49 protein-coding genes, 1 tRNA gene and 4 pseudogenes (1 of these 54 only partly in view) are annotated in these 57671 nt (G+C 64.7%); 34 read left to right on the forward strand and 20 right to left on the reverse strand.

Annotated features, from left to right (window positions below; translation table 11 throughout):
• Positions 1-61 precede the first annotated feature (61 nt).
• Positions 62-298 (forward strand): BBE domain-containing protein, encoded by a 237-nt coding sequence (locus LT988_RS00300; RefSeq protein ID WP_232408289.1) that lies wholly within the window; start codon positions 62-64, stop codon positions 296-298.
• 182 nt (positions 299-480) lie between these two features.
• Here LT988_RS00300 and katG read toward each other — a convergent pair whose 3' ends face one another.
• The gene (katG, locus tag LT988_RS00305) at positions 481-2709 is read right to left on the reverse strand and encodes a catalase/peroxidase HPI (RefSeq protein WP_232408290.1); all 2229 of its coding nucleotides are present in this window, start codon (positions 2707-2709) and stop codon (positions 481-483) included.
• Between the two features lie 421 nt (positions 2710-3130).
• On the opposite strand from katG, the gene LT988_RS00310 reads away from it, so the two are divergent.
• Complete coding sequence (locus LT988_RS00310; RefSeq protein ID WP_232408291.1) at positions 3131-3517, forward strand: hypothetical protein; 387 nt, start codon at positions 3131-3133, stop codon at positions 3515-3517.
• A 210-nt stretch (positions 3518-3727) separates the two neighbouring features.
• Here LT988_RS00310 and LT988_RS00315 read toward each other — a convergent pair whose 3' ends face one another.
• On the reverse strand, positions 3728-4216 hold the full coding sequence (locus LT988_RS00315; protein ID WP_232408292.1) for a hypothetical protein: 489 nt from the start codon (positions 4214-4216) through the stop codon (positions 3728-3730).
• A gap of 703 nt (positions 4217-4919) precedes the next feature.
• On the opposite strand from LT988_RS00315, the gene LT988_RS00320 reads away from it, so the two are divergent.
• Positions 4920-7130 carry a hypothetical protein gene (locus LT988_RS00320; protein WP_232408293.1) on the forward strand — a complete coding sequence of 737 codons (2211 nt, stop codon included), beginning with the start codon at positions 4920-4922 and terminating at the stop codon, positions 7128-7130.
• A gap of 415 nt (positions 7131-7545) precedes the next feature.
• Here the strand turns inward: LT988_RS00320 and LT988_RS00325 are convergent, their stop codons facing one another.
• Positions 7546-8433, reverse strand: a complete 888-nt coding sequence (locus tag LT988_RS00325) for a phosphoribulokinase (RefSeq protein ID WP_232408294.1) — start codon at positions 8431-8433, stop codon at positions 7546-7548.
• 588 nt (positions 8434-9021) lie between these two features.
• On the opposite strand from LT988_RS00325, the gene LT988_RS00330 reads away from it, so the two are divergent.
• From LT988_RS00330 to LT988_RS00360, 7 genes are all read left to right on the forward strand, one after another.
• Positions 9022-9789, forward strand: a complete 768-nt coding sequence (locus LT988_RS00330) for an amidohydrolase family protein (protein ID WP_232408295.1) — start codon at positions 9022-9024, stop codon at positions 9787-9789.
• A 418-nt stretch (positions 9790-10207) separates the two neighbouring features.
• Positions 10208-10924, forward strand: coding sequence for a DUF4198 domain-containing protein (locus tag LT988_RS00335; protein WP_232408296.1), 717 nt, complete (start codon positions 10208-10210; stop codon positions 10922-10924).
• The gene (locus LT988_RS00340; RefSeq protein WP_232408297.1) at positions 10921-11340 is read left to right on the forward strand and encodes a hypothetical protein; all 420 of its coding nucleotides are present in this window, start codon (positions 10921-10923) and stop codon (positions 11338-11340) included. The genes LT988_RS00335 and LT988_RS00340 overlap by 4 nt, the downstream gene beginning before the upstream one ends.
• Positions 11337-12344: a transporter gene (locus LT988_RS00345; RefSeq protein ID WP_232408298.1), complete on the forward strand. Its 1008-nt coding sequence runs from the start codon at positions 11337-11339 to the stop codon at positions 12342-12344. Before LT988_RS00340 ends, LT988_RS00345 begins: the two co-directional genes overlap by 4 nt.
• Positions 12345-12347: 3 nt before the next feature.
• On the forward strand, positions 12348-12977 hold the full coding sequence (locus LT988_RS00350; protein WP_232408299.1) for an energy-coupling factor ABC transporter permease: 630 nt from the start codon (positions 12348-12350) through the stop codon (positions 12975-12977).
• Positions 12978-13028: 51 nt separating this feature from the next.
• Positions 13029-13568 (forward strand): energy-coupling factor transporter transmembrane protein EcfT, encoded by a 540-nt coding sequence (locus LT988_RS00355; protein ID WP_232408300.1) that lies wholly within the window; start codon positions 13029-13031, stop codon positions 13566-13568.
• Positions 13552-14328 (forward strand): energy-coupling factor ABC transporter ATP-binding protein, encoded by a 777-nt coding sequence (locus LT988_RS00360; RefSeq protein ID WP_232408301.1) that lies wholly within the window; start codon positions 13552-13554, stop codon positions 14326-14328. The genes LT988_RS00355 and LT988_RS00360 overlap by 17 nt, the downstream gene beginning before the upstream one ends.
• 111 nt (positions 14329-14439) lie before the next feature.
• Here LT988_RS00360 and LT988_RS25450 read toward each other — a convergent pair.
• Positions 14440-15036, reverse strand: a pseudogene (locus LT988_RS25450) (M48 family metalloprotease); the annotation flags it as partial.
• A gap of 24 nt (positions 15037-15060) precedes the next feature.
• On the opposite strand from LT988_RS25450, the gene tnpA reads away from it, so the two are divergent.
• From tnpA to dinB, 7 genes and pseudogenes are all read left to right on the forward strand, one after another.
• Positions 15061-15420 carry an IS66 family insertion sequence element accessory protein TnpA gene (gene tnpA / locus LT988_RS00370; protein ID WP_232408303.1) on the forward strand — a complete coding sequence of 120 codons (360 nt, stop codon included), beginning with the start codon at positions 15061-15063 and terminating at the stop codon, positions 15418-15420.
• Complete coding sequence (gene tnpB / locus LT988_RS00375) at positions 15417-15770, forward strand: IS66 family insertion sequence element accessory protein TnpB (RefSeq protein ID WP_232408304.1); 354 nt, start codon at positions 15417-15419, stop codon at positions 15768-15770. The genes tnpA and tnpB overlap by 4 nt, the downstream gene beginning before the upstream one ends.
• A gap of 87 nt (positions 15771-15857) precedes the next feature.
• Positions 15858-16955 (forward strand): annotated as a pseudogene (tnpC, locus tag LT988_RS00380) (IS66 family transposase); the annotation flags it as partial.
• Positions 16956-17011: 56 nt separating this feature from the next.
• Positions 17012-17248: pseudogene (locus LT988_RS25190) on the forward strand (IS66 family transposase); the annotation flags it as partial.
• A 9-nt stretch (positions 17249-17257) separates the two neighbouring features.
• Positions 17258-17488: a transposase domain-containing protein gene (locus LT988_RS00385; protein ID WP_232408306.1), complete on the forward strand. Its 231-nt coding sequence runs from the start codon at positions 17258-17260 to the stop codon at positions 17486-17488.
• A 46-nt stretch (positions 17489-17534) separates the two neighbouring features.
• Positions 17535-17669: a hypothetical protein gene (locus tag LT988_RS25195; protein WP_269752086.1), complete on the forward strand. Its 135-nt coding sequence runs from the start codon at positions 17535-17537 to the stop codon at positions 17667-17669.
• A 69-nt stretch (positions 17670-17738) separates the two neighbouring features.
• Positions 17739-18917, forward strand: coding sequence for a DNA polymerase IV (gene dinB, locus LT988_RS00390; protein ID WP_232408307.1), 1179 nt, complete (start codon positions 17739-17741; stop codon positions 18915-18917).
• 165 nt (positions 18918-19082) lie between these two features.
• Here dinB and LT988_RS00395 read toward each other — a convergent pair whose 3' ends face one another.
• On the reverse strand, positions 19083-19373 hold the full coding sequence (locus LT988_RS00395; protein ID WP_232408308.1) for a hypothetical protein: 291 nt from the start codon (positions 19371-19373) through the stop codon (positions 19083-19085).
• Positions 19374-19973: 600 nt separating this feature from the next.
• Between LT988_RS00395 and LT988_RS00400 the strand changes: the two genes are divergently transcribed.
• On the forward strand, positions 19974-21752 hold the full coding sequence (locus LT988_RS00400; protein ID WP_232408309.1) for a c-type cytochrome: 1779 nt from the start codon (positions 19974-19976) through the stop codon (positions 21750-21752).
• 500 nt (positions 21753-22252) lie between these two features.
• Here LT988_RS00400 and LT988_RS00405 read toward each other — a convergent pair.
• Positions 22253-22343 (reverse strand) — tRNA-Ser (locus LT988_RS00405).
• Positions 22344-22562: 219 nt separating this feature from the next.
• On the opposite strand from LT988_RS00405, the gene LT988_RS00410 reads away from it, so the two are divergent.
• Positions 22563-23363, forward strand: coding sequence for a class I SAM-dependent methyltransferase (locus tag LT988_RS00410; RefSeq protein ID WP_232408310.1), 801 nt, complete (start codon positions 22563-22565; stop codon positions 23361-23363).
• Positions 23364-23464: 101 nt separating this feature from the next.
• On the opposite strand, the gene mobB is transcribed toward LT988_RS00410, so the two are convergent.
• Positions 23465-24007, reverse strand: a complete 543-nt coding sequence (mobB, locus tag LT988_RS00415) for a molybdopterin-guanine dinucleotide biosynthesis protein B (protein ID WP_232408311.1) — start codon at positions 24005-24007, stop codon at positions 23465-23467.
• A gap of 295 nt (positions 24008-24302) precedes the next feature.
• Between mobB and ettA the strand changes: the two genes are divergently transcribed.
• The 9 genes from ettA to LT988_RS00460 all read left to right on the forward strand — a co-directional run bounded on the left by ettA (position 24303) and on the right by LT988_RS00460 (position 34963).
• On the forward strand, positions 24303-25970 hold the full coding sequence (gene ettA, locus LT988_RS00420; RefSeq protein ID WP_232408312.1) for an energy-dependent translational throttle protein EttA: 1668 nt from the start codon (positions 24303-24305) through the stop codon (positions 25968-25970).
• Positions 25971-25998: 28 nt separating this feature from the next.
• Complete coding sequence (locus tag LT988_RS00425) at positions 25999-28044, forward strand: putative bifunctional diguanylate cyclase/phosphodiesterase (protein WP_232408313.1); 2046 nt, start codon at positions 25999-26001, stop codon at positions 28042-28044.
• Between the two features lie 63 nt (positions 28045-28107).
• On the forward strand, positions 28108-28977 hold the full coding sequence (locus tag LT988_RS00430) for an ATP-binding protein (RefSeq protein WP_408648095.1): 870 nt from the start codon (positions 28108-28110) through the stop codon (positions 28975-28977).
• A 266-nt stretch (positions 28978-29243) separates the two neighbouring features.
• A complete protein-coding gene (locus LT988_RS00435) occupies positions 29244-29699 on the forward strand; it encodes a DUF302 domain-containing protein (protein WP_232408315.1) in 456 nt (151 codons plus the stop codon).
• A 118-nt stretch (positions 29700-29817) separates the two neighbouring features.
• The gene (locus tag LT988_RS00440) at positions 29818-31092 is read left to right on the forward strand and encodes a hypothetical protein (RefSeq protein WP_232408316.1); all 1275 of its coding nucleotides are present in this window, start codon (positions 29818-29820) and stop codon (positions 31090-31092) included.
• Positions 31093-31111: 19 nt separating this feature from the next.
• Positions 31112-31945: a mechanosensitive ion channel family protein gene (locus LT988_RS00445; RefSeq protein WP_232408317.1), complete on the forward strand. Its 834-nt coding sequence runs from the start codon at positions 31112-31114 to the stop codon at positions 31943-31945.
• A gap of 345 nt (positions 31946-32290) precedes the next feature.
• Positions 32291-33280 (forward strand): amidoligase family protein, encoded by a 990-nt coding sequence (locus LT988_RS00450; protein ID WP_232408318.1) that lies wholly within the window; start codon positions 32291-32293, stop codon positions 33278-33280.
• Positions 33262-33939: a gamma-glutamyl-gamma-aminobutyrate hydrolase family protein gene (locus LT988_RS00455; protein ID WP_232408319.1), complete on the forward strand. Its 678-nt coding sequence runs from the start codon at positions 33262-33264 to the stop codon at positions 33937-33939. Before LT988_RS00450 ends, LT988_RS00455 begins: the two co-directional genes overlap by 19 nt.
• Positions 33940-34027: 88 nt before the next feature.
• Positions 34028-34963, forward strand: coding sequence for a patatin-like phospholipase family protein (locus LT988_RS00460; RefSeq protein WP_232408320.1), 936 nt, complete (start codon positions 34028-34030; stop codon positions 34961-34963).
• A 133-nt stretch (positions 34964-35096) separates the two neighbouring features.
• Here LT988_RS00460 and LT988_RS00465 read toward each other — a convergent pair whose 3' ends face one another.
• The 6 genes from LT988_RS00465 to LT988_RS00490 form a co-directional block, all read right to left on the reverse strand.
• Complete coding sequence (locus LT988_RS00465) at positions 35097-35663, reverse strand: TlpA family protein disulfide reductase (protein WP_232408321.1); 567 nt, start codon at positions 35661-35663, stop codon at positions 35097-35099.
• Entirely contained in the window at positions 35644-36255 is a 612-nt protein-coding gene (locus LT988_RS00470) for a hypothetical protein (protein ID WP_232408322.1), read from the reverse strand. The genes LT988_RS00465 and LT988_RS00470 overlap by 20 nt, the downstream gene beginning before the upstream one ends.
• Before the next feature lie 106 nt (positions 36256-36361).
• Positions 36362-37450 carry a cell division protein ZapE gene (gene zapE / locus LT988_RS00475; RefSeq protein WP_232408323.1) on the reverse strand — a complete coding sequence of 363 codons (1089 nt, stop codon included), beginning with the start codon at positions 37448-37450 and terminating at the stop codon, positions 36362-36364.
• Positions 37451-37453: 3 nt separating this feature from the next.
• Positions 37454-38638 carry an aminotransferase class I/II-fold pyridoxal phosphate-dependent enzyme gene (locus tag LT988_RS00480; protein WP_232408324.1) on the reverse strand — a complete coding sequence of 395 codons (1185 nt, stop codon included), beginning with the start codon at positions 38636-38638 and terminating at the stop codon, positions 37454-37456.
• Between the two features lie 13 nt (positions 38639-38651).
• Entirely contained in the window at positions 38652-39431 is a 780-nt protein-coding gene (locus LT988_RS00485) for an HAD family hydrolase (RefSeq protein WP_232408325.1), read from the reverse strand.
• A gap of 75 nt (positions 39432-39506) precedes the next feature.
• Entirely contained in the window at positions 39507-39971 is a 465-nt protein-coding gene (locus LT988_RS00490) for a c-type cytochrome (RefSeq protein ID WP_232408326.1), read from the reverse strand.
• A gap of 296 nt (positions 39972-40267) precedes the next feature.
• Here LT988_RS00490 and LT988_RS00495 point away from each other — a divergent pair, with 296 nt between their 5' ends.
• On the forward strand, positions 40268-42583 hold the full coding sequence (locus tag LT988_RS00495) for a 2OG-Fe(II) oxygenase (RefSeq protein WP_232408327.1): 2316 nt from the start codon (positions 40268-40270) through the stop codon (positions 42581-42583).
• A 103-nt stretch (positions 42584-42686) separates the two neighbouring features.
• On the opposite strand, the gene LT988_RS00500 is transcribed toward LT988_RS00495, so the two are convergent.
• From LT988_RS00500 to LT988_RS00515, 3 genes and pseudogenes are all read right to left on the reverse strand, one after another.
• Positions 42687-44420 (reverse strand): hypothetical protein, encoded by a 1734-nt coding sequence (locus LT988_RS00500; protein ID WP_232408328.1) that lies wholly within the window; start codon positions 44418-44420, stop codon positions 42687-42689.
• A gap of 234 nt (positions 44421-44654) precedes the next feature.
• Positions 44655-45943 (reverse strand): annotated as a pseudogene (locus LT988_RS00505) (ISL3 family transposase).
• Positions 45944-46677: 734 nt separating this feature from the next.
• On the reverse strand, positions 46678-47148 hold the full coding sequence (locus LT988_RS00515) for a hypothetical protein (RefSeq protein WP_232408331.1): 471 nt from the start codon (positions 47146-47148) through the stop codon (positions 46678-46680).
• Positions 47149-47646: 498 nt separating this feature from the next.
• Here LT988_RS00515 and glsA point away from each other — a divergent pair, with 498 nt between their 5' ends.
• On the forward strand, positions 47647-49491 hold the full coding sequence (glsA, locus tag LT988_RS00520; RefSeq protein WP_232408332.1) for a glutaminase A: 1845 nt from the start codon (positions 47647-47649) through the stop codon (positions 49489-49491).
• A 15-nt stretch (positions 49492-49506) separates the two neighbouring features.
• On the opposite strand, the gene LT988_RS00525 is transcribed toward glsA, so the two are convergent.
• Complete coding sequence (locus LT988_RS00525; RefSeq protein ID WP_232408333.1) at positions 49507-50730, reverse strand: methyltransferase domain-containing protein; 1224 nt, start codon at positions 50728-50730, stop codon at positions 49507-49509.
• A gap of 100 nt (positions 50731-50830) precedes the next feature.
• Positions 50831-51565 carry a ComF family protein gene (locus LT988_RS00530; RefSeq protein ID WP_232408334.1) on the reverse strand — a complete coding sequence of 245 codons (735 nt, stop codon included), beginning with the start codon at positions 51563-51565 and terminating at the stop codon, positions 50831-50833.
• 71 nt (positions 51566-51636) lie between these two features.
• Here LT988_RS00530 and bioB point away from each other — a divergent pair, with 71 nt between their 5' ends.
• Together bioB and LT988_RS00540 are read left to right on the forward strand one after the other, a co-directional pair.
• Positions 51637-52683, forward strand: coding sequence for a biotin synthase BioB (gene bioB, locus LT988_RS00535; RefSeq protein ID WP_232408335.1), 1047 nt, complete (start codon positions 51637-51639; stop codon positions 52681-52683).
• A 52-nt stretch (positions 52684-52735) separates the two neighbouring features.
• On the forward strand, positions 52736-53353 hold the full coding sequence (locus LT988_RS00540; protein ID WP_232408336.1) for a hypothetical protein: 618 nt from the start codon (positions 52736-52738) through the stop codon (positions 53351-53353).
• Positions 53354-53555: 202 nt separating this feature from the next.
• Here the strand turns inward: LT988_RS00540 and epmA are convergent, their stop codons facing one another.
• Both epmA and efp read right to left on the reverse strand, forming a co-directional pair.
• A complete protein-coding gene (gene epmA, locus LT988_RS00545) occupies positions 53556-54560 on the reverse strand; it encodes an EF-P lysine aminoacylase EpmA (RefSeq protein ID WP_232408337.1) in 1005 nt (334 codons plus the stop codon).
• Positions 54561-54635: 75 nt separating this feature from the next.
• Entirely contained in the window at positions 54636-55208 is a 573-nt protein-coding gene (efp, locus tag LT988_RS00550) for an elongation factor P (protein WP_232408338.1), read from the reverse strand.
• Between the two features lie 34 nt (positions 55209-55242).
• Here efp and epmB point away from each other — a divergent pair, with 34 nt between their 5' ends.
• Together epmB and LT988_RS00560 are read left to right on the forward strand one after the other, a co-directional pair.
• Entirely contained in the window at positions 55243-56316 is a 1074-nt protein-coding gene (gene epmB / locus LT988_RS00555) for an EF-P beta-lysylation protein EpmB (RefSeq protein WP_232408339.1), read from the forward strand.
• Positions 56317-56368: 52 nt separating this feature from the next.
• A protein-coding gene (locus tag LT988_RS00560; RefSeq protein ID WP_232408340.1) for an EAL domain-containing protein crosses the window boundary here: on the forward strand, positions 56369-57671 show its 5' portion. Its footprint extends 815 nt past the window's final position; 1303 of the gene's 2118 nt are visible here — the first part of the coding sequence; it begins with the start codon at positions 56369-56371; its stop codon lies beyond the right edge, outside the window.

The raw sequence follows: 57671 nt of genomic DNA on the forward strand, positions 1-57671 counted from the left end.
CGACCGGACAACCCTGCGGATGATGCAAGCGTGGTGGAGACGCCCTGTATCGTCAGCCGCCTTGCCCGCTACGTCGGTCTCTCAGCTCGACAGTGTTGCCTTCTGGGTCTCGAATTTCTTCGACACGACGCGGCCTTATGCCAGCGGCGGCGTCTACGTGAATTTCATGTCTGCGGACGAAACCGATCGCGTCGCCGCCGCGTACGGGCCTAACTACAAGCGCCTCGGCCGCATCAAGCAACGCTATGACCCCGGCAACCTGAGGTTTCACCTGAATCAGAACATCCCCGCGGCCTGACCGAGCCCGTCGATGCCGGATGACGTCCCGTCCGGCCCGGCCTCCGTGGGCGGCGGCGGACGACTGCCCGAGACGCCGCAACCCCAACGCCGCCGGGCCGGCCGGAGCAGAAAACGACGATCGCCGTCTCGATCCGAACGCTCGGGCCGTGCTCCGCCAGCAACGGCCCGAGCGTCTTCTCGCTATCCCCGCTTAAGATCGAAGCGGTCGGCCGTCATCACCTTGGTCCATGCAGCAACGAAGTCTCGGATGAACTCCTCGCCTCCATCCGCGGACGCATAGACCTCCGCGATGGCACGCAGCTCGGCGTTCGATCCAAAGATCAGGTCCACCGGCGTCGCCGTCCATTTCAGCTCTCCCGTCGCACGGTCTCGTCCCTCGTAGAGCCCAGCGGTGGTCGCCGATTTTGACCATACGGTATTCATGTCGAGCAGGTTGACGAAGAAGTCATTGGTCAGCGGGCCGGGGCGATCGGTGAACACGCCAAGCCTCGAGCCGCGGCTGTTGGCACCCAGGGCGCGCATCCCGCCGACCAGTGCCGTCATCTCCGGAACGGTTAGCCCCAGCAGGTCTGCACGGTCCACCAGCATCTCGGTCGGCGACAGCCGGTTACTGGCGGCAAAGTAGTTGCGGAAGCCATCGGCCGTCGGCTCGAGGACGGCGAAGGACTCGACCTCGGTCTGATCCTGGGTTGCATCCGCGCGCCCGGGCGTGAAGGGAACGGCCACGTCGTAGCCGGCATCCTTGGCCGCCAGCTCGATGGCCGCGGCACCACCGAGGACGATCAGGTCGGCGAGCGAGACCTTCTTGCCCCCGGATGCACCGTCGTTGAAGGTCGTCTGGATGCCCTCCAGGGTCTGCAGCGCCTTCGCCAGGCTGGCCGGATCATTGACCGGCCAGTCCTTCTGCGGCGCCAGGCGGATGCGCGCACCATTGGCACCGCCGCGCATGTCGCTCGAGCGGAAGGTCGATGCCGACGCCCAGGCGGTGCGCACCAGCTCACCCGTTGTCAGACCGGACGCCAGGATGCGCTGCTTGAGCGCTGCGATGTCGCTCTCATCGATCGGAGCATGGACGACCGCCGGCACCGGATCCTGCCACAACAGCACCTCTTCGGGCACTTCATCGCCGAGATACAGTGCACGGGGCCCCATGTCGCGATGCGTTAGCTTGAACCACGCCTTCGCGAACGCGAGCTCGAAGTCCTCCGGGTTGTCCAGGAAGCGCTTGGAGATCTCGCGATAGGTCGGATCAAACTTCAGCGCCAGATCTGTCGTGAACATCATCGGTGCATGGCTGACGCCTTCCACATGAGCATCGGGGACCGTGTCGGCGGCCGCTCCATCCTTCGGCTTCCACTGGATGGCGCCAGCCGGGCTGCGGGTCTGCTCCCAGTCGTAGTTGAACAGGTTGCTCAGATACAGCATGGTCCAGCGGGTCGGCGCCGCGGTCCACGCCCCTTCCAGGCCGCTGCCGATGGTGTCTTCGGCGTTGCCCTTGCCGCACCTGTTGGCCCAGCCCAATCCTTGTTGCTCGATCGGCGCCGCGGCGGGCTCGGGGCCCACGCACTCGCCCGGTTTGCCTGCGCCATGGGTCTTGCCGAAGGTGTGACCGCCGGCGATCAGGGCGACGGTCTCCTCGTCGTTCATGGCCATGCGGCCGAATGCCACGCGGATCTGCTCGGCGGCCGCGAGCGGATCGGGATTGCCGCCCGGACCTTCCGGATTCACATAGATCAGGCCCATTTGTGTCGCGGCGAGGGGATTCTCCAGCTTGCCGTCTGCGTCGTAGCGCTCCCGGCCGAGCATGTCCGCCTCTGGACCCCAGTAGACAATGTCGGGCTCCCAGTCGTCCGGCCGGCCACCTGCGAAGCCGAAGGTCTTGAAGCCCATATCCTCCATCGCGACGGTACCGGCGAGGACCATGAGGTCGGCCCAGGAGATGTTGCGGCCGTACTTTTGCTTGATCGGCCAAAGCAGACGCCGCGCCTTGTCGAGGTTGACGTTATCGGGCCAGCTGTTGAGGGGGTCGAAGCGCTGCTGGCCGCCACCGGCACCGCCGCGCCCGTCGGCCACACGGTAGGTGCCGGCACTGTGCCAAGCCATGCGGATGAACAGCGGGCCATAGTGGCCGAAATCGGCGGGCCACCAATCCAGCGATGTGGTCATCAACGCCTTCAGGTCCGCCTCGACTGCTGCGAGGTCAAGGCTCGCGAAGGCCTTCGCGTAATCGAAATCCGTGCCGTAAGGATTGGACGCCGGGTCGTGGTCGCGCAGGGGCTGAAGGTTGAGTTGGTCAGGCCACCAGAAATTGTTCGGCTTTGCCTGGCCAACCGCCATCGCGGGGTTTGCGGCTGCGGGGGTGGTCAGAAGGGCGGCGAGGACGGCCGCCGGGATCGCCTTCATGAACATGGGAAGCATCTCCTCGTCTTTGTGGGTTCGACTGTGGTGGGCAACACCGATTGTCTTCCTGTCCTGTCTTCGCGTCCTTGTCTTTGCGCTTCGGTCCGGAGCGAGCATCGTAGCCCAAATCCAGACCCGCGATGCGTCGGGATCGGCAGTTCATGCATCAACCTTAGGCCACCGAATTGCCGCGTGCCAACAGGCAGTATCGGTTGACTCGATCGATCTCGACGATGTGGATCGAGGCTCGGCAGGACGAAAATCAGGTAGCATAGGACAACGCCGTTGGAAGACCGAAGACCGAGAACACCTCAATGCGCTCTTCGACGACCCGGAAGCGCTTGATCTTCCAGCCTATCGCGCGATCCCGGAGCGTTTCGTCGGGTCGGAACGCCGAGCATCTCGCCGCCCGGCGAAAGGAGTTTCACCGATGGAGTTTTTCGGCACCGCTCGCCTCGTCGCGTCTGCCGATCAGCTGCGCGACCGAATTACGGGGCCGCGCTTAGCCGAGTGGTGCGACGCAATCGATCGGGTGTTGAACTGGCGAGAGGATCTCGATTCGGGCGAGATCTACTGCCTATGGGGTCAGTTCGCGGTGCGGCGCGAGCCGATTCGCGACGGCGTGCGCTTCACCCTCCCGGGCTGCCCGAACGCCCTGGCTTGGACCGTGACGGCGGAGCCCGATTGCGTGCTTGTGCATTGCACCATCAACCGGAGCGAACATGATCCGGACTTCATCGAATCGATCGAGAGTTTTGTCGAAGACTGGCGGGTCGGGCTGGAGCGTCCTGGCTCGTCCGGGCGAAGCGCGCCCTGAGGTCCGCGGAGGGTATCGACCGTTGCCGCCACATTCGAGTACGCGGTCTTGCCACCGGCCGGCGCCTGCTTCCCCCGGATCGATACCGGGGGCGTGACTGCGAATCAGGGGTAGGTCTCGCGGCATGCGCCTCAAGCACCGCGCCTGTACAAGCAGTCGGTCACTGATATCGCAAGTTTGCGGCCTTGGGCAGACCCGCACTCCGTAGCCTCATCTGTGGTCGCCTTCCGACGGCGTGACGCTGTACTTCAGCGAGGGAGGACCCGGCGGCAGCTCCACGAAGCTGTCGCCGTGCGCGGCGATGACGAACTGGCGCATGGCGTCGGGGCCGGAGGCCTGAGGATCAGGGTCGAGGTAGGCGGTGCCGATCCAGCCCGGCTCAAGGAGGTCCGGGATCTTGGGTCCGACAAAGCCGCGATCGAGGAGCGCCTGGCTCACGCCGTAAGAACGCACCCCGATGATCTCGCCCGGCTCCAATCCCGGGGTCGAGCGCATCACCGAGATGATCTCCATGCGATAGAGGACATCGAAGCGCTCCGTCGGATGCGCAGCGGTCTGCACCTCCAACACCTTCACTTCGAGGACGGCCTCGGCATCGGCCTTGAGCCCTTCCACTGCATCCGGCGGCAACACCGCGCCAACCCTCCCCGCCAAGATGGCGAGAAGCCCGAAGACGACGATCGCGTTGTATCGAGTCATGCGCGGATGCCCTTTTTGGTCGATCGGTCGATCAGACACCGATGACAGACGATCGTCAAGGGCGGAACATGAACCATACGACAAGCCTCCGCAGCGCCCGCAATGCGCTCTTGTTTCGAACCCCGGAGCCCCGTCGTATGGTCTGCGTGAAATCCTTCGAGCAGTCATGTCGCTCCGACCCGCGAGCGCCGGAAGGACAATACTCCGGTGACCGAATGGAAAGGACCGAATGCCGATCCGCTGGTAAAGCGCGTCGAATCGAGGATGGTTCGGTGATTCGATGATCGAGAAGAGCCTGGTCATACGACCAACCATGTTGCTGGACGGGAAGCCCCAACGCTGCCCGAGACAGCCGGATGGTGCAAGATTGCCGTTCATTTGGGTGCACGATCTGCATCGTGAATGCCTGCGCGGCGAGGACCGTAACCGGCAACCCCCATCCCCAAGCGCGGGGAGGTCGACCGACAGCTGCAAGCGGCGGATCGCATCCATTCGGTTCGAGACGTCGCCGGCATGGTCAAGCCGTCATTCAACACCAGCGGCGAAATCGCGAGGTCGGAGAAGTGTGCCGTCGCGGCCAGCCAACGTGCACGTCGCGTAACCGGCAGTGTCGCTTGGGCGGAAGTCGCCGGCGACGCAGATGACTCCGAACACGGCTTAGAATCATCTGCAGCACGTCACATCGACAGCTCGGGAGCCCGCGATGACATCCTCGGTTCGTATCCTGACCCTGGTTTACGCCGGTCCTCCCTCCGATCGGCTGGCCCCGGATCATCCCTGGCGGCAATTCGACGCGCTCGGCCGAACCCTGAGACGTCATCTGCCGGGCGCAACGGCGGCCCTCTTCGCACGCCCCGAGATTGCCCTCGATGGCGCGGGTACGGTCACCTGGACCAGCGCGCTGGCCGGACAACCGCGGCCTTTGCTGGATCTGCCCGACGAGGCGCAGGCGGCAGCGCGCCGCGTCCTCTCCGATCACCTGAACGCGATCTCCCGTCTCGCCGACGAGCTGTCCCGCCGTGAGCCGGACGATCCCGAGCCCGCGCAGCTCCTGAAGCGCGCCATCGTCAACCCGGGCGACGAGGCGGTTTATGTGATCGGCGACGCCCCGGTCCTGATCTCCTGGGGCGGGACCGACCCCGGCCGGCCGCCGCGCGCAGTCGGTACGCCCGATCCCGCGACCGTGCCGCCCCCGCGGCGGCGCCCTGCGTGGATCCTGCCGCTCCTGGGGTTGATCGCACTCGCAACGCTGGGAGTCGGTCTCGGCCTCGGTATCTGGTTCTGGCAACTGGAGGAGACCGAGCAGGGCTTGCGCGAGGATCTCGCCGTGGCCTTGGCCAACCACTGCGACCCGGTCGCGCCCCTTTTAGAGATCGCCTCCCGCCTGGACCGGATCGATCGGGAGGACGCGCGCTACGCGGATATCCGCATGGCGGTCCTCACCGAGATCGGCATCTGCGAGGAGGCCGCGCTCTTTGCCGACCGACTCGCGACCGAGCCGCCCTGCGATCATCTGTCCACCTTGGACGAAGAGCTTGCCTTCTACGATCTCGAACGCGAGCCCTTCCGCGCCCTGAAGACCGACCTGGACCGGCGGATCTCGGCCTGCACGCGGCTCGATGGACTCGCGCAACGCTTCGATGCGCTCGCCGGCGACTGCCTCGCCGTCGCCGAGTTGGACCAAGAGATCGCAACACTTGATGAACCCAAGCGCAAGCTGGCCGCGCTGCGCGTCGGACTCGATCGCGCACTCGCCGCCTGCCGTCTCGCCGAGACACTCGGCCCGCAGCTGGCTGATGCGTCCGAGGACTGCACGGCGCTGCGCACCTTGGCGCGCGAGACCGCCCCCGCATTCGTCGAGCTGGATGCAAGCCGACCACCCTTGAGCGAGATCCGCCGAGGGCTCGACGAGGCCCTCGCACGCTGCGACCTCGCCGATCATCTGGAGGACGAGCTGGCCCGCGCGCAGGACGATTGTCTGGCCCTTGCCGGACTCGACGCGACCCTCTCGCGCCATGACCCGGACCGCGAGCCACTCGCCGCCGTGGCCGGGAGACTCGCCGTCGCGCTGCGCCAGTGCGCCGACCTGAACGACCTGGAGCAGCGCTTCGCCGAGGCCAACGGCGACTGTGACCGGCTACAGGCCCTGGCCGACGGGCTGGAGGGCTATCGCAACAACCTTCGTTTCCTGGACATCCGCACCCGTTTGGCGCCCGAGCTCCAGATCTGCAGCGAGGCCGACGCGCTGCAGGAGCAGATCGCCGCCATCGGCGGCGACTGCACCAAGGCACACGCGCTGGCCGCACGTCTCGCCGATCAGGGCGACCCGCGCTTCGCCAAGGCGCGCGCCGCCCTCGTGGCACCGATCGCCGACTGCGATCGGATCGACCGCTACACCCGACGTCTCGCCGAGGCCGGCACGGACTGCGCGCGCCTCGTCGCCCTGGAACGCGCCCTCAAGCGCGAATCCGCACCGACGTTGCGACCGGTCAGGCAAGCGCTCGACGAGCGGATCGGCCCGTGCCGCTCGCCGCCACCGAAACCCGTCGTGGTCCAAGCGCCCCCGAAGACACCGGCACCGATTCCGCAGGAGAGCAGCTCCTTCGCCATGCGCGGCGACTGCAGCGGACGTCTCATCATCGATTCGTCCTCCGGGTGGAACGGCGACCGTGTCCGGCACATCGTCACCATCGATCCGCCGGCCAGCGAGCGTGTCGCCCGCGTGACCTCCACGAACCGCGGATGCCGCAACTGCGGCCTGCGCAAGATCGGCCGCAACACCTGGCGCGGCGATCTCGTCTACAGATGCGGCGGTCGCGGCATCATCCAGGTCGCCTATGCGGCTTACGATGCGAGCGGTCGCATGATCTGCAGCGGAAACGGCAGCGGCCTTTGTCTCGGTCGACGCCGATAAACATCGCCTCACCACATACGGGTACGTCTTCACCCCCGCCGAGCCGGTGCCCACTGACTCCGCCGTATTGACCAATACCGGCTGACTCCACCCCAGCCAACTCTCCGCCAGCGCCGAGCCGTAGCGAATCCGCCCGAAGATACCCAAGGCGCCAATGGGGCTTCCCGTGCCAGTCGGTTCCGAACGGCAGGAACCCGCCCTGCCCTGCTCCGCTCCTACCTTCCGGCAAAGCACTCGGCCCGATCAGAATCCGGTCATAGGCCGTGGTCGGCTTGCGCCCGAGCTTGGCCGCCTTTTTCGGCCCGAGCTCCTAAAGATCGACTAAATCTCTACGCGACTCCCGTGATAGGCGGGCGGGTTGCCGATGAGCAGTTTTTGGCCCAAGCAGCCGAACGCGCTGCCCATCGGCGCGACCTCAATCAGCGTCATCCAGATGCCCGCGCCTTTTCATCAACTCCAAAATGCGCTCGGTCAGAATCAACTCCATCGCATACATCATCTTGCCGCCGGGAATCACCAGGGTGTTGAAGCCGGTGATCATCGAGCCGTCGATGAGCCCCTTGAGTTTGATCTTGTAGTCGACGCTCGGCTTGGGCTTCAAGAAATGGATCAGCACTAGGCTTTCCTCCGCGGTCGGAATCTGCGACACGCAGAACGGATTAGAGGTATCCGTCACCGGAATGCGCTGAAAATTGATGTGGGTCTTCGAGAACTGCGGCAGGATGTAGTGCATGTAGTCGTACATGCGCCGATAGATCACGTCCTTGACGTCGTCGGGCTTGTAGCCGCGCTCGCGGGTATCGCGATGAATCTTCTGTACCCACTCCAGGTTGATGGTGGGACACACGCCGATCAGCAAGTCCGTCTCCGCCGCCAGGTCGATGTCGCCATCCACGACTCCGCCGTGCAACCCCTCGTAGAACAGCAGGTCAGTATCCGGCGGGATCGGATCCCAGTCCGTAAAGGTGCCTGGTTCGCACTCATGGCGAGCCGCCTCCTCCGCGTTGTGCACGTAGAACCGGCGCAACCCGGTGCCGGTTTGGCCGTAGCTCCGGAACAGCTCGAGCTGCTTGTCGAACAGATTCCCCTCGGGGCCAAAGTGACTCAGGTTGCGGCCGCTCTCCTTGGCGCGAGCGAGCTCCTCCTTCATGGTTGCGCGATCGTAGCGGTGGAAGCTGTCGCCCTCGATGAACGCCGCCCTCGCGCCGACGCGCTTGAAGATGTGCTCCAGCGCATTCTTGACCGTGCTGGTACCGGCGCCGGAGGAGCCGGTCACCGCAATGATGGGATGTTTCCTCGACATCGTATCCTCCAAACCTCGAATCGTTCTGCGTCCTCGCTCTATTAATACACAATATTGTAATGGTCAATATTTTTGATCGTGGTCGGTCCGGCTTGATAACGCTGCGTTCTCGCTTGGGTGAGTGCGTTCACGGCAAGCGAAGAAGGCGCCCTGAATCTGCAAGCGCGCGGCCCGACCGTCGAGCGGATCTCCAGCGAGGCACCGCTATCGGAGCCGCCCGACGTGGTGCGGCGACTCAGGCGCGCGCTGAAGCCAGACTGGGTGCTTTATGCTGCGTTCGAGCACAGGCAGGGGAACGCGAGCATGGAGGCTGGCGGTTCTTGTCGGTCACTCTATTCCACTCTATTTCTTCAGCGTCATCCGCGCTGACCCTATCGGATTTGCTCACTGCTCGCGGGCGTCGCACTGATGCTGCACGGCCTGCCATACGCAGTAGTGGCCGTGCCGCTGATCGTCAATCGGTATACTCGCGATCATCGTCGCAGCGAGCGAGAGTAAATGATTGCCACAAGTCCTACGCGGCCTCACTGGCTGGTCCTGATCGTCGCCAGCTCGCTCTCGGCTGCCTCGGTTCAGGCCGATCAACCGTTGTTCGATGCGCATCTGCATTACAACGCCGAGGATGCGGTGCACTCCGCGCCGGAGGCGATGATTGCGCAGCTGCAAGCCAATCGCGTTCTCGCCGCGGCTGTGACCGGTCGACCGCCGGAACAGGTACTGCAATTGCACGCGCAAGCCCCGAGCTTGATTCTGCCGATGCTCGGCGTCTACCGCACACCGGCCGACAAGGCGACCTGGATGAATGACGTTGGCCTGCCCAAACGCGTTGAGCAGACGCTCGCCGACGGTCCCTGGCGGGCTGTCGGTGAACTGCATCTGTTCGCCGAAGACCGGCGCAGCCCAGTGTTCTTGCGAATCGTCGAACTGGCGACCTCACGGGGTCTGCCGCTGCTGCTGCATTGTGATCCGGCGGTCATCGACACTTTGTTCGAACGGGTGCCGGAGGCGACGGTGATCTGGGCGCACGCCGGAGCTTATCCCTATCCACCTCTGCTTCGTGACTACCTTCAGCGTTATCCCGATCTGTACATCGATCTTTCAGTCCGCGACCAGCGCGTCGCGCCGGACGGCCAGCTCGACCCTCAGTGGGAGTTGCTACTGCTGGAGTATTCGGATCGCTTCATGGTTGGCGTCGACACCTACTCGACGCAACGATGGCACGCCTATGCCGAGGTCGTCAGCCAAATCCGCAACTGGCTCGATCAACTGCCTGAGGAGGTTTCAGGCGCGTTGGCCTACCGGAACGCTGCGCGACTATTTGGGCAGAGCGTCGACCAATTCGTCATGAACTTCTAAGATTCGCGCACCTCGCCACCGGGAATCTGTCTCACACTGCAGAACCGCACGAAAGGCGTTGGGATGATCCGGAACCGACCCGAACCGCGCCAGCCGGCCGATGGCTGTGCCCCATCAGCGATCACTGGTGCCAAGTGTCGGGCCAGCCCAGAGTCGTCCATTTGCTGCCGATCACACGCCCGCATGCGGCGGATCGGCAGGTGAATGCGGAGCGACTTTGAGGTGATCGTAACCCGTTACCCGCCGGCCGCTTGCGGCCGGCTTGGTACAGACCCGCGGGATCGGCAGCGCGCTGCATTCGCAGGGGATGGCCGGCCAACCTAACCCGATTTCCCCTGCCCTGGAGCAATGTTCCTGCGTACCACCAATTCTTAAGTCGTGTTACTCTCCGCGCTGAATTTTCACGGAGGTCGCACCCATGACGAGCTTGACGACGCGCTTCCTGTTTGGCGTCGGTTTGGCGGCGGGGATGAGTGGCGCGGTCGCGCATGACCTGTGGGTCGAGCCAGAAGCGGCCGGTTACCAGCTCCTCTACGGCCACCACCCCCAAGTCTCCCATGCAGGAGCGCGGCAGATTGCCTACGCCCCCGACATCGTCAAGTCGGTCGTCTGTCTGGACGCGGCCGGCGGCCGTCGACCCGTTAAGGCCGGGGACGGCTCACCCGTCAAAATCGAGGGCGACTGCGGCGTCCTCTACGTGCTGACGTCCAGCGGCTACTGGACCAAGACCACTGCCGGCACCAAGAACCTGAAGAAGACCGAAGCCGCCTCGCCACTGGGCAGTTGGCAGAGCTTCGAGAGCGTCAAACACATCGTCCGATGGGGATCCGGGGCGGCCAGTCCCCTGGCGACCCCTCTGGAAATCGTGCCCGCGGAAAATCCCCTCGTCCTGAAGGATGGGGACAAGCTGACCCTGCGTGTGCTCGCCGAAGGCCAGCCCGTGGCCGATGCCACGGTGAGCTACGACGGCAAGCCACGCGGTCAGACGGGTGCCGACGGTACCCTCAACATTCGCGTCAAGCACGGCGGCCTGCAGTTGATCCAGGCCTCCACGCGAACGCCTTACTCCGGCCCCGAGGCCGACGAGGTCGTCCATACCACGGCGCTGACCTTCGCCCTCGGCGCCGGACAGTGAGAATCCTCCTCGCCCTGCCGGCGGCGCTGCTCGCCGGCACGCTGCACGCGCACGGCCTGAGTCATTCGGCGCAGCCTGGGAGCGCCGTCATCGTCGAGCTGCGCTATGCCGACGGCAGCCCGTTCAGCTACGAGTCCGCCGAGGTCTATCGGCCCGCCGAGACCGTGCCCTTCCTCGTCGGGCGGACCGACGCGAATGGCCGTCTGGCCTTTGTGCCCGACCGCTCGGGTGACTGGCGCGTGCGCGCCTTCTCGGAGGATGGACACGGCGGCGATTTTACGGTTGCAGCGGCCCCCGATGGCAGGGCGTCGGCGCCGTCGGCCGGTCTGGGCACCTTGGGCGGACTTGCGGTCGGCCTCGCGGTCATCTTTGGCATCTTCGGCATCTGGTCGGTGTTCGTCTGGAGAAGATCATGAAGGGCTACCGCCTTGCACTCGGCACTGCGCTCGCCATGGTGGCGTTGCCGGCAACCGCCCACCACGGTGTCGCCGGCCTCGGGGCCGCCTCGCTCGAGGGACCCGGTGCGCCCCTCGAGCAGTCCTCCTCGGCCACGCTGCCCAAGGGCAAGGTGTTCACGTATTTCAAGGTGGACTACGCGGACTGGAAGACCTACACACCCGAGACCGACGACGAGGCCGACTACAGTACCTTCTGGATGGCCGGGCTCGGTTACGGCGTAACGTCCTGGCTATCGCTCTACGCCTTCCTGCCCTACCACGACAAGGTCGACGAGAACGACGACTTCAACACCCACGGCTGGGCCGATGCCGCTATCAACGCGACGCTCGGCTTCACGTACGATGACGGATTCAAGCTCGTCCCGGAACGCGAGAGCCTCGACGACTTGGAGGATTGGCACTTCACGGTCTATGCCGGCGCAACACTGCCGACCGGCAACCCGAACCTGCGCGACAGCGACGGCAACATTGACAAGGGCAAGTCAACCGGCTTCGGCGAGCCGACCTTTACGCTGGGCGCGACGGCCAGCAAGATGCTGGACGAGCGCTGGACACTGAACTTCGATATTTCCAACCTGTGGTTTCAGCAGAACACCTACGACGCCGATCCGGCCCACGGAGGCGAGTCGTTCACTGGCCAGTTCGGCGACGAATTCCGCTTCAACACCGCCGCGATCTACAAGGCCTACACCAACCCGGAGCACCGTTTCCGCCTCGACCTGTTGGGCGAGCTGAACTATCTCTACCTCGGGCGCGACAAGGAGGATGGTGTAGCGGAGCGCGGCACCGGTGGTCACATTCTTTACCTGACGCCCGGCGTCCGCGCCTATTGGAATACCGTGAGTTTCGCCTTTGGCGTGAAGTTGCCGATCTCGACAGACCTCAACGAGGACGACGAGCAGCAGGGCGCGGAAGGCAAGGAGAACTATCGGCTGATCTTCTCGATCTCGGCGCTGTTCTGACCCATGCACATCCCCGACGGCTTTCTCTCGCCACAGACCTATCTGCCGGCCTATGCGCTCGCGGCCGGGGGGTGGGCCTACGCGGCACGCGAGCTGCGTCGCCGCGTTGACGAGACGCTGCTGCCGCGGCTCGCCGTGCTCACCGCCCTCGCCTTCGTGCTCATGGCGGTGATGCTGCCGCTGCCCGGCGGAACGTCGGTGCACGCCTCCGGGATCGGCATCCTCGCCGTCGTGTTCGGTCCCTGGCTGACCTTCGCCGTCGTTTCGCTCGTCCTGCTGCTGCAGGCTTTGTTGCTCGGCGCCGGCGGTGTCACCGTGCTGCCCGTCAACGCGCTGGCGATGGGACTCGGCGGTTCGGTCGCGGCCTGCCTGGGATACCGTCTGCTGGCGCCCCGCTGGGAGCGCGCAGGCCTTTTCGCCGCGGGTTGGCTGGCCGCCGTCGTCCCCGCCGCCCTGATCGCGGTGGTGCTCGGCCTGCAGCCGGCGATCGCGCACACGATCGACGGCCAGCCCCTGTTCTTCCCGTTCGGCCTGGCGGTCACGCTGCCCGCCGTCTTGGTTCCGCACGTCGTGCTCGGGCTCGGTGAAGGGTTGCTGACCGTGCTGGTCGTCAGCTTCCTTCGCCGTCGCTAGAGGCGCGGCGGGATGAAGGATCGGCTGATGCTGCTTGGCTACGCCATCGCCTTGATCGCGGCGACGGCGATCCACGACCCGTGGTGGCTCGCGGCCGGCCTGCTCGTGGTCGCCGTGTTGGCGGGTCGCCAGGCGCCGACGATTGGCTGGCGGGCCTTGCGCGCGGTCCTGTTCTTCAACCTCGTGATCAGCGTCGGTTATGCGGCCGGCGCGCTGTTCGGTCAGGCGGTGAGCCTCGATTACCTGATACTCATCAACATCAGGGTCTACCTTCTGACCTTTCTCACCTTCACCCTGGCGTCCAGGATCGACATCTTGCGCGCACTTCGCTTCTCCCGGAATCTGACCTATCTTGTGACGCTCGTGTTAAGCCAAATCATAACCTTCCGCCGCTTGTTCGAGGACCTGCGACTGGCGGCCGAGAGCCGCCGGCTGCGCCGGCTGCGACTGCGCGAGCGCTATCTGCTGAGCGCCGCTACGGCAGTCCACCTCTTCGACCGCGCCGAGCACGACGCGCGCGAGATCGCGCTCGCCATGCGCTCGCGCGGGTTCTTCCAGCCGGACGCGGTAGACGATGCTCGAGGCGATTGAGGTCGGTTATCGCCTTCCGGACGGCCAGGAGATCCTCTGCGCCATCGACTTCCGGTTGGGGCACGCAGAGAAGGTCGTCCTGCTCGGCGCCAACGGCACCGGCAAGAGTACGCTGCTCAAGGTACTCGACGGCCTGCTGCCACCGACGACCGGGACGGTCTGCTACGATGGTCGGGTGGTCGACCGCGCGGCATTGCGCGAGGCGGCATTCCACCAGCGCTTTCGCCGCGAGGTGGTGCTGCTGTTTCAGAATCCGGACACCATGCTCTTCAACCCGACCGTCTTCGACGAGATCGCCTTCGGGCCGCGCCAACTCGGTCTCGATGATGTGGATGGACGCGTACACCACTGGGCAGGCGAGCTGCGGGTAGCACCGCTGCTCGACCGCACGCCTTTTAGCCTGTCCGGCGGCGAGAAGCAGCGCGTCTGCCTGGCCGCATTGCTCGTCCTCGAACCGAAGGTCCTGCTCCTGGATGAACCGACCGCGAACATGGACCCGCGCAGCACCGGGTGGCTCGTGGACTTCCTCGCCGACCGCAACCAGACGACGCTGGTGACGACGCACAATCTCAGCCTCGCCGGCGAGCTCGGCGACCGTTGCCTGGTGCTCGGCGAGAACCACCGGCTCGTCTACGATGGGACTGTGCAGGATTTTCTCGGCGACCACGACCGGCTTGCCGCGGCCAACCTGGTGCACCGCCACCGCCATCGCCACGGGGAAACCGAGCACAGCCATTTCCACGCCCACGACTGGGACTGAGCATGAGCGATACAGCCGACACCGCACCAGAAGGAGCAAGAGCTGGCCGGCGAGGCTCAGCGCGGCGGTGATGCGGCTGACCAGATCGGCGAGGGCCATCACCCGAATGTCATCGTGGGCGATGTGAGCGACCTCGTGCGCCAAGACCGCCGCGAGCTCGCGCCAGTCGAGCCGCCGCAGCAGGCCGTCGGAGACGAGGATCGCGGCATCGTCGCGGTGTCCGGTCGCGAAGGCGTTGACGGTCGCCGACGGCAGATAATGGAGCTTCGGGACGCGCGCCAAGCCGGCGCGCTGCGACAGCGTGTCCAGCAGCCGATAGAGCCCCGGAGCCTCGCCTGGTCTCACCGGGCGGGCGCGAAACAACGACATCAGGAGACGCGGCGGGACCGCGGGATTGGCCACGGCGAGGATCAGCACACCGAGCAGGGTGCCCCACAGCAGCGGCTCGCCCCCGATCACCCAGGCCGGTGAACCGAGCAAGAGGGCGAGCAACGCCAACAACCCGAGGCTCTGAAGATTGTTGCGCAGCTTGTGCCGAACGTGTTGTGCATTCTTCAACCGCATGCCGAGGATCCCGGTCAACACCGGCACCGGCTCGGACCTGCAATTCCAGTCGATGCTCACGCCCCAGGCCCTGAGTGCCGCCTCGTAAGCGTCCAGCGAAATACATCTATCCCGCGCACTGCGCGATCTGCAAGATGCCGCCATGTTCCACGCACCGAGGGGAAAAGCATGGCAGAGAAGCGACGCAGTCGCGAGCAGTGGCGGGAGTTGGTCCGGGGCTGGCCGGGCAGTGGTCTGACGCAGGCACAGTACTGCGAACGTCACGGCATTTCGACCGGTAGCCTGTCGCGGTGGCGGGCCGTCTTCGGCCGGGAGCACCACGCGTGCGGCGGCCCGGCGCGATCCCGCGCCGAGGCGCCATTACGGTTGCTGCCGGTGCAGTTCGGCGACGCCCTCGAGCCGCCGCGCAGTGATCGGGTGCTGACCGTCGTCTTCGGTGACGGCGTGCGCCTGGAGGTCCCGCCCGGGTGCGATGGCGCCACGCTCGCACGGGTGGTTGATGTGCTCGCGCAGCGCACGACGGCATGATCGGCTTCGGCGCACGCACCCAGGTGTATCTGGCTGCAGGGGCCACGGACATGCGCAAACAAATCGACGGTCTTGCGGCCTTGGTGGTCGATGTGCTGCAGGCCGATCCGTTCTCGGATCATCTGTTCGTCTTCTGTAATCGCAGCCGCGACAAGCTCAAGATTCTCTATTGGCACAACAACGGCTTCTGGCTGTGGTATCGGCGGTTGGAGCGCGAGCGGTTTTGGTGGCCGGCGCCGCAGAGCGTCGCACCGGTGATTCTCTCGATCCGCGAATTGGGCTGGTTGCTCGAAGGGCTCGATCCGCGCCGTGTCAACGCCCATCGGCGGGCTGAATTCGACCTGCTTTAAACGCGATGACGCTCGAATGAAGGTCGGTATTCCGGTATTATTCAGTTCATGGACGGCCCGCTTCAAAGACTTCCGAATGACCCCGAGATGCTCCACGGGATCATTGGCCGGTTGAGCGATCAACTGGCGCAATCCGAACGCGAGCGAGCCGAACAGTCGCTGCAGTTGGAACAGCACTCCAATACCCTGCAACAGCAGACCCGGCGTATTGACCAGTTGCTCGAGTACATCGAGCTGTTGCGGCGCAAGCGCTTCGGCCGCAGTGCCGATCGCATCCCCGAGAGTCAGCTCGGGCTGTTTGACGAGACCGAGCTCGAGGCGCTGATCGCCGAACTGGAAGCCGAGCTGCCGGCCGACACCGCGCCGCCGGCGACACCCGCCGAAGACACCCTCGCGCCGCCCAAGGGCAAGCCGGTGCGCCGGCCGCTGCCGAGCCATCTGCCGCGGGTCGAGCGTATCCTGGATCTGCCCGAGGCGGAGAAAGCCGCCATGGGCGAGGATTGGGTCTTGATCGGCTACGACAGCTCCGAGCAACTGGCGGTCATCCCCCGCCAGACCTACGTCATCGAATACAAGCGCGCCAAATACGTTGCCCGTAACGAAGATGTGCCGGGCGCGGAGGTCGGGGTGAAGATCGCCCCGCGTCCGGCGCAGATCATCCCCAAATCCATCGCCCACAGCTCATTGCTGGCCTCCATCGTGACGGCCAAGTTCGTCGATGCCCTGCCGCTGTATCGTCAGGAGACGATCTTCGCGCGCGAGGGCATCGCGCTCGGGCGCCAAACCATGGCGGGCTTGCTCATCCAACTGCAGGTTCCGCTGCAACCCGTCGCCGCGGCGCTGAAAGACCTGCTGCGCCGGGGAGCGGTGGTGCATATCGACGAGACGCCGGTGCAGGTCCTGCGCGAGCCCGGACGCGAGGATACCCAAGACTCCTACATGTGGGTGTTTTGCGGCGGGCCGCCGGGCACACCGGTGCGCTGGTTCGAGTATGCCCCGAGCCGGGCCGCGGAAGTCCCTCGTCGGGTGCTGTTCGCGAGCGACGTCGATCCGCCGCCGCTGCCGTTGTATCTGCAATCCGACGGCTACGGCGCCTATGGTGTCCTCGCCGCTGCGCCCGGAGTCATCGGCCATGCCGGGTGCTGGGCGCACGTGCGACGCAAGTTCGTCGATGCCGCCAACGGGCGCAACGCCGGTGCCGCGCAGCAGATGGTGGCCCTGATCGGGGAGCTCTATGCGCGGTGGAGCGGCGCCTGCGCGACGCCGATCCCCAGACCCGGCTGCGCGGGCGTGCCGAGCACAGCAGGGCGATCCTCATGCGCATCCGCCGGTGGCTCGATCGCACCGCCACCCGCGTGCTTCCCAAAAGCCTGCTCGGCGAGGCCATCGGCTATGCCCTCGGCCAATGGCCGATCCTCATCACCTTTCTCGAGGACGGGCACCTGGAGATCGACAACAACATCGCCGAGAACGCCATCCGGCCCTTTGTGGTCGGGAGAAAGAACTGGCTCTTCGCCGGCAGTCCCAAGGGCGCCGAAACCAGCGCGCTGCTCTACAGCCTGATCGAAACCGCCAAGGCCAATGGCCTGGAGCCTTGGGCCTACCTCAACCACCTCTTCGAGCACCTGCCCGGTGCCAAGTCCCCCGAGGCGGTCGCGGCGCTGCTGCCGCACAATCTGAAAATGGACGACCTCAAAAGGGAAGGGTCAATCCGGTAGTTCGCCGGACGCTTACGCCGCCTCGGCACAAGGCGTCGGCGGGGCGATGGATCGTCTGGCCGATCACTATCTGGACATGGCCGAGCAACTGCTGCCGGTGATCGAGGGCGATGCGGGACGCGGGGCGGAGTTCATGCTCAACCGCGGGGTGTCGATGAAGCTCGCCGATGTGGTGGAGTAACATGAAGACGTTCGACGTCGGTCGCGTCGATCGCGCTCCGCAACCCGCCCACCGAGGGTCCATCCCCGCATGTCCCGCCTCGTCATGCACGTCGATCTCGACGCCTTCTACGCCGCCGTCGAGCAACGCGATCACCCCGCTTGGCACGGACTGCCCATGGTCGTCGGCGCCGAGCCCGGTCGGCGCGGCGTGGTCGCGACCTGCTCCTACGAGGCACGCCGCTTCGGCGTGCACTCGGCCATGCCGATCGCCGAGGCGGTGCGTCGTCTGCCGGCGGATGCGGTCTACGTGCGCCCGGACATGGCACGCTATGCCGAGGTGTCGCGGGAAATCATGCGGGTGCTTGGCACCCTCTCCCCATTGGTCGAGCCGGTCTCGATCGACGAGGCCTACCTGGATGTCTCCGGATTGGAGCGCCTGATCGGTCCGCCCGAGGTCGTCGCACGGCGCACCAAGGCGGCTATTCACGAGGCAGTCGGCCTGACCGCCTCGGTGGGCATCGGTCCGAACCGCCTGATCGCCAAACTGGCCTCGGACGCCCGCAAGCCGGATGGACTGCTGGTGGTGCGCCCCGAGGAGGTCCGCGCCTTCCTGGATCCGATGCCGCTCGCCGCCCTGCGCGGCGTCGGCGCCGTGACGGCCCGACGACTCGAACGGGCCGGCTTGCGGACGGTCGGCGACGTGCGCTCCCGGCCGCTGGAGGAACTGCGCCGACGCTTGGGCGCACGCACCGGCACCCAGGTTCACCTGCAGTCGAACGGCATCGCCGACGACCGGGTCCATCCGGCCACCGAACGGCAATCGATCTCCAAGGAGACGACCTTCGCCGAGGATGTCGTAGACACCGAGGTGCTGCGCGACACCCTGCGTTGGGCGGCGCAGGAGGTCGGCTACCTGGCCCGAGCCATCGCACGCAAGGGTACGCTGGTCACCTTGAAGATCCGCCTGCATCCCTTCGAGACCCATACCCGCTCCCGGACCCTGGCGGCACCGACCGCGGACGATCGGGTCATCTTCGACACGGCGTGGGACCTGTACCGGGCCGACACGCATGCCGGTCGCGCGGTGCGGCTGATCGGTCTGGGGCTCTCCGGCTGGGCGCAGGCGCCCGCGCAGCCAGATCTCTTCGCGGACCTGGATCCCCGCAAGGCCGATCACGCGGATGATCGTCTCGACGCGACGCTCGATGCGATCCGACGTCGGTTCGGCAGGCACTGCATTCAGCGCGGGCTCTTGCGGCGGCCATAGCGATACCGGGCGTCCTTACATCGGCCAACAGCGGTCACCATTGCGTCCGCCGAGATGAGATGCGACCACCGCGTCCCGGCGATCCGGCCTTCCGAAAACCCTGGATCCGATGACGCCTTCATGAACTACCAGCCGGTGTCGGCACATCGCCGCCGGGTTCATCCCTCAAGGGATGTAGCCCGGGGCGTTGGGGCCCAGGTTCTTCTCGTCCTCAAGGGCCGCATCGCGCGGGTCGACAATAGCGTCGGGGGCTCCGCCCTCGTCCGTGATCCCATCACCCAGATCCTGGACATTGTCGATGCCCGGGTAAGTCCGGCCCTGCGGATCCTCATCGATAAACTGGCGGACGTCCACGTCGATCCCATCGGTGATGACCTCCTCGTCGGCGGGGGCGGCAAGCGCGATCGCCAACAGCACTGGGCCGATGATCACGATTGGAAGGTTCTTGGGGTTCACGTTGTACCTCGCGGATGGAATATTCCAGGGGAAGAGACTGCATCCTATCGAGACGACATACAACAGGCTGCGTCCGATAGGTCCCGCAGCAGGCTGATCCATAAGAACCGAGGCGACCGGATACAATCGATGGTTCGCGGCCCAGGGTCGGTTTTCGGGCGCATGGTCCATCCGGGTAATCCCGACCGGGCCGACCACTGTGGCTGTTCAAGCCGCCCCGCGAACCGCGCCGAATCTTCGACCTCACCCTGGATTCGGTGCAGACCTCCAGCGGGACGGTCGCGATTGACGCCACCGATGGGGGCGATCGCGAGCAGCTCGTGGCACGATCGCCGCCGGTGCGCGGCGATCATCGACCAGGGGGCGAGTGGACCAGAGGCCGCTCGTTGGTGGCTTCACGACAGATCTCGCGGTCGTCTCGCACCGAGCCCGTTTGTCGGACTGACACATCATCGCTTGCTTCGCCAGGAATCAGCATCCTGATGTTAGGCTCCCTGGCCCGGCCGATGGTCTGAGCGCAGACCGCCCTCACCCAAAATGCTCGCGAGCCGCCCCCGGCGCAGCGCCACCGGCACTCACTTCCAAAGGAGTTCGAACAAAATGAAGCCAGGTCCCCGTATCGGTCTCCCGCTTCTGCTCTCGATCGTTCTTGGCCCTGTGTGGGCCGAGTCCCAGACCAGCCTCGGCGAGCAGATCGCCCAGCAGGGTACGCCCAAGGGGGTCGCACCCTGCATAGCCTGCCACGGGCCGGACGGGGGCGGCATGGCGCCGACTGCCTATCCGCGGATCGCCGGGCTCGACGCGGCTTACATGACCAAGCAACTGGCCGACTTTCGCGCCGGAACGCGCGAAAACCCCATCATGATGCCGATGGCGAAGAGCCTCACGGAGGAGGAGATCGCCGCCGTTTCCGCTTATTACGCGGGTCTGCCGATCCCCGCACCGGCTGTGCAGCCGCCGGCGGGCGCCGTCAAGAAGACAGCGGAGGACCTGGCTCAATGGGGCGACTGGACCGGCCGCGGCCTGCCCGCCTGCGCCCAATGCCACGCGCCCGGCGGCAACGGTATCGGGGCGCACTTTCCCGGCATCGCCGCTCAGCAGGCAAGCTATATCAAGGCCCAGCTACTGGCCTGGCAGTCGGGGACACGGGCCAACGACCCGTTGGGGCTGATGAAGTCCGTCGCCGCCCGACTGACCGCGGACGAGATCGAAGCGCTCTCCGCTTACTACGCCGCCCAGGCCGGCGCCGCGCCGGCACCGGCGATCAACACCCCGGCGCCGCCCCCGGCAGATGCAGAGGTAGCGAAAGCAAGGGTCACCACCGGGCCCGTTGCGGACCATGGCGCGACGCCGCCCGGGCGGGAGCCGGGCGACTCGGGCTACTTCAAGTCGCCGTCGCGGGACGCCTTCCCCGAAGGCCCCTTCGGCGAGGCGGTCCGACAGGGACAGGCCATCTTCCAGAACACCAACACCCACCCCGCCTCGGGTCAATACGTTGGCAACCAGCAGGCCTGTGGCAATTGTCATCTCGACGCCGGTCGTCTGGCCGGGTCCGCGCCCCTGTGGGCCGCCTGGGTCGCCTATCCCGCCTATCGCTCCAAGACCAAGAAGGTCGACAGCTTCATCGAGCGCGTCCAGGGCTGCTTCGAGTACTCCATGAACGCTCAGGCGTCCGCGGCGGGCGGGCCGCCGGCCGCGGACAGTGACACTAGTGTCTCCCTGGCCGCCTACAGTTTCTGGCTCGCCAAGGGCGCGCCCACGGGCGACGACACCCTGCCCGGTCGCGGCTACCCGCCCCTGAAGGAGACCGACCAAGGCTTCGACCCCTCCCGCGGACGAGCGGTTTACGCGGCCAAGTGCGCCCTGTGTCATGGGGAGGATGGGAAGGGGTCGCGAACGCCCGGGCCGGAACCCTGTTCCCGCCGCTCTGGGGCGCCGGATCCTACAACTGGGGTGCGGGCATGCACAAGGTGGATACCGCGGGGGCCTTCATCCGGCACAACATGCCCCTGGGGCTGGACGACGCCCTCACCGACCAGGAGGCCTGGGACGCAGCGGCCTACATCAACTCGCACGAACGCCCTCAGGACCCGCGCTTTACCGGCGACCTGCAGGAGACCGCCGAGCGGTTCCATAAGAGCAAGTTCAGCCTCTACGGCAAGGCGGAGGGCGCCGGTGGGGCCCTCCTGGGGGAGCAGCCAGCCCAACCCGCCGCTGGGTCGGCGCGTTAGGACCGGGCCTCCAGCCGGATCGTCCGTTCTTCTGGCAGTCCGACCGCTACTGGCTGCGCGCCCTGGCCGCTTACGACACCGAAGCCGCCCGAGCGCATTCGGGCGAATCATGGACACTCTGCGGTCGCATGACGGCCTGAGCAGCTGAACCCGCGATCTGCGCAGCGGCGACGCCCACGATACGATGACGCTGGCGGGTCCTCCGAGAGTGCGCGGTGATCGGCGCCGTCGAGAAACGATCCGACGGCGGGACGGGCGCTCGGCGACACGCCGGGTCGAGGTTAAACCGGGCTGCCGGAACGCATGTGGCTGAAGAAGCTCCGAAGGCCGGCAGTGGTGTTTGTTCGGCAGGCGCCGGCGACGCAGACCACTCGCAATCGGCATCGGCGGGACATCAATTTGCCGGATTATGGCGAGACGTGCGCGAGGAGGGCGTCGAGGCGGTCCAGACGGCCTGCGGCGATCTCACACGGAAGACCTAACGCCGATCACATCGAAGATGGATTGCCGACTGCAGCCCGTTCGGGCTTCGCTCCTTTGTCCCAGTAAGGCATGAGAAAGCCCAGAGTAATTTGTGGCTACGTCTGTGGGCATGGAAGCTCTTGAACTATTATTTTATCTTAAAATCAAGTGATTAAATTATAATAGTGGCGGAGAGGGAGGGATTCGAACCCTCGATAGGCTGTTAACCTATACACACTTTCCAGGCGTGCTCCTTAAGCCACTCGGACACCTCTCCACGGGGGTTTCGCGCATCAAGCCTGGGGACGATTCTTGGATCGCCCGACGCGATGATCCGCGAGCCGCGTAGAGTACAGGAAGGCGCGATCGCGTTCAAATCCCGCTTGAAAAATCGGGATGGACGCGGGGTCGGCGGCGGGACAGGTCCTGTCCGAAATCCACCGAGAGAGACGTCCACAAGAACATGGTTTCCCGAAAGGTTTCAGGGCATCGGGCGATGGCCGATGCTGCCGATCGCTACCGCCTTTATCAGCTCGCTGTCCAGAACCCGCGGACGGAGATCGATTTCGTCGACCGGACCTTTCGGCAAATGCGCGGGCGAAGCGCGCGCATGCTGCGGGAGGATTTTTGCGGGACCGCGGCGGTGTGCTGCGAATGGGTGGGTCGGCGCAAGCGCAATCGGGCATGCGGGATCGACCTGGACGCCGATGTCCTGTCCTGGGGGCAACGCCACAATCTGGCGGCGCTGGATGCGGCCGCTCGGGCGCGCGTCGCATTGCTCGAGGGAGATGTCCGCGAGGTCGAGACGCCCTCCCCCGATATCGTCTTGGCGATGAATTGCAGCTACTGGCTGCTCCGCGAACGCGGCCATCTGCTGCGCTATTTCGAGCGAGTCCGCGACGCCTTGGCTGTGGGCGGCATCTTTTTTCTCGACGCGTTCGGAGGTTACGACACCTTTCGCCTGCTCACCGAGGAGCGACGTGTGGAGGATCCTCAGGGCGGCGGCTTTACCTACATCTGGGAGCAGGCGCTCTACGATCCCGTGACCGGCAGACTGGTCTGCCATATTCATTTTCGGTTCGATGACGGATCGGAATGGCCGCGTGCCTTCAGCTACGACTGGCGGCTGTGGACCTTGCCGGAGATCCGCGAGTTGTTGGCGGCGGCTGGTTTTCCGCGCGTGATGGTGTACTGGCAGGGGTGGGATGCGCACGGCAAGCCGGACGGTGTCTTCGTGCCGGTCGAAAGCGGGGAGCCGGACGCGGGGTGGATCGCTTATCTGACCGCGGAAAAATAGGCACCGTCCTGCGGCAATGACGGAAGCCGCGCATCCCGTAGCTTGAGGTGTGGTCGCGATCCGGGCCTGCAGCGGCCGGTTTTGCGGGGAACCCTGCAGGATCAGGTGACGATGCGCAAACGGACCTCGTCGAAACGCGACACGACAAAGTCGGCAACGCTCTCGGGTGTGTTGAGGGGGAGCACGACGAGCGGTGGCTCGATTTCGAGGGGGACGTCGGTGGCCACGGCGATGATGCTCGGATCACCGGGGTAGAGCGGCGCTTCCCCGGTGGCCGGTCGATGGACCTCGATCTTCGGATAGTCCGCATGCTTGAAGCCTTCCACGAGGACCAGATCGAGCCGGTCGAGCTCGAATCGCGAGAGCATCCGGTACAGATCCGGATCCTCGTCCTGAACCGGATTCTGAACCTGCAACGCCCAGCGAGCCTTGGAGGTCAGCAGGGTCTGTTGTGCACCGGCCTCGCGCACCTGGTAGCTGTCTTTGCCGGGCACGTCCAGGTCGAAGCGATGATGGGCATGTTTGAGGTAGCCGACACGCAAACCACGATCCCCGAGGACGGCGACAACACGTCGAACCAAGGTGGTCTTACCCATCCCGCTCGGGGCGACGAATCCGACCACGGGAATCATTGTCTCGCCCATCGGGTGGCTCCTCGGTACGCGTCGGGGGACGGCATCGCCTCTTCGGGGCGCGCCTGTTTGCGGGCATTCTATACCGAGCACACGCGGGTTTTTCGCCACATTGCAGGGCCCGCGCTCGCCATGAACGCGTGAGTCCAGTCCACGCCTTGGACATTTTTCGAAGGCCGGCGCAGAATGTTGCAGAGAAACGGTCGGCTCGCATTTCCGGTCACGGCCGTCACAGCGCACCACCGCGCGCCCCTCGCCAAATCCGATCCCTCGACGACATCGCGCCGAAGAAAAGACTTCCTAATCCATGGCTCAATACATCTTTACAATGAATCGGGTCGGCAAGATCGTGCCGCCCAAGCGCGTCATCCTGCGCGACATCTCTCTGTCCTTTTTCCCCGGCGCCAAGATCGGAGTGATCGGGCTGAACGGCTCGGGTAAATCGACCCTGCTGAAGATCATGGCGGGTCTCGACACCGAGATCGAGGGCGAGGCGCGGCCTCAGCCCGGCATCAAGATCGGCTTCCTGTCGCAAGAGCCCGGACTCGATCCGACCAAGAACGTGCGCGGCAATGTCGAAGAGGCGCTTGGCCACATCACCGCGGCCTTGGAGCGGCTCGATGCGGTCTATGCGGCTTATGCGGAGCCGGATGCGGATTTCGATGCCCTCGCGAAGGAACAGGCCGAGCTCGAGAACCTGATCGAGGCCACCGACGGGCATAACCTCGAGCGGACGCTCGAGGTCGCCGCCGATGCACTTCGCCTTCCGCCCTGGGACGCCGACGTGACCAAGCTCTCCGGCGGCGAGCGCCGCCGGGTCGCGCTTTGCCGGCTGCTGCTGTCCAAGCCCGACATGCTGCTGCTCGACGAGCCCACCAACCATCTGGACGCCGAATCGGTCGCCTGGCTCGAACGCTTCCTGCACGAGTACCCCGGCACCGTCGTGGCCGTCACCCATGACCGTTACTTTTTAGACAACGTCGCCGGTTGGATCCTGGAGCTCGACCGCGGTCACGGCATCCCCTGGGAGGGCAATTATTCTTCCTGGCTGGAGCAGAAGGAGCAGCGCCTGGAGTTGGAGCAGAAGCAGGAACAGGCCCGCATCAAGTCCATGAAGCACGAATTGGAATGGGTACGCTCGAACCCGAAGGGACGCCACGCCAAGAGCAAGGCCCGTATGGCCCGGTTCGACGAATTGCAGTCGCAGGAATTCCAGGCCCGCAACGAGACCAACGAGATCTACATCCCGCCGGGTCCGCGCCTGGGTGACCTGGTGATCGAGGCCGAAGGTCTGAAGAAGGCGTACGGCGACAATCTGCTCTACGACAATCTCTCGTTCACTCTGCCGAAAGGCGGCATCGTGGGCATCATCGGCCCGAACGGGGCCGGTAAGACGACTCTTTTCCGCATCCTGACCGGTCAAGAGACACCCGATGCGGGCAACCTGCGCATCGGCGAGACGGTGAAGATCGCCTACGTCGATCAAAGCCGCGATTCGCTCGACAACAGCAAGACCGTCTGGGAAGAAATCTCCGACGGGGCCGACAATATCGTGGTCGGTCGCTACGAGATGTCCTCGCGCGCCTATTGCAGCCGCTTCAACTTCAAGAGCACCGATCAGCAAAAGCGCATCGGCGATCTCTCCGGCGGCGAGCGCAACCGAGTGCATCTATCGAAACTCTTGAAGAGCGGCGGCAACCTGCTTCTGCTCGACGAGCCCACCAACGATCTCGACGTCGAGACCCTGCGTGCGCTCGAAGAGGCCCTGCTGACCTTCCCCGGCTGCGCGGTGGTCATCAGCCATGATCGCTGGTTTCTGGATCGCATCGCGACGCACATCCTCGCCTTCGAAGGCGACTCTCAGGTGACGTGGTTCGAGGGCAACTATGCCGACTACGAGGCCGATCGGCATCGGCGCCTGGGTACCGAGGCGGATCAGCCGCACCGACTCAAGTATCGGAGGCTCAGCGCCTAGACGGCCAAGGGGCCTTCCGCGCTTGACCATGAGTCCGCGTCTGAACCGTTTTATTCGGTATCCCTGGAGACCCTGGCAGGGTGTTCCCGCCTCGACGCGCTCGGCCACCCGAGGCTTTCTGATCGCACTGAGCGGCAGCCTCCTGACCTTGGGTTTGTTGGCCTGGGACCTTCGCGAGCGGATGTCTACGGTCCCGAGCGATGCGAGCAGGCCAACTGCCGAGCACGGGTTCTCGCTGGCCTTGGCACTGGTCGTCACGGTCGCAACGATCACGATCGTTCTTCTCTTCTACTTGCGTTTCCGCGCCCTCGCCCGCGCAGAGCTGCGCGACTTGGCCGATCTGGACGCTGCCGGCGAGACCTTGCGCGCTCTGCTCGGGACCGTCTCGCACGGGGTGATCCTGACCGACCTCGAGGGTCGGATTCGCTTGTTCAATCCGGCCGCGGAGATCCTCTTCGGGCGCCTCTGCGAGGAGACCCTGGCCTTACCGATCGAGATCCTGATTCCGGATCTGCGACTGTCGGAGGCTATCGAGAGCACCCGCGCCAGCCCCGGACTCGGATCGCAGGTGCTGCACCTCTCGGGCGTGCGCGCAGACGATCGGCAGTTCCCGATGCGCTTGCTGACCCGGTCTCTGACGCTGGACGGGGAGGATTTCCGACTGCTGATCGCCGAAGACATGACCGACCTCGAGCGCAGCGAGCAACGCATGGAATTTCTCGAGCAGCGCGATCCGCTGACAGGGCTTCAAAACCGCCCGACCTTGGAGCGCATCCTCGGTGCCGTGACGCCGCTGCGCGGCAAGAATCCCAAGCACGCACTCTGCTTGATCGATATCGACCGATTCAAGGTGATCAACGACACCTTCGGTCACGCCGCCGGCAACAAGGTTCTCGAACAGCTCGGGCAGATCGCCAAAACGAAGCTGGGCGCGGCAACCGCTCTGGCCCGCTTGAGCGGAGACGAGATCGTCGCACTCTTCGTCGGCGATGCGGCAAGCCAGGCGAAGGAGCTCTGCGAAGATCTGATTCGCACCACTCGCAACTTTCTCTTCACTTGGCAAGAACGCTCATTCGACATCACGCTCAGTATCGGCTTGGTCGTATTCGACCCTGCGAGGGTCAGCGCCGTCGATGCGCTCGGACAGGCCGATATCGCCTGCCGCGCCGCCAAGCAACAGGGTCGGGATCGGATTCATATCTACGGCCATCGCGATGCCGAGAGCATCCGTCATCGCGGAGATCTAGCCCTCCTGCCGGTCATCGGTCGTGCTCTGAGCGACGGGCGATTTCGGATCATGGCTCAGCCGATCAAACCGCTCAGCGGTAACGATCAGCCGATCCACTACGAGATCCTGGTGCGAATGCAGGACGAGAAGGGCAATGCCGTCGTGCCGGACACCTTCATCCCAGCGGCCGAGCGTCACATCCTCATGCCGACGATCGACCGATGGATCGTCACGCATGTCTTCTCCCACCAGTCCGAGCAACTTGCCGCCTGGCACAAGGCGGTTCCGGATCGCTTCATGCTGGCGATCAACCTGTCCGGAACCACGCTGATGGACGACGGTTTCACCTCGTATCTCAAACGTCAATTCGCCGAGTACGAGATCCCTTACGCCAGCATCTGCTTCGAGATCACGGAGACCGCCGCCGTGGCGGATTTACGCCGCGCACGCACCTTCATGCAGGAGATGCGTGCACTCGGAACATCCTTTGCGGTCGACGATTTCGGGACGGGCTTCGCCTCCTATGCCTATCTGAAGTTCCTGCCGGTGGACTACCTCAAAATCGACGGGAGTTTCGTGCGCAATCTTGAAACCGACCCTGTCGATCGTGCGCTCGTCTCGTCCATCAACCATATCGGACATGTTCTGGGCATGAAGACGATCGCCGAATGGGCGGAGACCCCGGAGCTGATCGAACGACTTCGCGCGATGGGCGTGGACTATGCGCAGGGCTTCGGGGTCGGACGACCGTTGCGGCTGGAGGATCTTCGGCTGCATCGCGCGTTGAGACAAGATGCAGCCGTGCAGCCTCGGGCAGACGCCCTCGCTCGCGCGGTCGTGCTCTGAACCCGACGGGCGACGAGGCCATCCGCCGAGCGGCGGATGTCACCGAACAAGACGGACAGCAACATGGGCGCCAAGAAACGACTCCTAGAACGCGCCGAGACCCTTTTGGAGCGTCTCGCGATCCTGCTGCCGGCGGGGACCGAACCCCCGGACTGGACCGCTCACGCCTTTCGGTGGCGCCGGCGCGGCGATCGCGGCTGGCTGCAGGCGGTGCCCGCCCCGCATCGAATCGACCTCGACGACCTCCTCTGTCTGGATCGACAGAAGGCCGAGATCGAGCGCAATACGGCGCAGTTTCTCGCCGGTCGCGGGGCCAACAACGTCCTGCTGTGGGGGTCGCGCGGGACCGGAAAATCATCGCTGATCAAAGCCGTCTTCAATGCGCTGCGCGACCGCGGACTGCGTCTGATCGAGGTCGACAAGGACGACCTTATTCAACTTCCCGAAATCCTGGAGCTGATTCGCGACCGCCCCGAGCGCTTCATCCTCTTCTGCGACGACCTTTCATTCGAGGCCAGCGAATCCGGCTACAAGGCCCTCAAAGCCGCCTTGGACGGCTCGATTACAGCGACCCCCGAGAACTTGCTCATCTACGCGACATCGAACCGTCGTCATCTGCTGCCGGAGATGCAGTCAGAGAACCGAGAGGCCCGTCTCGTCGACGGCGAGCTGCATCATGGCGAATCGGTCGAGGAGAAGATCTCGCTCTCCGATCGGTTCGGGCTCTGGGTCGCCTTTCACCCGTTCAGCCAGGCCCAGTACCTCGCCCTCGTGCACCACTGGCTCGCCCGTCTCCCCGACGCACCCGAAACGGCCACAACCGAAGGACGCGAGACGCTCGAGCGCGCTGCGCTGCAGTGGGCCTTGCGACGTGGCTCGCGCAGCGGTCGCACGGCATGGCAGTTCGCACGCGATTGGTCCGGGCGTGAGTGACCGTTGCACGATCCGCATGCATGCACGCCTCGGCCAGTTCGGCTGCCCTCGAGCGCATCAACCTAAGCGCCTGTAGGGAAAACAAAGCCCCGAACTCCGGGACGGCCGCACACTGATGGAAATCGAAGCTGTCGCCGACGCCGAGGTCGTCGCGGCCGAGATCGACGCGGATTCGGCTTGGTCTGTCCGACGGCTGCGGACTTCGGGACCGACATCAGGCAAACTCGGGCAGCGGCGATCCTGCCGCCTTCATCGGAGCACCCATCATGTTTGGACGCGGACTTCTGGGGGTGGCGTTGATCGTGATCGCGACGGCTTCCTCGGCACTCGGCAGCGATGGATTGGTGGTGTCGACGAGCCCGCACGGAGTCGCCAAGACAGCGGACCGCGCCGAGTCGGCCATCACCGAGCGCGGTCTTGGGATCTTTGCGCGCATCGATCACGCAGCTGGGGCACGTCAGGCGGAGCTGGAGCTGCCTCCGACCGAGCTGCTGATCTTCGGGAACCCGAAAGCCGGTACACGACTCATGCAGTGCAGTGCGACGGTCGCGATCGATCTGCCGCTGAAGCTGCTGATTTGGGAAGGCGCAGACGGCGTCACGCAGATCGCCTACAACGCGCCGGTTTGGCTCGATGCACGACATGGACTCGGCGATTGTGCGGCAGTGCTGGGGAACATCGAAAAGATGCTCTCCGAGATCGCCGCGGCCGCTGCAGAGTAAGCGGGCGGACCGCATCGGAGCACGTGTCTAGGGGCGGTGAAGATTCGACGTCTGGACCCGACAGCCTGGTGCGCCTCGGAACTGAACGCGACCGGAGCACGCCGGCGGAACTCAAACCATGACGTCACAGGATCAACGCCGGGAGACGGCTCCGCGCCTCTGGGAGATTGTCCCGATCGGCGAGTATGCGGTTCCGAGCACCCTCGACTCGACAACCGTCCGGAAGAAATGGTCGGCGCTCGGACGCGTGTTCGGAATGGGCTCCAAAAAGGCTCAATCGCCCTTGCGGGCCGAGACGGATTTGCGGGCCCTCCCTCAGATGAAGCTGGAACATCTCTCGCCTCCGATCGACTGGTCGCCCGGCGCGGCGGCGCTTGACGATGCCCTCGCGGATTGGCCAACGGAGGGGGACACCGGCGTCCGGGTTTTAGTCGGTCAGCCCTTCGGCGGTCACGCCGAGATCCTGGAGCAGTGGGCCCTCGCGCGCGGGGCGTCCGTCATCCTGCCGCCGAGCCCTGAGGCGATCCTAGCGAGCGACACACGTCTGCTCGATGACTGGTTGAGCCGAGCGGATGCGCAGCCGGATTGCCTCTGGGTCTTGCCGCGCTTGGAGCACTTGTACTTCCGTCACGCCGGCGGGTTGCGGTTGGCACGACGTCTGTTCGAGTTGGCGTTCGCGGGTCGCCTGGGTCGGGGGCTAATCGGCTGCGACAGTTGGGCCTGGGCCTATCTGCAAAGGATCTGGCCGTTTCCAGGGATCAAGGTACTGACCCTGCAGGGGTTCGACGGACGCAGTCTCGGAATGTATTTTCTCGAATCGGCGCTCGCCGATCTCAACAACCGGGTGCGCTTTTGTAACGCCAAGACTGGGGAGACGCTGCTACCCGATCCGGACGCTGACTCGGAGCGCGACGCGTCGGACCAGGATGAGTTTCCGGTCAGTGGCGAGCTCAGACGCTTGGCCGCGCATTGCCGCGGCAATCTCGGCATCGCCCGCACTTACTGGCGTAGCCGACTGCGCGCGGAGCCGGACAACGACGAGGAGGAGGACGAGGACGCGATCGAAGATGCCGATGCCGATGGATCCGCGACGAACCCAGACGAGGAGACCGTCTGGCTAAGCACAGGCATCGAGGATCCTGTCCTCCCCGCCGAGACCGGCGAAGAGGTCGTCCTCGTTCTGCATGCGCTCTTGCTGCACAACGGCCCACCGGAGCGTGTGTTGCCGGAGCTGCTTCCGCTGTCGCATGACCGAATCCTTTCGATCCTGCTGAGGCTGAAGGATCTCGGTCTTGTCGAAGCGCGCAGCGACCGCTGGCGCATCTCCGCACTCGGTTATGCGACCGCCCGAGAGACCCTGCGTGCCCGGGGTTTTTTGATCGACGCCTTCTGAGCTCGGGAGATTCCGACCGATGCAGAACGACTCCGATATCATTCGCCTGTTCAACGTGCTCGACACCGCCGCCCTCGTCGAGCTGGGGCTGATTCTGCTCGGCGCAGCGGTCTTGATCATCGTCAATCAGACCCTCGTACCTTGGATTGCAAACCGGCTCCACGGCCGCTATCGGCTCTACCTGTTGGCGATGGTGCCGGTGATGCGCCTGATCATCATCGTCGTCGCCTTTGTCTTGATCGTGCCTGTGATCATCGATCCGTCGCTTCAGAACATGGTCGCCGTGCTAGGCACCCTGGGCCTCGCGGTCGGATTCGCATTGAAGGACTACGTGAGCAGCCTGATTGCAGGCGTCGTCGCCGTGATCGAGATGCCCTATCGGCTCGGCGACTGGATCGAGATCAACGGCGCCTACGGAGAGGTTACGAAGGTCGGCATGCGAACGGTTCAGATCGTCACGCCGGAGGATACGCGCGTCTCGATCCCGCACCTGAAGCTCTGGAACGACTCCATCTTCAATGCCAACAATGGCGGACCCGAGTTGCAGTGCGTGGCGGATTTTTACCTCCACCCTTCGCACGACGCCGGCGCGGTCATGCAGGCTCTTCAGGACGTCGCCCTGACCAGCCCATATCTTCAGCTCGATCAGCCGGTCGCCGTCGTGGTTTGCGAGCGGCCGTGGGGCACGCACTATCGGCTGAAAGCCTATCCGATCGACCCGCGCCAGCAGTTTCGCTTCGTCTCAGATTTAACGGTCCGAGGCAAGGCGATCCTGGGACAGCTCGGGGTGCAGCCGAGCGCGGTGGCGAGCGTCGCGAGGGAGAGCGCCCAAACGAATCGCGGCGGGCGATGATCCTGGATCCGGCAGTCGACCGCTTCGTGCCCCATGCTCAGGGTTTGATGCGATTGACGATCCCGGAGATTTAACGCGTCACCCGCCGGGTGACGGCCGCGACGGCCCATTGAGCACGCCCGAATACCTAGTACCTCGTTCAACCTTATTTTGCATGCTCAGAGCCCCCCAAAGGCGTCAGGGCAAGGCACAGACCGCGGGGAATGGTGCTATTTCCAATGGCTGTAACGCTGCCCTGGCGCCTCTGGGGGCTCCCGAAGGGCGAGAATCCTTGGAGAACACCGATAACAGATCCGTGGGCGAGTCGGTATGGCAATTGAAATCCGCAACGGGCGAGGTGACGCCGTGAACGCTTTGAAGCAACCTCCATGGCTTGAAACCGCAGAAGGCAAGATGCGGCGGGTCGGCGTCGAGCTGGAAATGAGCGGGCTCGAGCTCGATGCGCTGGCCGAATGCGTGGCCGGATTCTTCGATCTCGAGATCAAATCGCACGGGCGTTACGAGCGCGTGCTCGAAGGCGATCCGGCGGGCGACTGGATCGTCGAGCTGGACTACGACCTGCTCAAACGACTCGGCCGCGAGACCCACGCCGACGACACCCTGGAGGGGGATCTCGGTCGGGCGGCAGAAGGTGCGCTCGCCTGGGCCGCGGAGGCGATCGTTCCCGTCGAGGTGGTCGGCCCGCCGCTGCCGCTGGCGCGGCTCGGGGAGGTCGAAGGGCTCATCGCTCATCTGCGCGAAGCAGGAGCGAAAGGCACCTCCGACAGCCTCGTCAACGCCTTCGGCATGCAATTCAATCCAGAGGTGCCCGCCACCGATTCGGACACCATCGCGGCCTACTTGAAGGCATTCCTGTGTCTGTCCGACTGGTTGGTCGAGCGTGCGGACATCAATTTCGCGCGCAGGGTCACGAGCTATGTCGATCCCTTCCCGTCGGATTACATCCGCAAGGTGATCGCCTCTGATTACCGCCCTGATCTGTCCGTGCTGATCGACGACTACCTTGCCGAGAACCCGACCCGCAATCGCATGCTCGACATGCTGCCGCTGTTTCTCCATCTGGACGAGGAGCGTGTGCGCAAGGTCACGCAGGATCCGCTCGTGAAGGCGCGGCCCACCTTTCATTACCGTCTGCCCGATTGCGAAATCCACAAACCGGACTGGGGCTTGTATCTCGCCTGGAACGACTGGGTGGAGGTGGAGCGATTGGCCGCCGATACGGCGCGTCTGAACGGCTGCTGCGCCGCCTATCGCAACTTTCTCGATCGCCCGATCGAGCGCTTGCTCGACGCTTGGAAGGACACTCTGGAGGCCGAGTGGCTCGAGCGCCCCTAATCGCCATCACCGGACCCGCGCGCGGCGCCTTCGGCCCTCGCCTGCTGGTCGCCCTCGCGGTACGCCTCTATGGCGGACGGCCCCTGCAGGTTCGCCCGGGCGACGCCCCGAAGACATTGCACTATGACGGCGTCGTGGTGACCGGCGGTCACGACGTCGAGCCCGTGCTCTATGCCGCCGAGCCCGAGGTCGAACCGAATTACGATCGGGCACGCGACGCGTTCGAAACCGAGGTGATCCAAGATGCGCTCGACCGCGGTTTACCTCTGCTCGGGATCTGCCGGGGTGCGCAATTGCTCAATGTCTGCCGTGGCGGATCCTTGTTCCAAGATCTGCACTCGCATCGGCACAAGACATCTCATCGCTGGACGATCTTTCCGCTGAAGACCCTCTGCGTGGATGACGCAGCCACGCTGATCGCCCGCCTTCTGGGCTTTGGTCGTCGGCGCATCAACAGCCTGCACAATCAGGCCATCGACCGACTGGGGGAGGGTTTGCGCGTCAGCGGGCGGGATCTCGACGGCATCGTCCAGGCGATCGAAGACCCCCAAGCGGAATTTTTGGTTGGCGTACAATGGCATCCGGAGTTTCTGATCTATTTGTCGTGTCAGCGTGCCCTGTTCCGCGCGCTCGTCGAACATGCGCGCGCCCGGGCGTGACCAAGCCGGCTTTTGCGCTATGCTTCCGCTGGGCGAGCTGCCCTTGGGCGATCGGTCGCGACATCCACGGCAAGGGCGGTGATCCGACATGGCACGGCGAGAATCCAAAACCTTATCGTTGGCACTCGGGAGCGGCGGCGCTCGCGGACTCGCGCACATCGGAATCATCGAGTGGCTGACCGAGCACGGCTATCGGATCGGCTCCATCAGCGGCGCCTCGATGGGCGCTTTGGTTGGCGGGATCTATGCGGCCGGCGAGCTCGATGCCTACAAGCGCTGGGTATGCGCGCTGCGCCGCGGCGATGTCCTGCGGTTCGTGGATCTGGCCTTTAGCGGAGCCGGTCTGATCAAGGGCGATCGCATCATCGATGCCTTGCGCTCGATGGTCGGCGAGCATTCGATCGAGGATCTGGCCATAAGCTATACCGCCATTGCCACCGACATCGATCGACAACGCGAGGTCTGGATCTCGCAGGGGCCGCTCTTCGATGCCATTCGCGCATCGATCGCCGTGCCCGGCGTCTTCACACCTCATCACTATCGCGGCCTGACGCTGGTCGACGGAGGACTCCTCAACCCGGTACCGATTGCGCCGACCTTCCGCGACTTTACCGACCTGACGGTTGCGGTCAATCTCAATGCGCAATCGGCCAACACAGACGAGCCAACCGATGACGATACCGGCACAGAGACCCGGAAAGACACACCGGCGGGGTTGAAACCGAACGGCGAGACATCGAGCGAGCTGAGCTATCAGGAGCGAATTCGTCAGTTCTTGGAAGACATCGGTGACAGCTTGACGGCGAGCGACGAGGGGCAAATCGGGGTCTTCGACCTCACGCTACGCTCATTCGAGACGATGCAGAACGCGATCGCGGCGGTCAAGCTCGCGGCTTATCGGCCTGACGTCGTGATCAACGTCCCACGCGACGCATGCTCCGCGCACGAATTCCATCGCGCGGAAGAGCTCATAGCGTTGGGCTATCGGCTGGCCGAAGAGGCGATGCGTTCGTGCACCAAGTAGGTCGGCTCTATACCGCACACGCCGAACCCCGAGGAGGAGACACATGCACGCCGCCCGGGACGGCTACCTCTTCGAGAGGGTCGCCATCGCACGATGCGAGCGGCCTGCAGCGAAACCGTTTCACGGCCCGGCCTCAAGGCTTCGGCAGAAACGGCAACAACTGCTCGACTGCAGCCGCATCGTCGAATTCGGTTCCGCCCACGGCGCGGATGATCACCCGACCCTCAGTGTCGACCACGAAGCTGGTGGGAAGGCCTTTCACGCCCCAGTCCTGCGCGGCGCTGGAATCGGTGTCGAGCAGGAGCGGAAAGGTCGGTGCCGGATCCAACTGACCGGTGAAGGCGAAGACGGTGTCCATGTCCTCGCCGACGTCCACCGCCAGGACCGTCAGGCCGCGTGCGTTCAACTGCTGATAAAGCCGCTCCATGGATGGCATCTCGCGACGGCACGGCGGGCACCAGGTGGCCCAAAAGTTCACCAGGACCAAACGGCCTTTGAGATCGGCGAGGTCGTGCTCGACCCCGTCGATATCCTCAAGGCGCAGCTGCGGCGCCAGTGCGGGATCTTCGATCACCGTGAGCCGGTGACTCAGGGGCGGCAGATCGGCGGCGGCGCCAGTGCCGACGGCTCCGACGCAGAGGAGAATGGCCGGCAGGACCGAGAGGCCTACGCGGATCCGGTCAATCGGTGCATCGAACATCGTCGAGTGTCCCCTCGTAGGATTGGTCCGCGATCGTCCAACGGGCGACCAGGTCGAAACGACTGCCCGGCGGCAACCCCGTGGCCAACATGCCTTGATTCCACTCCCCGGGCGCATAGGATTGCTCAGCGGGAAATTGCGCCCAACGAAAAGCGAGCTTCGCCGAATCGGGCACGCCGCGCGTCGACCATTGCGTCAGCCAGTCCTCCAGCGGCGCAAGGCTCCGGGTCTCTCCCTCGTATCGGACCTCCCAGTCCGCCAACCGAAAATCGAGCTCGCCCGGCGCCGCGTCGTTGCGCAGTACGGTCATGTAGACACACGCCTCGGCGAAGACATTCGCGTCGGCCAAATCGAAGCCGCGGGCGACATAGAAGGCACGCACCTGGTCGGGCAGGAGCTGGGTGAGCGAGACGAACACCCCGTGGGCTTGTGTCTCGAAGGTGGCCGCACCTGTTTGCGGGTCGATACGGACGGGTTCCGCAAGGCTCGGAGTACCACCGACGACGACCAGAGCGACCGCCACCGAAGCGGTGCAGATGGAACGGCGACGGCGGCACCTCATCTTCGCGCCGTTTTCAGGAATCAGTCGCACGGGGTTTCGCTCTCCACGCTCTGGCCGTCGGCCGCTGGGCCACCCGAACCCTATACTGACCGCTCGCGAGTGCTTGAACAACCCCGCCGGCATCAATCCCTTTGACTTACTCCGAAGGCGCGGCGAGATAGCTTTCGGACTGCATCTCCATGAGCCGACTGAGCAACCGTTCGTGCGCAAAATCGATCAAACCGCCCGAGTAGAGCCGATCGATGGGGGCGGCGGTCGAGAGAATGAGCTTGACGCGTTGGTCGTAGAACTCGTCGACCAGATGCAGGAACCTCCGCGCCGCGGCCTCGTGACTAGGCCCCAGCATCGGAACCCCGGAGAGCAGGACGGTGTGAAACTCGCGGGCGATCTCGATGTAGTCCGACGCAGACCGGGTGCCGCCGCAGAGTGCTTCGAAATCGAACCAAATCACGTCCGCACTCTGGCGACGCACCGGAAAGGTTCGGCCATTGACCGAGAAGGCATCGGATCCGCCTTGATGCCCGCCGGTGAGACGATCGAAATAGTCCGCCAAGGCGCGATCGGTTTCTTCCACACCGCACTCGTTCACGACAAAGAACACGCCCGTCCGGGTCAGTGCGCGCAATCTGTAGTCGTTGCCCCCGTCGAGCTCGAAGACGTGAGTATGACGCTTGAGCAGATCGATGGCCGGCAGGAAGTTCCCGCGCTGCAGGCCGTTGCGATACAGCTCGTCCGGGCGGGTGTTGGCGGTGGTGACCAACGTCAGCCCGCGTGCGAAGAGTGCGTTCAGGAGGCCATGAAGGAGCATGGCGTCCGTGATGTCGGTCACCAGAAACTCGTCGAGACAGAGGACGCGGACCTCCTCGCACAAACTCTGAGCGATTACCTCCAACGGGTCGGGCTGCTTTGGCAGGCGCGACATCCGATCATGCACGTCGCGCATGAAATGATGAAAATGGATGCGGCGCTTGCCCGGCAGCTCCAGATCCTGAACGAACCAATCCATCAGGTACGTCTTACCGCGACCGACCCCGCCCCAGAGATAAAGGCCGGGGATCGGGGTGATCGCGCCGCCGCGCCGACCGGCCAGACGCCCGATCAAACCGCGCCCGAACAAGCCTCGATTGACCTGACGCGGCGGTGTCTTCAGAAGAGATTCATGCAAACCGAGGAGCAGCTCGCTTGCCTCGCGCTGGGCGGCGTCGAGCGGTTTGAAATCGGCCATCGGTCAGATCCTGGCCAGCCAGTCACCGATACGCCGAACCCCTTCGTCGAGATCCTCGATCACGCGCGTATAGGCGAAACGGACATGGCGACCCGCGGCGTGACGGCCGAAGTCGTGGCCGGGCGTCAGGGCAACACCGGCCTCTTCCAGCATCCGGCTCGTGAAGGTCATGGAGTCGATCTCCAGGCCCTCGGGCAAGCGGGCGTAGAGGTAGAAGGCACCGCTCGGCTGCACCGGGATCCCGAACCCGAGACCCCGCAACGCGGGCAGCAGACGGTCGCGTCGCCTCTGAAACGCCAGACGGCGCGTCTCCAGGATCTCGATGGTGGCCGGATCGAAAGCAGCCAGAGCGGCGCACTGTGCCGGTGTGTTGGCGGCGATGAAAAGGTTCTGCGCCATCCGCTCCATGACCTCGACGGCGTCCTCGGGACCTGCGAGCCAGCCGAGCCGCCAGCCGGTCATTCCGAAGTATTTCGAGAAGCTGTTGATCACATAGAGATCGCTCGAGCCGAGCGCGAGCGCGGTGCGATCCGGCACCTCGTAGGTCAGACCCTGATAGATTTCGTCGACAACGAGTGCCGCGCCGCGGTCTCGACAGAAGGCATGGAGCTCGCTCAGTACCTCCGGCGCAATCGAGGAACCGGTCGGATTGGACGGCGAGGCGACCACGAGGGCACGCACGCCCGGGGTCCAAGCGGACTCGGCGAGCGCGGCCGTCATCTGATAATCGGTCTCCGGACCCACGGGTATGGCGATCGGCTCGACCCCCATGAGCTGCAAGACCTGTCGGTAGCAGGGATAGGACGGATCGCAGATAAGCACCCGGTCACCCGGCTCGAGTAGGGCCAGAAACACGAGCTGAAGCGCGCCTGAAGCCCCGGGCGTGACCAGGATGCGCGCGGGCCCGACCGGCGTGTCGTACCGATCGGCGTAATAGCCGGCGATTGCCCGACGGAGCCCGGGAAGACCCCCGGCCGAGGTATAGCGGGTATGGCCGTCGGCCAAGGCGCGTCGCCCGGCATCCAAAATGGGGCCGGGTGTCGGGAAGTCCGGTTCGCCGACCTCCATGTGGACGATGGAGCGTCCAAGCGCCTCCAGCTCGCCGGCGCGTGCGAGCAGACGCATGACATGGAAGGGCTCGACGCGACGGGCCTGCTCCGACAAGCGGCTGACGGCAGAGGTCGGCATCCCGCGGCTCGACTCAGACCCGACCAAAGGCGGCGCGATGCAGCCGATCGAGCGTCTCGAGATCCACCATGCCACTGTCGCCCAACTCACCGATGAGGGCACGTGCGGGGCGATCCGGCTCCCCGAGCTGATCCACCACCAGCGGCGCATCGCTCAGGTTTTGCCCTGCCGTATAGTCGTTTACCGTGACCAAAAGGGCGCGTAATCCGGCGCCCAGGGCGGAGCGAACCCCGTTGTCCGAGTCCTCGACGGCAACGCAGTCTGTCGCGTCGAGCCCCAGCTCGGAGAGGGCCAGCACGAAGATGTCGGGCGCGGGCTTCTTCGCAGGCACGACATCGCCGGCAGCGATCACCTCGAACCAATCTCGCAGTCCGGGCTCCCCCGCGTTGTCGAGCAGCACGCTGACATTCTCCGGTGTCGTCGTGGTCGCGATCGCTAACCGGACACCCGCAGCGCGCGCCTCGCGCAACAGGCGCAGCACACCCGGTCGCAGCGGAATCGCTCCGCCTTCGAGCAGCGAGACATAGTGACGGGTCTTCGCGCGGTGCAGTCCGGCGATCATCTCCGCCGCGTCGAGCGACGGATCGAGACTGATCCCCTCCTCCGCGATGTAGGTCGCGATGCGCTCCTTGCCGCCCGTCACCCGCAGCAGCTCGCCATAGCGCTCCGCGTCCCAGACCCAATCCAAACCGGCCTCCGCAAAGGCCGCATTGAAGGCCGGGCGATGTCCGTCCCGCTCGGTGTCGGCGAGCGTGCCGTCGACGTCGAAGATCAGTGCTTTGAAGCCAGGCATGCGTGGACTCCTGCAGCCGTCATGAAAAAGGCCGCCAATGCGGCGGCCTCGTCGCGAACCGTCGCGGATTGCGGATCAGTCCTTCATGCGGTACTTGTCGTGGCACGCTTTGCAGCTTTCCCCGAGTTTGCCGAAGGCGTTCGAGACCTCGACCTCGTCCCCTCCGTCAGCAACCTTGGCAAGGTTGTCCGCGGCGGCGACGAAGTTACCGGCGATCTTGCCCACGTCGTCCATGTTCTCGAAGAGGTCAGGCTTGACCCGCGTCTTGACGTTGCCCACGTCCTTCTCGGTACCCGGCCCGAAGAGTGCGCCCATTCCGGAGTTGGCGATGGCAGCGATCGCGTTGGCAGCCGCGGCGACCTGCTCGGCGTTATAGTCGCCCTCCAGGTTCGACTTGATCTTACCCATGTTCCAGCTCATGAAGCTGTAACCGGCCTGGCGATATTGGATCTGCTCCTCGGGCTTGAGATCGGCAAGGGCCGAGCTGGCGATGCCCAGGGCGGCGATCCCGAGGACGGTGCTGGCTAGGATTCGGTTCATTCGGCTGTCTCCATGTTGGTTTGATTTCCGCGCCCGACGGATTGTGGGGGAGCCCGGCGGCAAATTCCAGGGCCCCGCCGGTCGACAGCTGCCGCTGACCGAGCATCCAAGGCTGGCGCATGATAACCCATGATCGCCGGTGTGCCAGCCCGAGCGAAGCGGCCGGAGCGGCTCTCACGGGTGAGCGACCTGGATAGAATCGGCGGCAAGATCCCGATCGGTTTTCGGCCTGCTCCGATCGGCACCGAAGACAGGGATCCAACGCAGCGATCCAATCTCTTTCGAAATGAGGTTCCATGAGCGTTCAACTCACCCGATCTCTGGCGACACTCCTCGGCGAAGTCGAGCGGCCCGGCGACTTCCACGCGACCGGCACCATCGATATGCATCCGCCGCGCATCCAGGTCGAGGGCGTCGGCGCCCTGTCGCTTCCGCTCCTAGCCACGCAGGCGGAGGCGCTTGTCGCCCAAGCCGAGCAGGCCCCGTACGGCCGCGGCACCGAAACCCTGGTCGACACCGGGGTGCGCCGGACCTGGCAGATCGACGGCGCGCGGGTGCAGATCTCGGGCAAGGCATGGGCGAAGGATCTGGAGACCATGGTCGCCCAAGCAAAGGCCGGACTCGGCGTGAACGGAGCGGTCTCGGCCGATCTCTACAAGCTGCTGGTCTACGATACCGGCAGCTTCTTCATCAGCCACCGCGACAGCGAGAAGGCGCCCGGCATGTTCGCCACGCTCGTGGTCGTCCTGCCTTCGGAGCATCGCGGCGGCGAGCTGCTGGTGCGTCATCGGGGTCGCGAGGTGCGCCTGGATCTGCGTCGCGACGAGCCCTCGGAGGTCGCTTTCGCGGCCTTCTATGCAGACTGTCTCCATGAGGTCCTGCCCATCGTCTCGGGGTATCGACTGGCGCTCATTTACAACCTTATTCGCACCGGAGAGGATCAGCCGCTCGGACCGCCGGACTATGATCGCGAGCACCAATGGGCGGTCAAACTGCTGCAGGCCTGGGGCACGCCCGCGGCCGGCGAGTCGGACGAACCGACCCTCACGAAACTCATCTATCCGATGGAGCACGCCTACACACCGGCCGAGATCGGGTTCGACCGGCTCAAAGGCGCCGATGCGGCCGCCGCGGGTCTCTTGGTCGGGGCCGCGCGTGAGGCCGATTGCGACCTCTATCTCGCACTGGTCTCGATCGAAGAATCCGGCTGGGCGGAACATACCGGCGGCGGTTACTGGGGCCGTGACAACGAGGATGATTTCGAGGTCGGCGATGTCGACGAGAGCCGCCAGATCGTCGATACCTGGCGCCATCCCGACGGCAGCCATCCCGACCTGGGTCCATTGCCCTTCGAGCTGGAAGAGCTTTCCCCGCCAGGCGCCTTCGACGACATCGAGCCCGACGAGCTTGAGTTTCAGGAGGCCACCGGCAACGAAGGGGCCAGCTTCGATCGGCTCTATCAGCGCGCCGCACTCGTCGTCTGGCCACGCACCCATCGCGCCGCCGTCCTCAGCCAAGGCGGATTGGAGGTCAGCGTTCCTTTCCTCGGCGAGCTGGTCCGGCAGTGGCGAGAGGCCGGTGCGGACCTGCAGGCGCAGCTCCGGGAGGAGGCGCATCTCCTCGCTGAACGGATTCGAATCGACTGGCCCGACGCGAGCTGGATCCGACGCAAGGCCAGCGCGGACGGCGCCACGGCGGCCTATTTGAACCACCTGACAGCCTTGGGCGACCTCGCCGAGATCGACGCCTTTGCGGGCGGACCGATCGCGGCCGGGGCCTACGGGCAAAACGAAAATCAGGCACTGGTCGAGGCGCTGGCAAGCCTCGCGCCCGAGCGGGCGCACCGGCTGATCGACGCCATCATCGCGGGGAATGCAAAAACCAACCCGGCCGCCTGCGCCGATCTACTTGCCCGCGCAGCAAACCAGGTCATCGAGACCGGGACCGGGACGGCCGAAACCTTGCGTCCGGCCGCCGAGGCGCTCGTGCGCGCCCTCCCCGGCCCACGCACCACCCGATCTCCTATCGATTCTTACCGGTATCTCGACGAAACGACCGGCACGGAGCCGACCGGTGCTATGGTCGCGAATCTCCTGAGCGGGCTGGAGCACATCGATCCCGATCTGGCGCGACGGGCCTTCGAGCATCTCCTGCAGTATCCCGACCGCTACGACATCGACCGGATCCTCCTGCTCGCAGCCCTGACCTTGCACGCCGGCGAGACGAGCCGCGAGCTCCCGTCCGTACAAGCCTTGCGTGGTCTGGCGCTCGCACATCTGCGCCGACGCATCGCCCAACCCTTGGAGCCCCCTTCCGACTGGCGACGACCCAACCAGGTGACCTGCACGTGCGCCAACTGCCAAGAGCTCAGTCGCTTCCTGGCCGACCCGACTCGACCGGAATGGGCCTTCCGAGCCGCTCAACGCCATCGCGATCATGTCGCGGCTTCGGTGCGAACCGATCGCTGCGACCTGGATCTGGTCACCGAACGACGCGGCAGTCCGCACACGCTGCGCTGCACCAAGAACCAAGCGAGCTACTTACGCCGGGTGGCGCAGAGAGAGGGGGACTTGGCGCATTTGGCGCAACTCGGCGAAGCCGATCGCTCCTGAGGTGATTTCCGACTAAGGAACTGCCACCGGGTCGCGGCGACTGAACTCGCCCCGGGAACTTCAGCTTCCCGGACATCGCCCGACAGCAGACACAAGCCCAGTCTCAGCCCGGCGCCTGATGCAGGGTGATCTGGGTGAAGGGGATCTCCCAGCCGTTGTCGTTGCAGGCATCGACCAGGATGCGCTGGATGGCGTGGCGGACCAGCGGCATTCGCGGTGCGACCTCACCCGCGAGGTCGACATGGATCTCGTAGTCGAGCGACGAGGCCGCGGCCGACTGAAAATAGACCGCAACCGCTTTGATGTGCTCGCGCGGAACCACGTCGGGCAGTTCCTGCTCGAGCCTGTCGCGCATCCGCTCGGGCACCTCGGTGGTTGCGATCGCCTGGTGCCGATAGTCGATCCCGAAGGTCGAGACGATTCGGAAACCCTCGGACAAACGACGCGGGTTCAATCCAACGAAGACGTCGGTCGGATAGACGACATCCTCGCCACCGATCTCGCTGAGATGCACGGCGCTCGGGCTCTGTCGCGACACCTGCCCCATGCGCCCGTCCGCAAGCTCGACCCAGTCGCCGGTTCGGGTCGGGAACCACTGCTCGTCTGCTCCGGCCGGTCGGGAATAGAGTCCGACCAACGCATTCACCGGGATCTCTTGGAGACCGCCGTCGAGGTGCGGATTGACCAGGCGAACCCTGAAGCCGAGCACCTCGACCTGATAGGGCAGACCGTTGAACCGGATGCGCTCGCCCTCTCGAACCGCGCCGATGTTCAGGACCAACCGCACGGTTTCGAGCTGGCTCGGAAGCGTCTTGATGCTGGCCCAGGCGACCCCGATCAGGAAGATAACGATGATGCCGAGCATGAACCAATCGCCCGCCATGTTGAACACCAGCATCATCGCGATCAAGCCACCCAGGACGCTGAAGACGTGCAACAGTAAGGCGGTCAGACGACTGCTGAACCTTGTTCGCGCCGGCCCCGCGGCACCTTTCGATGCTTGGAGCCGATCCACCAGGGACGACAGGAACCTGACTCCGAAAAACACTGCCGAGAAGGCACCGACGGCCAGAAGTAGGTTTAGTCCGCGCGTTTGAAAGAAGCGCTTGGCATAGGCGGTTGTTTCGTCGAGAACGGACTGGCGCTGCTCGAGACGATTCTCGAGCTGGAGATCGAGCGCGGTGTAGCGGTTGGCGGTGTCGTCGGCGACACGTTTCCAGTGGGCGAGCCGCTCTTCCAGCCGCGCTCTCAGGTCTTCGGATGGCCCCTCGGCAAGGAGACGCTCCAAGTGCGCGACCGCCTCCTCTGCGAGCACCTTGCGCTCTTCGACCTGATTGATCTCGGCGCGTAGCTCGCCGATGGCGCGAGACTCCGCCGTTGCGCTCTCCAGCTCGGCCAGGATGGGTTTGAGCAGCTTGCTGAGCTCTTCCTGCCAATCAAAGGATTCATCGACCTCGTCGATGAAGGGCCGCAGGTCGATCTCCAAGGCGAACCGTTCGAACTGAAGGCGCTGCTCCTTAAGTTGCTTTCTGAGCTCGCGAAGGTCATCGCCGAGCGCTTGTCTGGTCACATCATCCTCGGCCGCAATCAGCCGACGCTGCGTCTCCTCGACCTGTTCTTCTTGACTCGACAGCGCCTTGTTGAGAGCTTCAAGCGATTGAAGCGACGCGGTATCGCGCGTCTCGAACGGCGTCTCAATCGGGGATGACTCGGGTCGGGATACGCCCGGTAACCCGTCGGGTGTCGGCTCTTGGGCCGTTGACGGCAGCGGCAGGCCGAGGACAAACAGGATCGTGGAAACTGCTGCGATTCGGAGGTTTTTCTTGTATCGGTCCATGGTACCTCGCAGGTTGGGACGGGTCCGCAATGAGCGGCAGCATGCTGTTCTATGCTGCGATGCCCTTTTGGGCCCCGATTGCCAGTAAGACATCACGAAATAGAGGAGCCTTATCTGTGTTGAATCGGAATTCAATGACACCCTGCCATCCTTCTCGGAAGTCAGATGACTCAAACGAGAAAAAAAGAGGCTCTTTTACGTTTGATGTGGGTAACCCGTCCAGGTATCCCCGGATCATGCTAACGCCTTTGCACACTGTTTGTTTGCAAACGGGCAGGCCGGCAGATGCGTGAGCTTGCCCGCGACCAGGTAGGCGATGGTGATGAGATGGCGCACGGTGCCGTAGCCGCGGGCCTTGGCCTTGGCGGCCTGGATCTGCCCGTTCGCCGCCTCGACGCGGCCGTTGGTGAGCTTGGAATCAAAGGCGTTGAGGATGCCGTCCCAATGGTTCTTGACGGTCTTGGCGAAGTCCTTCATCGGTTCGAGGCGGCAGCGCCGGGCCCAGCTGTACCAGCGGGTGAGCAACGCCTCGGCCTCCTCGCGGGAGTCGGCCAGGCGGAAGATCTCGCGCAGGCTCTCCTTGATGCGGTAGGCCCGGTGGGTCTTGAGGTTGAGGCGGCGCAGATCGAGGTACTGGCGCAGCTGCCGACGGCTCCAGTCCTGTTGATCCTTGAGCCAGATGTAGCGGCTGCGCTTGAGCGCGGGCGTGGCTTTGACCTCCGCGCGGCGCACCGCATCCACGGCCTGATTGGCGAGCTGGATGAGGTGGAATTCATCGAAGGTGATGTTCGCCCACGGCAGCTGCTCCTGCACCCCGCTGCGGTAGCTCCCCGACATGTCGATGCAGACGTCGCGCACGTTCTCCGCGCAGCCGCCGTGGGCCTCGAGGTCCTCGGCGAACTGCGCGACCACCTCGGCCTTGCGCCCCTCGGTGGCGAACAACAGCCGCGGTTCCTCCAGATCGTGAAAGAGGCTGATGTAGTGATGTCCCCGCCGCGCCGCGGTCTCGTCCAGACCGACGGCGGTGACCTGCGAGAAGTCCTCCTGCGCGCGCGCCTGCTCGACATAGTGGTCCAGCACCCGCCACAGGCGCATGTCGCTCACGCCCAGCAGCTGCGCGACCTGGCGTACCGTCATGGCCCGGCACAAGGCGACGATCAGCGCCTCCATCAACTGGGTGAAGCCGCTGCCGGGACGCGCCCACGGCACCTCCACTTGGGTGGTCTTGCCGCAGGCGTCACAGCGCACCCGCGGCACCTTGGCCTGAATGTACGCCTGGAACTGGAAGAAGTTCAGATGACGCCATTCCGGGCCTGCGTGTCATGCACCGGCTGGTGCTCCGCCCCGCAGTGCGGGCAGGTAAAGCGCGCCCCGCGGGCGAAGCCGACCGTGAAATCGATGCGTCCGGCCTGCGGATCGAAGTCCACCTCCCGGACCTCCCACGGTGTCTGCAACCCCACCGCGACGGTGAACAAGGAAGCGGAATCCACGGCAGCGACCTCCGGCGGTTGGCCTGTGGACATGTGGACGCGTCCTGCGGACCGGCCCGAGCCCTACGGGCCGTGTGGACAACCCCTGGACCGCGCCGAGCAAGGCCGTGCCGATTGCGAGATCCTCGTCGGCGCGGCCCACCGGTTGACCACACTCTCGGGCCTCGCGCCCACATGCCCACAGGCCCAGCAACAGGTTTTACGAAATGTGCTCCAAAGGGTGCGAACCGGCAGGGCCGGAGTCAAGCCCTGACCCACAGGAAACGTAACAGGGCCGAAAAAGAGCATGTGTTCTTTAGGGGCATCAACATACAGATTCGCCAGCTTAGGATCTTCAACAGAGATATCGATCTGACGCTTCCCGTACGTATAGCAAACCACGCGCGCCTTCGTTACCGCGAGACAACCGGAAAAACCCTCCGAGCGATGACGATATCGCTTGCCTGGGGCATCAACGTGTTCTGTCACGAACCAGCCTCCCATACCCTCATCAAGAACAAGAACGCCTTCTTGCTCAAGCAGGGGAAGAAGTTTTCTCGGAACAGAACCAAACCCGAACAGTCGATAGAGAATCGTCTTCGTCATTAGGTTTCCTTATGCTGCAAGCCCTTGGAAATCCGTTCTTTGCCTCACCCTGAAGGAAAAGCATTCTGTTTTCTTTTTCTGTTCTCCGGTGTCTGCACCGGAAGGCTCTCGACGGCTTGCCGTTGAGCTCATTGCGATCGGGGGCCAGTGTACCGAATCCCGTTTTGGTGATGACTGTCCCGTCACGGCGCAATCCCGAGCGCAGCCCGCAAACTCGCCGCGTCGCCGATGAACTGCATGCTCGTGATGCTGCCCCCTTCGGACGCGATCAGGGTCGCCTTTCCGGGCTCGCGCGGCAGCATTGCGGTCTCTTCGGCTTCGCGTCCCAGCAGCATGGGATAGGGCCGCTTGCGCATCTTGGGCAGGGCGATCAGCGAGGTCACCATGCCGGGCATGGCACTGATGTCGGAGACGTACTGGATGCCGGCCGCGGACAGCGACTCGGTCGTTTGATCCGCCAGCGCGGCTTCGACGAGGGCCGAGACCTCGCGCTCGGCGCTGAAGATCAGCAGGCGGGTGTTCGCGTCGATGGTGTGTGTGGTGTCGTGTTGATCCTGCAGCGTCAAGACGGGCATGGGTGCGCCGGTCTCCAGCGAAGCAGCAGACACAAATACGGGAAACAGGAACGGGATCAAGAGCAAGCGAATCGACATCTGGCAAGACCTCGTTGAGAAACGGGTAAGAAGACGGGTGTGGATCGGGGCGCCGCGGATCTGGGACGCCGGCGGTTGTCGAATGCGACCTTGGCGGTGCATCCTCTGTCTCGGCTGCACCACCCCGAGTCATCGGCGGCTGCAACGCCTAACCTCACGGACCGCTGGACAATCCGCCGGAACACAGGAGAGCACAACGGAGCGAACATGAACAGGACATGGGTCGGCCGCTCACCGTGTCCTTCGGGTCTGGAGATCAATGCCTGCTCCCCGAAATCAAGGCGCACCGACTCGGGCGCCTCGCTGTCCCCTCACGACGATTCAGGCGTGCGCACGGCTTTTGCTTAGAAGAGACGGTTTTATTGGGGTTCGGCGATCGATCTCGGCTCCACAAGTGCCGAAGGGGAACGACCGTTCGAGCCCAACGTACACGCCGGTGTCTCCGGGGACCGGACCTCGATCGGACACAGGGTTTCCGAACATCTCTCAGGAGTCTCAATGGATAAGCGGGCCTTCCAGTTCTCTCCGGTCCAGCGTTACCTCGACCGAATCCATGAAGAGTTGCTCGATCTGAACGACGGCGCCGTCGCCGATTACATCCCGGAGCTGACGCGCGCCGATCCATCCTGGCTCGGGATCGCGATGGTCACGGTGGACGGGCATGTCTACCAGGTCGGCGACTCGCGTCAAAGCTTTACCATTCAATCGATTTCAAAGGCGATCACCTACGGTCTGGCGCTGGAAGATCGGGGGCTCGACCACGTGCTGAGCAAGGTCGGCGTCGAGCCCTCGGGCGAGGCGTTCAACTCGATCAGCCTGGAGCCCGGCACCGGGCGTCCGATGAACCCGATGATCAACGCGGGCGCCATCGCGACCACGGGACTGATCGAAGGCAAACCAGGCGCCCCGCCGATGCAGCGGATGCTCGAAACCTTCGGGCGTTATACCGGCCGGCCGATGGAGATCGAAGAGACGGTGTATCGCTCCGAGAGCGACACCGGCCACCGCAATCGGGCGATCGCGCACCTCTTGTTCGGCCACGGGATCCTCGATCGTATGCCGGAGGAGGTGGTCGATCTGTATTTTCGGCAGTGCTCCATCCTGGTGACGGCTCGTGATCTGGCGATGATCGGCGCGTGTCTGGCCAACAACGGGGTGAATCCGGTCACCGGGGTCGTCGCGCTGCAATCGCGGTATGTCGAGAAGGTACTGAGCGTCATGAGCACCTGTGGCATGTACGATTTTTCGGGCGGGTGGATCTTCAACGTGGGCATGCCGGCGAAGAGCGGCGTGGGCGGCGGGATCACGGCGGTGCTGCCCGGACAGTTCGGTCTCGGGGTCTTCTCGCCGCGACTCGACGCAAAGGGCAACAGCGTTCGCGGTATCGAGGCCTGTAAGCGACTCTCCAAGGATTTCAGTCTGCACCTCTTCCATGTTGCACGCTCGACATCCGCCACCGTGATGCGCCAGGTCTACGACTGTACCAAGCGCACCTCGCGCCGCGGTCGCAGCGCGGCCGAGCTTGCTGTGCTGGCGGCACAAGGACATCGCATCCGCATCTACGAGTTGCAGGGGGAGCTGTTGTTCGGCAGTGCCGAATCGGTCGGCGCGGAGATCCTCTCGGAGCTCGAGCGTGTCGATTACCTGGTCCTCGATCTCAAACGGGTGATCGGGACTGACCAGGCATCGATTCTGGTCTTAAGCGAGCTATGCATGCGGGTTGCGGACGAGGGCAAGCGACTCTTCTTCACGGACAGCAAGAACCTCTATCGCTTCCGAAAGCATCTCCAGGGCAATGCCTACCGCGGGCAGGAGCCCGGTCCACTGCACTTCGAAGACACCGATCACGCGGTGGAGTGGTGCGAGAATCAACTGATCGCAGAGGCGGATACAACGGGTGCCGACATCTCGGTCGCAGATCTGAGCCACCAGTATCTCTGTACCGCGATGACAGGCGAGGAGATTGAAGCGCTCCGGCAAGCGGGCCGAGAGCGCGAATTCAAGGGCGGCTCGCTGATCTTCAATGCCGGGGATTGCGCGGAGTCCATGTTCTTCATCCTCAGCGGCGAGGTCGAGGTCTGGATCGATACCGGCGCGGGCCACCCTTTGAGCCACCACTTAAGACTGGCGAGCCTCGGCCCGGGAATGGTTTTCGGCGAGGTCGCTTTGGTGAACCAGAAGCGCCGCACGGCCAACGTCTCGGCCGTCATGGATACCCGGTGTCTGGAGCTGCGCTTCGACGCCATCACCGAGACGCTTCGGGTCAAGATGCTGATGAGTATGGCGAGCCATTTCGCAAACAAGATCGAGCGCGACACGCAACTCATCCAACAACTCGCCTGATGGCGCTCGGGCGCCTCAGAGCCGAGTGCCCCAGACCGCGAAGACCGGGTCGGATTCGGCGAGCCGGTCGGCATACTTGTCGTCGGCCGGTCGCGGATGACCACGCAGACTGAAGGTCTCGAGCCGTCCGAATCGGCCCGATTCCCGCAGATACTCGAGCACCAGTGCAAGCCGCTCGAACGCGTGCAGTTCCTGCCAGATCCGGATCACCTTCGGGGGGAACCAGCGATCGGAAAAGGTGAGGACGAAGCGCCCGCCCGGTTTCAGCACGCGGGCGACCTCCCGGAACACCTCGAAGGGTCGGGTCAGATACTCGACCGAGACCGTGCAGATCACCGCCGAGAAGTCGGCGTCGGCAAACGGCAGGGTCGGATCGCGATTGAGGTCGTGGACCAGGCGGTGCGTCAAGATCGGGTTGGCCTCCAACTCGGCCATGTTCATGCCGAGGCCGGTCACCGCCGCGGGCTCCAAGGCGGAAGGCAGATGCGAGTGCCAGCTCGTCATCAGGTCCAGGATGCGCGCGCCTGGGGGGATCAGGCGGCCGTAGAGGCCGCTGATCTCGGCGATCGCCGTACGGTCGAGATGATCGACGAGTCGCGGGCTTGCATAGAACTCGGCGTCCGGACGCGGATCGGAACGCCCGAACGGGTCATCGGACCAGAAGTCGGTCGCTTGGCCGCGCCAACGCGCCTGCATGCCCGGACCATTGTCGGTGAGCAACGCATCCACCTCGGTGCACGGCTCGCGGTGCCGATCTTCGCGGGCGCGGATCGCCTCGATCCGCACGGCGACATCGAGCGCCCGTCCGGCCAGCGGGTGATTGAGATCCGCGGTGAGCCGATCCGCATGGACCTCCACCAACCGCAGCGGCCGGCGGTCTCCTGCCGAGATGCCATCGACGCTGCCGAGAATGCCGCGCGGGTAGAAGCGCCCGGCACGCGGCTCGATCCGTGCGCCGGCCGGGAGGCGCCGTTGGAAGTGCTCGGGCCGCAGGTCTCGCAGCAGATCGTCGCGTGGCGGCGCAAGCCATGCGCCAGGCTCGAAGCGGAGGATCGCGCAGTGGCCGACGGGGCGATCCATGATCTCGGCCTCCAACTCGGGCGGGATGAGATCGCGACACAGGGCGAGCCCGCTAGCGACCCGGCTGTCGGTGTGCATCGCGTCCTCGCTTTGCCAATGAAGGTCGAAGCGGATGCGAGCCGGCGTTTCCGGGCTCGAGTCTTCAGGCGGATCGTGCATCGGCGTCTCAGGCATCGCATTGCCCCGGTTGCGGAAGAGGTCGCGTTGCGCCGAGCGGCGCGTGACGCGGCGACTGCAGTCGGCTGTGGCGAGCCGGAACTCAGGGCGTTCGCGCGACCGCCCAGATCTGGATCCGCCGAACCCCGGCCTTGCGCAGCACGCGGCTCAGCTCGGCGACGGTGCTGCCTGTGGTCACGACGTCGTCCAGGATGGCGACGTGGTTCCAAGGCAGCAAGCCGGGGACCAGGAAGGCACCTCGTATATTGCGATGGCGTGCGCGCTCGTCGAGGCCGGCCTGCGGTGGGGTTGCAGCGCTGCGGATGCAGGAGGCGTGATCGATCGGGATGGACAGCTCCCGGCCGACGACCCGCGCGATCTCCAACGCCTGGTTGTAGCCGCGGGAACGCAGCCGAGACGCATGCAGCGGGACCGGCAACAGCACCTGCGGGCGAGGCGGATCGGCCTCTCGGACCCGATCAGCCAGACATTGACCGAGTAAACGCGCCAGATTGAGCTTGCCGCGAAACTTCGCGCCTCCGACCAGCGTCGGGATCGCCGCCTCGTAGCGAAAGGCCGCAAGACTGGTCTCGAACGGCGGCGCGCGTTGTTGACAGGCGGCACACCGCGTCCCCGCAGGCATCGGGCTGTCGAATGGCGCGGCGCATTGGGGACAGCAGTCGCGGTTGTGCGGCAACTCGGCCGCACAACCGGGGCAGAGGTCGCGCCCTCCCCCGCTCGGAAGGCCGGGCGCACCGCACAGGACGCAGGTTGGCGGGAATAAGACCGACACGAGCCGGGACATCAGGGGGCCCTTCTCGACCGAATCACCGAACATTGGTTGACAACCGACCGAAGCCCACTAGCATATGTGGTTTTTCCGCACTCGGAAATCGTCCCATCACGCTCATGTCACCCAAGTCTTCCCCGCTGCATGTTTCCATCCTGCGCCACGATTGGTCGGTCCAGGAGATCCAAGACATCCTCGACCTCCCGTTCACCGATCTGATGTTTCGCGCCCAGACGGCGCATCGGCTCTACTTCGATCCCAACCGCGTGCAGGTCAGCACACTCCTGAGCATCAAGACCGGCGCCTGCCCCGAGGACTGCGGCTACTGCGCCCAGAGTGCGCGTCACGAGACCGGGCTGGAGCGCGAATCGCTGATGCCGATCGACGAGGTCCTGGACGCCGCACGGACCGCCCGCGAACAGGGGGCGACCCGCTTCTGCATGGGCGCGGCATGGCGCAATCCGACCGACAAGAACCTGGAGCAGGTCATCGCCATGGTCGAGGGTGTTCACGCGCTCGGACTGGAGACTTGCGTGACCCTGGGGATGCTGACCGGTGCGCAAGCACAGCGCCTCAAGGAGGCCGGGCTCGATTATTACAACCACAACCTCGACACCTCGCCCGAATTCTACGGTCAGGTCATCACGACACGCACCTTCCAGGACCGACTCGACACCCTCGAGCATATCCGGGACGTGGGCCTGAAGACCTGTAGCGGCGGGATCCTCGGCATGGGCGAGTCGCGGCGCGACCGTGCCTCCATGTTGCGTCAGCTCGCCAACCTGCCGGCCCATCCGGAGTCCGTCCCGATCAACCTGCTCGTCCGGGTCGAGGGTACACCGCTTCAGGCGAGCGAGGCACTGGATCCGTTCGAGTTCGTCCGCGTGGTTGCGACCGCGCGCATCCTGATGCCGGCCTCCTACGTGCGCCTCTCCGCCGGGCGCAGCGAGATGAGCGACGAGCTGCAGGCGCTTTGCTATCTCGCCGGGGCCAACTCCATCTTCTACGGCGATCGCTTGCTCACCACGCCGAATGCCGAGTCCGACCGGGATCGCGCCCTGTTTGGGCGCTTGGGTCTGGCCTTCGAAGAGATGGACCCCGAGCGCACCGAGCCCGGCGCCTGCCACAAGGCCAAACAGGCATTGGATGCGATCGTCGAGCACTGACGGACGTGCACACTCGTCCTATCAGCTCGATCACGCGCAAACGGAGAAACAGATGCACGCAACGATCACGGGCACGATGACCTTGTCCTTGGCGGCTACCCTCGCCTTGGCGCTCAACGGCGCCTCAGCCGACGAGGTCATGGATCAATTGGACGCGGCAAAGCAGGCATACGAGGCCGGGGAGCTCAGAACGGCCGTCGAGACCCTGGACGGCGCCGTCGAGGCGATTCGCGCACAGATCACAGCCGGACTTCTGACGCTGTTTCCGCCGCCTCTGGATGGTTGGATCGCGGACGAGGCGCAGTCACAATCGGGCGGCCTCGCGTCCATGTTGACCGGCACCCACCTCAGCCGGCGCTATGCCCGGGAAGACGGCGCCGAGGTGACCCTCACCCTGATGGCCGATTCCCCGATGATGCCGATGCTCACCATGGCCATTTCGATGCCGTTCATGATGCAGGCCAACGAGGATCTCAAGAGCTTCTCGCTAAAGGGCGAGCGCGGCATGATGGAGCACACACCGGGCAGCGAGACCTACAAGATCACCCTCATGGTCGGCAGCCGTCTTCTGGTACAGGGCGAGGGTTCCGGTCTGGCGGATGCGGCGCCGCTGGAGGAGTATCTGAATGCGCTGGACCTGGAGGCCATCCAAAACGCCTTGACCGACTGAACCGCGCTCGGAGCGGCATGCAGCGTTGCGTTGTGACGCTGCGCTCACCGCAACAAAGGGTCTCGGCAGGACGCGGTTCAGGAGATTTTAAGTGGTCGAGAATTGAATCTCTGAAGCCGCGTCAGCGCAAAGGCCCGCACACACACTCCGAGATCAATCCGGAACTCCGATGGCCCATGACGCCGAGTGACGCGGTTTCACTTCACGCCCGCTCGATCGGAAATGCCAAGACCTGATCGATGTGCGTGGCTCCCATGGCGATCATCAACAAACGGTCGAGCCCCAGCGCGACCCCGCTGGAGGCCGGCATACCGGCCCGAAGTGCCGCCAGAAGCCGCGTGTCGGGCGGGATTTCGGCCAAACCGAGCCTGCGACGCTCGTCGCAGTCGTGCGCAAAGCGCGTCTCCTGCTCCGCGGCATCGGTCAACTCGTGAAAGCCGTTCGCCAGTTCCAAGCCCTCGAGGTAAAGCTCGAAACGCTCGGCAACCGCCTGATCATCGGGCGGATCGGCGGCGGGTCGAATCCGCGCCAAGGCGGCCTGACTCGGCGGGTAGTCGCAGAGAAAACTCATGCATGAACGCCCGAGACGCGGTTCTAGACACTGGGTCAGCAGGAGATCGAGCCAGGCGTCGCGGTCGAGATCCAGACGATCGGCATCGGGAATCTCGGCCCTGATTGCGGCCTCGCGCAAGGTCGGCGCAGGCGTCGTGAAGGGATCCAGGTCCAACACCTCGCGGAACAGGTCGCGATAGCAGACGCGCTGCATCGGCAGCGTCGGGCGTTGCAGTACGACGCGGACCAGTTCGGCCACCTCTTCCATGAGCTGACCGTAGTCCCGTCCCGGTCGGTACCACTCCAGCAGGCTGAACTCGGGGTGGTGACGTCTCCCGCGCTCGCCACCGCGAAAGACCTTGCAGATTTGATAGATCGGCCCGCTCCCGGCTGCGAGCAGACGCTTCATCGGGAACTCGGGCGAGGTCTGCAGGAAGAGCCTTCGATCGGCGTCGGACCTACCCCCCGATGAGCCACCGCAAAGCGAGAGACTCGCGAGCGCCGGATCCGTCGCTCCGGCGTGCGAGAGGATCGGCGTTTCGACCTCCATCACGCCGGCAGCCGCAAAAAAGGTGCGAATCCGGGCCAGCATCTCGGCGCGAGCACGTAGGATGGGGACCGTTGCACACGTCGACCAGACTTCGCAAGCAGGCATCAGTAGGGACAGATCGACGGCAAGGACGCGCGGACAGCTCCGGTCGCGCCGGCATCGCTCGACCGTAGGTCGTCTTCAGCCCTCTTTGGCACGCGAGACATATTCGCCGGTGCGGGTATCGACCTTCACGAGCTCGCCGGACTGCACGAACAAGGGAACCCGCACCACCGCGCCCGTCTCCAGTGTCGCCGGCTTGCCGCCGCCGCCCGAGGTGTCGCCCTTCAGGCCGGGGTCGGTCTCGGTGATCGCCAGAACCACAAAGTTGGGCGCCTCGACGATGAGCGGTACCCCATTCCAGAGTGTCACCCTGCAGATATCCTCCTCTTTGATCCACTTGGCGGCATCGCCGACCGCATTCGCGTCGGCCGTCATCTGCTCGAAGGTGGCGGGGTCCATGAAGTGCCACTCCTCGCCGTCGTTGTAGAGATACTGCATGTCGGTATCATGGACGTCGGCAGCCTCCACCGTATCGCCCGACTTGAAGGTCTTCTCAACGGTCCGCCCGGTCTTGAGGTTGCGCACCCGCACGCGGTTGAATGCCTGGCCCTTGCCCGGCTTGACGAATTCGTTCTCGACGATGTTGTAAGGATCGCCGTCCAACATGATCTTGAGTCCGCCCTTGAACTCGCTGGTACTGTAAAAGGCCATATCGTCCTCGTTGACTGTGGAGCTAAACCGCACAATGGTACCGCGAAGTATCGCTGCTTGTCAGACCGCGACCCCGGATCCGTTCCCGCCGTCCGCGCGGGAACCGGCCTGGAAACAAGACCTCGCCGAGGCCTACCGACACGCGCACCAGCTGCTCTCCGCACTCGGCCTGAGTCCGGAGATGATCCCGGATCTCGACCCCGTCGCATCGGGATTCCGGATGCTGGTCCCGCGCGATTTTGCTGCCTTGATGACACCGGGCGACCCTCGCGACCCCTTGCTCAGACAGGTCCTGCCGCTCGGGGCGGAACGCGTGTCGGTCGCCGGATTCAGCCGCGATCCCGTCGGCGACATGTCCGCGGATTCCGGCCAAGGGCTGCTTCGAAAATACGCAGGCCGTGCCCTCTTGATCGTCACGGGCGGGTGCGCCGTCCACTGTCGTTATTGTTTTCGAAGGCATTTTCCATACGAGACGCTCGCTCGAACACCGGATCGTACGGCAGCAGCGGTGGCCTCCATCGCCGCGGATCGGGGGATCTCCGAGGTGATCCTAAGCGGCGGAGATCCCTTGATGCTCGACGACGATCGCCTCGGCGCACTGCTCGAGCGCCTGGAGGCGATCCCGCACCTGAAACGCCTGCGGATCCATTCACGCCTCCCGGTGGTCCTGCCCTCTCGGGTCACCGACGCACTCTGCCGACGCCTGGCGAGCTCCCGTTTCGCCACCGTCCTCGTCATCCATGCGAATCATCCGAGCGAGCTCGGCGCCCGGGCCGAGGCCGCATTGCAGCGATTGCGTCACGCGAACCTGACCCTGCTCAACCAAAGCGTCTTGCTTCGCGAGATCAACGACGCGGTCTCGACGCTTGCCGCCCTCAGCGAGCGCCTATTCGAGTGCGGCGTCCTGCCCTACTACCTCCACCAGCTCGATCCGGTGGAGGGCGCAGCACACTTCGCGGTTTCCGACTCTCAGGCCTTGCGGCTCGGCGAGGCGTTGCTCCGGCGACTGCCCGGCTACCTGGTCCCGCGACTGGTCCGCGAGGTGACGGGTGTCGGCTCCAAAACCCCTCTGACCGAGGTCGCTCGGCTTGGGTCGCCGTTCTTGTGAACGCGTTCGTTTCCCTAACGCACCGCGAAGCCCGATAATCGCGGAGACGACTATGTCCCGAAACCTCGAGGATCACGCACCAGGTCGCATCATGTCTGCGCAACCCCCATTGCTCGCCTTGCTCCTGCTTACCGCCGACACCGCCGCCTCGGAGAGATTGGTGGAGCGCCTGCGTGCAACCGGACTTGCGGCCCGTGCACTCGTGACCGCGCGTGCGGATCGCTTAAACGATCTACTCGCACGCCGTGCCTTCGACATGATCCTGTGGTGGCGCCACGACGGTGACCAAGACCTCGCCGATGCTATTCGACGTCGCGGCGAACATGCTGCCGAGATCCCGCTCATCATCATCGCCGCAGACGCACCCGGCCGCGAGCAGGTGCTCGAGGCGCAGCAATTCGGGGCACGCGGCCTCGTCGCCCTCACCGACGAGGAGCAGCTTCTCTGGACCATCCGACGCGAAGCGAGCGACCTTCGACAACGTCGCCGATACCGTGAGCTGGCTGCCCGGCTCAAGCAGTGCGAACGGCGTTCCCGCGAGCTCGTCGACCATACCGGCGCCGCGATCGCCTACGTGCAGCAGGGTCTGCATCTCTACGCCAACAGCGCCTATCTCGCGCTTCTCGGCTATCCGAACCTCGATGAGATCCAGTCGATCGCCCTCCTTGACCTGGTCGATCCCGAACAACGTGACGGTGTCCGCGATCTGCTGCAGAGCGCCGAACGCGCGGCCCATTCCGATCCGGTCGAGATCACGACACGCCTACAGACGCGCCGAGGCAAAGGGTTCGAGGCGCGCCTGTCCGCGGCGCAGGCTGTTCTTGACGACGAACCCTGCCTGCAATTGATCCTGGACCCCGCACGGCAGTCCGAGTCCCAGGCAATGACCGGCGACATGGCCTCGGATATCGCCGCCGCCCGCACGGCCTTCTTCGAAGAGATCGAGGCGCGTCTCGCCCCCGATCGCGCCGTTCCGCTGCCCTTTGCGGTCTTCTTCATCCGCTTGAGACGCCATTCCGAGCTTCTACGCGATCTAGGGTTGACCCATGGGTTGGACATCGTCGACGACTTCGGCCCGATCTTGGCCTCGGTTACCGCCCAAGCCCATGCCTTTACACGGATCAGCGACGACGGCTTCGCAATGATCGTCGACGGTTTGGACGAAAAGGAAGCCGAGGCCCTGGCCGAGCACATCCGTGAGCACGCACGCCTGCCGCAGCGCCTTGCAACCAGCGGCCGCATCGCCCCGGACTGCGATATCGGATACTACCTGGTGAAAGGGCGTGCGGCCGCTGCGCAAGACATCCTCAACGCCGCTCACCGACTGTGCGTCTACAGCGCGGCAGCGCCCGGGG

This window comes from Thiocapsa bogorovii (genome assembly GCF_021228795.1).
Taxonomy (GTDB): domain Bacteria; phylum Pseudomonadota; class Gammaproteobacteria; order Chromatiales; family Chromatiaceae; genus Thiocapsa; species Thiocapsa bogorovii.

What these genes read in the sequence shown, in the direction of transcription:
- katG (WP_232408290.1), bottom strand. Translation starts at nt 2,709, where the DNA reads ATGTTCATGAAGGCGATCCCGGCGGCCGTCCTCGCCGCCCTTCTGACC.
- LT988_RS00310 (WP_232408291.1), top strand. Translation starts at nt 3,131, where the DNA reads ATGGAGTTTTTCGGCACCGCTCGCCTCGTCGCGTCTGCCGATCAGCTG.
- LT988_RS00315 (WP_232408292.1), bottom strand. Translation starts at nt 4,216, where the DNA reads ATGACTCGATACAACGCGATCGTCGTCTTCGGGCTTCTCGCCATCTTG.
- LT988_RS00320 (WP_232408293.1), top strand. Translation starts at nt 4,920, where the DNA reads ATGACATCCTCGGTTCGTATCCTGACCCTGGTTTACGCCGGTCCTCCC.
- LT988_RS00325 (WP_232408294.1), bottom strand. Translation starts at nt 8,433, where the DNA reads ATGTCGAGGAAACATCCCATCATTGCGGTGACCGGCTCCTCCGGCGCC.
- LT988_RS00335 (WP_232408296.1), top strand. Translation starts at nt 10,208, where the DNA reads ATGACGAGCTTGACGACGCGCTTCCTGTTTGGCGTCGGTTTGGCGGCG.
- LT988_RS00345 (WP_232408298.1), top strand. Translation starts at nt 11,337, where the DNA reads ATGAAGGGCTACCGCCTTGCACTCGGCACTGCGCTCGCCATGGTGGCG.
- LT988_RS00350 (WP_232408299.1), top strand. Translation starts at nt 12,348, where the DNA reads ATGCACATCCCCGACGGCTTTCTCTCGCCACAGACCTATCTGCCGGCC.
- LT988_RS00360 (WP_232408301.1), top strand. Translation starts at nt 13,552, where the DNA reads ATGCTCGAGGCGATTGAGGTCGGTTATCGCCTTCCGGACGGCCAGGAG.
- tnpA (WP_232408303.1), top strand. Translation starts at nt 15,061, where the DNA reads ATGGCAGAGAAGCGACGCAGTCGCGAGCAGTGGCGGGAGTTGGTCCGG.
- tnpB (WP_232408304.1), top strand. Translation starts at nt 15,417, where the DNA reads ATGATCGGCTTCGGCGCACGCACCCAGGTGTATCTGGCTGCAGGGGCC.
- LT988_RS25195 (WP_269752086.1), top strand. Translation starts at nt 17,535, where the DNA reads ATGGATCGTCTGGCCGATCACTATCTGGACATGGCCGAGCAACTGCTG.
- dinB (WP_232408307.1), top strand. Translation starts at nt 17,739, where the DNA reads ATGTCCCGCCTCGTCATGCACGTCGATCTCGACGCCTTCTACGCCGCC.
- LT988_RS00400 (WP_232408309.1), top strand. Translation starts at nt 19,974, where the DNA reads ATGAAGCCAGGTCCCCGTATCGGTCTCCCGCTTCTGCTCTCGATCGTT.
- LT988_RS00410 (WP_232408310.1), top strand. Translation starts at nt 22,563, where the DNA reads ATGGCCGATGCTGCCGATCGCTACCGCCTTTATCAGCTCGCTGTCCAG.
- mobB (WP_232408311.1), bottom strand. Translation starts at nt 24,007, where the DNA reads ATGGGCGAGACAATGATTCCCGTGGTCGGATTCGTCGCCCCGAGCGGG.
- ettA (WP_232408312.1), top strand. Translation starts at nt 24,303, where the DNA reads ATGGCTCAATACATCTTTACAATGAATCGGGTCGGCAAGATCGTGCCG.
- LT988_RS00425 (WP_232408313.1), top strand. Translation starts at nt 25,999, where the DNA reads ATGAGTCCGCGTCTGAACCGTTTTATTCGGTATCCCTGGAGACCCTGG.
- LT988_RS00430 (WP_408648095.1), top strand. Translation starts at nt 28,108, where the DNA reads ATGGGCGCCAAGAAACGACTCCTAGAACGCGCCGAGACCCTTTTGGAG.
- LT988_RS00435 (WP_232408315.1), top strand. Translation starts at nt 29,244, where the DNA reads ATGTTTGGACGCGGACTTCTGGGGGTGGCGTTGATCGTGATCGCGACG.
- LT988_RS00440 (WP_232408316.1), top strand. Translation starts at nt 29,818, where the DNA reads ATGACGTCACAGGATCAACGCCGGGAGACGGCTCCGCGCCTCTGGGAG.
- LT988_RS00445 (WP_232408317.1), top strand. Translation starts at nt 31,112, where the DNA reads ATGCAGAACGACTCCGATATCATTCGCCTGTTCAACGTGCTCGACACC.
- LT988_RS00460 (WP_232408320.1), top strand. Translation starts at nt 34,028, where the DNA reads ATGGCACGGCGAGAATCCAAAACCTTATCGTTGGCACTCGGGAGCGGC.
- LT988_RS00465 (WP_232408321.1), bottom strand. Translation starts at nt 35,663, where the DNA reads ATGTTCGATGCACCGATTGACCGGATCCGCGTAGGCCTCTCGGTCCTG.
- zapE (WP_232408323.1), bottom strand. Translation starts at nt 37,450, where the DNA reads ATGGCCGATTTCAAACCGCTCGACGCCGCCCAGCGCGAGGCAAGCGAG.
- LT988_RS00480 (WP_232408324.1), bottom strand. Translation starts at nt 38,638, where the DNA reads ATGCCGACCTCTGCCGTCAGCCGCTTGTCGGAGCAGGCCCGTCGCGTC.
- LT988_RS00485 (WP_232408325.1), bottom strand. Translation starts at nt 39,431, where the DNA reads ATGCCTGGCTTCAAAGCACTGATCTTCGACGTCGACGGCACGCTCGCC.
- LT988_RS00490 (WP_232408326.1), bottom strand. Translation starts at nt 39,971, where the DNA reads ATGAACCGAATCCTAGCCAGCACCGTCCTCGGGATCGCCGCCCTGGGC.
- LT988_RS00495 (WP_232408327.1), top strand. Translation starts at nt 40,268, where the DNA reads ATGAGCGTTCAACTCACCCGATCTCTGGCGACACTCCTCGGCGAAGTC.
- LT988_RS00500 (WP_232408328.1), bottom strand. Translation starts at nt 44,420, where the DNA reads ATGGACCGATACAAGAAAAACCTCCGAATCGCAGCAGTTTCCACGATC.
- LT988_RS00515 (WP_232408331.1), bottom strand. Translation starts at nt 47,148, where the DNA reads ATGTCGATTCGCTTGCTCTTGATCCCGTTCCTGTTTCCCGTATTTGTG.
- glsA (WP_232408332.1), top strand. Translation starts at nt 47,647, where the DNA reads ATGGATAAGCGGGCCTTCCAGTTCTCTCCGGTCCAGCGTTACCTCGAC.
- LT988_RS00525 (WP_232408333.1), bottom strand. Translation starts at nt 50,730, where the DNA reads ATGCACGATCCGCCTGAAGACTCGAGCCCGGAAACGCCGGCTCGCATC.
- LT988_RS00530 (WP_232408334.1), bottom strand. Translation starts at nt 51,565, where the DNA reads ATGTTCGGTGATTCGGTCGAGAAGGGCCCCCTGATGTCCCGGCTCGTG.
- bioB (WP_232408335.1), top strand. Translation starts at nt 51,637, where the DNA reads ATGTCACCCAAGTCTTCCCCGCTGCATGTTTCCATCCTGCGCCACGAT.
- LT988_RS00540 (WP_232408336.1), top strand. Translation starts at nt 52,736, where the DNA reads ATGCACGCAACGATCACGGGCACGATGACCTTGTCCTTGGCGGCTACC.
- epmA (WP_232408337.1), bottom strand. Translation starts at nt 54,560, where the DNA reads ATGCCTGCTTGCGAAGTCTGGTCGACGTGTGCAACGGTCCCCATCCTA.
- efp (WP_232408338.1), bottom strand. Translation starts at nt 55,208, where the DNA reads ATGGCCTTTTACAGTACCAGCGAGTTCAAGGGCGGACTCAAGATCATG.
- epmB (WP_232408339.1), top strand. Translation starts at nt 55,243, where the DNA reads ATGGTACCGCGAAGTATCGCTGCTTGTCAGACCGCGACCCCGGATCCG.